This window comes from Pseudomonas sp. 910_21 (assembly GCF_052850735.1).
In genome coordinates this window covers 1-57,671 of record NZ_VXCY01000009.1, presented here as the reverse complement: position 1 = coordinate 57,671, position 57,671 = coordinate 1, and the positions used below count along the sequence as shown (strand labels likewise).

The 57,671-nt window shown below is 63.3% G+C and carries 48 protein-coding genes (1 of these 48 running past the window's edge); 23 read left to right on the top strand and 25 right to left on the bottom strand.

Annotated elements, in window-relative coordinates:
- Positions 1-1,428, bottom strand: the 5' portion of a protein-coding gene (locus tag FW796_RS25250) for an ABC transporter ATP-binding protein (RefSeq protein ID WP_404937118.1). The gene continues 324 nt to the left of window position 1, outside the view; the window shows 1,428 of its 1,752 coding nt (coding positions 1-1,428); it begins with the start codon at positions 1,426-1,428; the stop codon falls past the left edge of the window.
- The gene (locus tag FW796_RS25245) at positions 1,415-3,082 is read right to left on the bottom strand and encodes a (2,3-dihydroxybenzoyl)adenylate synthase (protein WP_446440234.1); all 1,668 of its coding nucleotides are present in this window, start codon (positions 3,080-3,082) and stop codon (positions 1,415-1,417) included. Before FW796_RS25245 ends, FW796_RS25250 begins: the two co-directional genes overlap by 14 nt.
- A gap of 375 nt (positions 3,083-3,457) precedes the next feature.
- On the opposite strand from FW796_RS25245, the gene FW796_RS25240 reads away from it, so the two are divergent.
- From FW796_RS25240 to FW796_RS25210, 7 genes are all read left to right on the top strand, one after another.
- Positions 3,458-4,360 carry an AraC family transcriptional regulator gene (locus FW796_RS25240; RefSeq protein ID WP_346635553.1) on the top strand — a complete coding sequence of 301 codons (903 nt, stop codon included), beginning with the start codon at positions 3,458-3,460 and terminating at the stop codon, positions 4,358-4,360.
- A gap of 143 nt (positions 4,361-4,503) precedes the next feature.
- Positions 4,504-6,735, top strand: coding sequence for a TonB-dependent siderophore receptor (locus tag FW796_RS25235; protein ID WP_346635554.1), 2,232 nt, complete (start codon positions 4,504-4,506; stop codon positions 6,733-6,735).
- A 16-nt stretch (positions 6,736-6,751) separates the two neighbouring features.
- Complete coding sequence (locus tag FW796_RS25230) at positions 6,752-7,624, top strand: PepSY-associated TM helix domain-containing protein (protein ID WP_346635555.1); 873 nt, start codon at positions 6,752-6,754, stop codon at positions 7,622-7,624.
- Positions 7,611-8,744 (top strand): ABC transporter substrate-binding protein, encoded by a 1,134-nt coding sequence (locus FW796_RS25225; protein ID WP_346635556.1) that lies wholly within the window; start codon positions 7,611-7,613, stop codon positions 8,742-8,744. Before FW796_RS25230 ends, FW796_RS25225 begins: the two co-directional genes overlap by 14 nt.
- Entirely contained in the window at positions 8,741-9,808 is a 1,068-nt protein-coding gene (locus FW796_RS25220; RefSeq protein WP_346635557.1) for a FecCD family ABC transporter permease, read from the top strand. Before FW796_RS25225 ends, FW796_RS25220 begins: the two co-directional genes overlap by 4 nt.
- A complete protein-coding gene (locus tag FW796_RS25215) occupies positions 9,805-10,635 on the top strand; it encodes an ABC transporter ATP-binding protein (RefSeq protein WP_404937123.1) in 831 nt (276 codons plus the stop codon). Before FW796_RS25220 ends, FW796_RS25215 begins: the two co-directional genes overlap by 4 nt.
- Positions 10,636-10,638: 3 nt before the next feature.
- Positions 10,639-11,862: an MFS transporter gene (locus FW796_RS25210; RefSeq protein ID WP_446440233.1), complete on the top strand. Its 1,224-nt coding sequence runs from the start codon at positions 10,639-10,641 to the stop codon at positions 11,860-11,862.
- Between the two features lie 55 nt (positions 11,863-11,917).
- On the opposite strand, the gene FW796_RS25205 is transcribed toward FW796_RS25210, so the two are convergent.
- From FW796_RS25205 to FW796_RS25185, 5 genes are all read right to left on the bottom strand, one after another.
- Positions 11,918-13,102: a sugar transporter gene (locus FW796_RS25205; protein WP_346635559.1), complete on the bottom strand. Its 1,185-nt coding sequence runs from the start codon at positions 13,100-13,102 to the stop codon at positions 11,918-11,920.
- A 141-nt stretch (positions 13,103-13,243) separates the two neighbouring features.
- Positions 13,244-13,840 carry a TetR/AcrR family transcriptional regulator gene (locus tag FW796_RS25200; RefSeq protein ID WP_404937124.1) on the bottom strand — a complete coding sequence of 199 codons (597 nt, stop codon included), beginning with the start codon at positions 13,838-13,840 and terminating at the stop codon, positions 13,244-13,246.
- A gap of 142 nt (positions 13,841-13,982) precedes the next feature.
- Entirely contained in the window at positions 13,983-14,870 is an 888-nt protein-coding gene (locus FW796_RS25195) for an alpha/beta fold hydrolase (RefSeq protein ID WP_346635561.1), read from the bottom strand.
- A gap of 22 nt (positions 14,871-14,892) precedes the next feature.
- Complete coding sequence (locus FW796_RS25190; RefSeq protein WP_446440232.1) at positions 14,893-15,948, bottom strand: sugar phosphate isomerase/epimerase family protein; 1,056 nt, start codon at positions 15,946-15,948, stop codon at positions 14,893-14,895.
- 185 nt (positions 15,949-16,133) lie between these two features.
- On the bottom strand, positions 16,134-17,873 hold the full coding sequence (locus FW796_RS25185; RefSeq protein ID WP_446440231.1) for an amidohydrolase: 1,740 nt from the start codon (positions 17,871-17,873) through the stop codon (positions 16,134-16,136).
- A 106-nt stretch (positions 17,874-17,979) separates the two neighbouring features.
- Between FW796_RS25185 and FW796_RS25180 the strand changes: the two genes are divergently transcribed.
- The 4 genes from FW796_RS25180 to FW796_RS25165 all read left to right on the top strand — a co-directional run bounded on the left by FW796_RS25180 (position 17,980) and on the right by FW796_RS25165 (position 22,008).
- Positions 17,980-18,894, top strand: coding sequence for a LysR family transcriptional regulator (locus FW796_RS25180; RefSeq protein ID WP_346635564.1), 915 nt, complete (start codon positions 17,980-17,982; stop codon positions 18,892-18,894).
- A gap of 445 nt (positions 18,895-19,339) precedes the next feature.
- On the top strand, positions 19,340-20,323 hold the full coding sequence (locus tag FW796_RS25175) for a DUF1852 domain-containing protein (protein WP_346635565.1): 984 nt from the start codon (positions 19,340-19,342) through the stop codon (positions 20,321-20,323).
- A 27-nt stretch (positions 20,324-20,350) separates the two neighbouring features.
- Positions 20,351-21,385 carry a methionine synthase gene (locus tag FW796_RS25170; RefSeq protein ID WP_346635566.1) on the top strand — a complete coding sequence of 345 codons (1,035 nt, stop codon included), beginning with the start codon at positions 20,351-20,353 and terminating at the stop codon, positions 21,383-21,385.
- A 113-nt stretch (positions 21,386-21,498) separates the two neighbouring features.
- A complete protein-coding gene (locus FW796_RS25165; protein ID WP_346635567.1) occupies positions 21,499-22,008 on the top strand; it encodes a flavin reductase family protein in 510 nt (169 codons plus the stop codon).
- A gap of 145 nt (positions 22,009-22,153) precedes the next feature.
- On the opposite strand, the gene FW796_RS25160 is transcribed toward FW796_RS25165, so the two are convergent.
- The gene (locus FW796_RS25160; RefSeq protein ID WP_346635568.1) at positions 22,154-22,624 is read right to left on the bottom strand and encodes an Lrp/AsnC family transcriptional regulator; all 471 of its coding nucleotides are present in this window, start codon (positions 22,622-22,624) and stop codon (positions 22,154-22,156) included.
- A 318-nt stretch (positions 22,625-22,942) separates the two neighbouring features.
- On the opposite strand from FW796_RS25160, the gene FW796_RS25155 reads away from it, so the two are divergent.
- The 7 genes from FW796_RS25155 (at position 22,943) to FW796_RS25125 (ending at position 33,155) form a co-directional block, all read left to right on the top strand.
- Positions 22,943-24,202: a methionine gamma-lyase gene (locus FW796_RS25155; RefSeq protein ID WP_346635569.1), complete on the top strand. Its 1,260-nt coding sequence runs from the start codon at positions 22,943-22,945 to the stop codon at positions 24,200-24,202.
- Between the two features lie 135 nt (positions 24,203-24,337).
- Positions 24,338-25,471 (top strand): branched-chain amino acid ABC transporter substrate-binding protein, encoded by a 1,134-nt coding sequence (locus FW796_RS25150; protein WP_346635570.1) that lies wholly within the window; start codon positions 24,338-24,340, stop codon positions 25,469-25,471.
- 599 nt (positions 25,472-26,070) lie between these two features.
- A complete protein-coding gene (locus FW796_RS25145; protein WP_346635571.1) occupies positions 26,071-26,616 on the top strand; it encodes a phage tail protein in 546 nt (181 codons plus the stop codon).
- A 35-nt stretch (positions 26,617-26,651) separates the two neighbouring features.
- Positions 26,652-27,227 carry a phage tail protein gene (locus FW796_RS25140; RefSeq protein WP_346635572.1) on the top strand — a complete coding sequence of 192 codons (576 nt, stop codon included), beginning with the start codon at positions 26,652-26,654 and terminating at the stop codon, positions 27,225-27,227.
- Positions 27,228-27,256: 29 nt separating this feature from the next.
- Positions 27,257-27,796: a phage tail protein gene (locus FW796_RS25135; protein WP_346635573.1), complete on the top strand. Its 540-nt coding sequence runs from the start codon at positions 27,257-27,259 to the stop codon at positions 27,794-27,796.
- Positions 27,793-28,329, top strand: a complete 537-nt coding sequence (locus FW796_RS25130; protein WP_446440230.1) for a GNAT family N-acetyltransferase — start codon at positions 27,793-27,795, stop codon at positions 28,327-28,329. Before FW796_RS25135 ends, FW796_RS25130 begins: the two co-directional genes overlap by 4 nt.
- A gap of 116 nt (positions 28,330-28,445) precedes the next feature.
- Positions 28,446-33,155 (top strand): putative Ig domain-containing protein, encoded by a 4,710-nt coding sequence (locus FW796_RS25125; RefSeq protein ID WP_446440229.1) that lies wholly within the window; start codon positions 28,446-28,448, stop codon positions 33,153-33,155.
- A gap of 155 nt (positions 33,156-33,310) precedes the next feature.
- Here the strand turns inward: FW796_RS25125 and FW796_RS25120 are convergent, their stop codons facing one another.
- The 7 genes from FW796_RS25120 to FW796_RS25090 all read right to left on the bottom strand — a co-directional run bounded on the left by FW796_RS25120 (position 33,311) and on the right by FW796_RS25090 (position 41,634).
- On the bottom strand, positions 33,311-34,723 hold the full coding sequence (locus FW796_RS25120) for an aspartate aminotransferase family protein (protein ID WP_446440228.1): 1,413 nt from the start codon (positions 34,721-34,723) through the stop codon (positions 33,311-33,313).
- Positions 34,724-34,725: 2 nt separating this feature from the next.
- Positions 34,726-36,174: an APC family permease gene (locus FW796_RS25115; RefSeq protein WP_446440227.1), complete on the bottom strand. Its 1,449-nt coding sequence runs from the start codon at positions 36,172-36,174 to the stop codon at positions 34,726-34,728.
- Positions 36,175-36,282: 108 nt separating this feature from the next.
- On the bottom strand, positions 36,283-37,773 hold the full coding sequence (locus FW796_RS25110; RefSeq protein ID WP_446440226.1) for an aldehyde dehydrogenase: 1,491 nt from the start codon (positions 37,771-37,773) through the stop codon (positions 36,283-36,285).
- A gap of 221 nt (positions 37,774-37,994) precedes the next feature.
- Entirely contained in the window at positions 37,995-39,158 is a 1,164-nt protein-coding gene (gene argE / locus FW796_RS25105; RefSeq protein WP_346636436.1) for an acetylornithine deacetylase, read from the bottom strand.
- Complete coding sequence (locus tag FW796_RS25100; protein ID WP_346636437.1) at positions 39,151-39,828, bottom strand: DUF1028 domain-containing protein; 678 nt, start codon at positions 39,826-39,828, stop codon at positions 39,151-39,153. The genes argE and FW796_RS25100 overlap by 8 nt, the downstream gene beginning before the upstream one ends.
- Positions 39,829-39,898: 70 nt before the next feature.
- Positions 39,899-40,309, bottom strand: a complete 411-nt coding sequence (locus tag FW796_RS25095) for a RidA family protein (protein WP_011061806.1) — start codon at positions 40,307-40,309, stop codon at positions 39,899-39,901.
- Positions 40,309-41,634, bottom strand: coding sequence for a flavin-containing monooxygenase (locus FW796_RS25090; protein ID WP_346636438.1), 1,326 nt, complete (start codon positions 41,632-41,634; stop codon positions 40,309-40,311). The genes FW796_RS25095 and FW796_RS25090 overlap by 1 nt, the downstream gene beginning before the upstream one ends.
- Before the next feature lie 353 nt (positions 41,635-41,987).
- Between FW796_RS25090 and FW796_RS25085 the strand changes: the two genes are divergently transcribed.
- The 3 genes from FW796_RS25085 (at position 41,988) to FW796_RS25075 (ending at position 46,310) form a co-directional block, all read left to right on the top strand.
- Positions 41,988-43,085, top strand: coding sequence for a carboxynorspermidine decarboxylase (locus FW796_RS25085; protein ID WP_346636439.1), 1,098 nt, complete (start codon positions 41,988-41,990; stop codon positions 43,083-43,085).
- A gap of 29 nt (positions 43,086-43,114) precedes the next feature.
- Positions 43,115-44,359, top strand: coding sequence for a saccharopine dehydrogenase family protein (locus FW796_RS25080; protein WP_346636440.1), 1,245 nt, complete (start codon positions 43,115-43,117; stop codon positions 44,357-44,359).
- Between the two features lie 211 nt (positions 44,360-44,570).
- A complete protein-coding gene (locus FW796_RS25075; RefSeq protein ID WP_404937131.1) occupies positions 44,571-46,310 on the top strand; it encodes a dipeptidase in 1,740 nt (579 codons plus the stop codon).
- Between the two features lie 132 nt (positions 46,311-46,442).
- Here FW796_RS25075 and FW796_RS25070 read toward each other — a convergent pair whose 3' ends face one another.
- The 6 genes from FW796_RS25070 to FW796_RS25045 are packed head-to-tail and all read right to left on the bottom strand — an operon-like array spanning position 46,443 to position 52,041.
- Entirely contained in the window at positions 46,443-47,408 is a 966-nt protein-coding gene (locus FW796_RS25070; RefSeq protein WP_346636442.1) for a fatty acid desaturase family protein, read from the bottom strand.
- A complete protein-coding gene (locus FW796_RS25065; RefSeq protein ID WP_446440225.1) occupies positions 47,395-48,018 on the bottom strand; it encodes a phosphatase PAP2 family protein in 624 nt (207 codons plus the stop codon). The genes FW796_RS25070 and FW796_RS25065 overlap by 14 nt, the downstream gene beginning before the upstream one ends.
- 51 nt (positions 48,019-48,069) lie before the next feature.
- Complete coding sequence (locus FW796_RS25060) at positions 48,070-49,164, bottom strand: hypothetical protein (protein ID WP_446440224.1); 1,095 nt, start codon at positions 49,162-49,164, stop codon at positions 48,070-48,072.
- Entirely contained in the window at positions 49,161-49,895 is a 735-nt protein-coding gene (locus tag FW796_RS25055) for a hypothetical protein (protein ID WP_404937133.1), read from the bottom strand. The genes FW796_RS25060 and FW796_RS25055 overlap by 4 nt, the downstream gene beginning before the upstream one ends.
- Positions 49,892-50,914 carry a hypothetical protein gene (locus tag FW796_RS25050; protein ID WP_346636446.1) on the bottom strand — a complete coding sequence of 341 codons (1,023 nt, stop codon included), beginning with the start codon at positions 50,912-50,914 and terminating at the stop codon, positions 49,892-49,894. Before FW796_RS25050 ends, FW796_RS25055 begins: the two co-directional genes overlap by 4 nt.
- A 53-nt stretch (positions 50,915-50,967) precedes the next feature.
- Positions 50,968-52,041: a glycosyltransferase gene (locus FW796_RS25045; RefSeq protein ID WP_446440223.1), complete on the bottom strand. Its 1,074-nt coding sequence runs from the start codon at positions 52,039-52,041 to the stop codon at positions 50,968-50,970.
- A 294-nt stretch (positions 52,042-52,335) separates the two neighbouring features.
- Between FW796_RS25045 and FW796_RS25040 the strand changes: the two genes are divergently transcribed.
- Complete coding sequence (locus FW796_RS25040) at positions 52,336-52,860, top strand: DUF4265 domain-containing protein (RefSeq protein WP_346636448.1); 525 nt, start codon at positions 52,336-52,338, stop codon at positions 52,858-52,860.
- Between the two features lie 141 nt (positions 52,861-53,001).
- Entirely contained in the window at positions 53,002-53,751 is a 750-nt protein-coding gene (locus FW796_RS25035; protein ID WP_404937136.1) for a hypothetical protein, read from the top strand.
- 73 nt (positions 53,752-53,824) lie between these two features.
- Here FW796_RS25035 and FW796_RS25030 read toward each other — a convergent pair whose 3' ends face one another.
- From FW796_RS25030 to FW796_RS25015, 4 genes are all read right to left on the bottom strand, one after another.
- On the bottom strand, positions 53,825-54,085 hold the full coding sequence (locus FW796_RS25030) for a PAAR domain-containing protein (protein WP_346636450.1): 261 nt from the start codon (positions 54,083-54,085) through the stop codon (positions 53,825-53,827).
- 18 nt (positions 54,086-54,103) lie between these two features.
- On the bottom strand, positions 54,104-55,693 hold the full coding sequence (locus FW796_RS25025; RefSeq protein WP_446440222.1) for a type VI lipase adapter Tla3 domain-containing protein: 1,590 nt from the start codon (positions 55,691-55,693) through the stop codon (positions 54,104-54,106).
- A gap of 55 nt (positions 55,694-55,748) precedes the next feature.
- On the bottom strand, positions 55,749-57,344 hold the full coding sequence (locus tag FW796_RS25020; RefSeq protein WP_446440221.1) for a type VI lipase adapter Tla3 domain-containing protein: 1,596 nt from the start codon (positions 57,342-57,344) through the stop codon (positions 55,749-55,751).
- On the bottom strand, positions 57,344-57,671 hold a 328-nt coding region (locus FW796_RS25015), incomplete at its 5' end, for an effector protein Tle3 domain-containing protein (RefSeq protein ID WP_446440220.1). The genes FW796_RS25020 and FW796_RS25015, both read right to left, overlap by 1 nt.

Sequence of the window (57,671 nt, the reverse complement as noted above, 5' to 3'; positions counted from 1 at the left end):
GCCGCCGGACAACTGCACGCCGGTCCCCAACAGGGTGTGATAACCCTCGGGCAAGGCGCTGATGCGCTCATGGATCTGCGCGGCCCGGGCCGCCTCCTCGACCTGTGCGAGGCTGGCCTCGGGGCGCCCCAGGCGCAGGTTATCGAAGACGCTGGCGCGCAGCAGACGCACCTCTTGAAAGACAAAGGCCACCTGGCGATACAGGGTCGCGCTGTCCATGTCCCGCAGGTCGACACCGCCGATGCGGATCGCCCCGGCGCTGACATCGGCAAAGCGCGCAAGCAAGGTGGCCAGGGTGGATTTGCCGGCCCCGGAATCCCCCACCAGGGCGGTCAGGGTGCCGGGCTGCAGACGCAGATCGATGCCCCGCAGCACCTGGGTGCCGTCGGGGTAGCTGAAGTCCACGGCATCGAAGGTCACCAGGGCCCCTTCAGGTTCCCGGGAGAACGCCGGCTGCGCCAGCACCGGGGTGCTCAGCACCGCGCTGATGCGCTGCGCCGCCGTCCGGCCCTGGACCAGGGAATCGGCGCCATGCCCCAGAGCCGCCACCGGCGCCGCCAGGGCCGGGCCAAGCAAGGCGAACGCCAGCAACTGCACGGGCTGCAACCAGCCGCCGGCAATCAGCGGCACCCCGCCCACCAGCACCAGGGCCAGCACCAGCAGAGGCGAGAGCAGCACTTCGACACTGGCCCCCAGGCCGGCCCAGCGCTCGACCCACTGGGAGAAGAAACCGGCAAAATCCTCTACTGCCTTGAAGAAGTCGTCCTGTACCCGCTCCACCCGGCCAAAGGATTTGACCATGGCAATGCTCTGCACAAAGTTCAGGGTCGCCGTCGACAGTGCGCCCATGGCCCCGCCCAAGCGCTGGCGCTCGGCGTGGTAAGCCGGGGTACGCATCACCCGCAGGCGCCACAGCGCAACCAGCGGTGGCGCCAGCACCACCAGGGTCATGGGCAAGCTCACGGTCAGCAGGTAGATCAGGCTGGCCAAAGGCACCACCAACGCCGCCACCAGATTGTTGGGCAGGTGTGCCACCAACTGATGCAGAGCACCAACATCCTCCAGCAGCACCCGCTCGGCGGTTTCCCGCTGACCACCCAACCAGGCCAGGGGCACCCGCGCCAGATGGGCTGCAATGCGCTGGCGCAGATGGCGCTGCAGGTCACTGTCGGCCAAATGGGTAATCTGCAACCCCGCCGCCAACCCCAACAAGCGCAAGAGCAAGGCCCCGCCCCCGGCCAGCAGCCAGAAGCCCGCGCGGTCCACGTCCAGCTCGCCCGCCAGCAACAGCGGCGCCAGTTCGGCCACGGCAATCAGCGGCAGCAGGCCCACCAGCGCCGCCAGCACCTGCAGCAGCATCGCCGCCAGCAGACGCCCGCGCACCGGTTGCAACAGTTCAGTCAATCCTGGTTGTTCAGCCACGGGCATCACTTCCCACCTGAGCTTCGGCCTCAGCGCCGAAGTACAAGGCCTGGATCGCCTCACGCAGGTGTTTGCGGCTGACCTTGCCGACCCCGGTCTGGGGAAAGGCCGGGATGAATTCGAAGCGATCCGGCAGCTTGAACGCCGCCAGGCCCTGAGCCCGCAGATGGCGCAGCAGTTCCGGAGCCCGGGGCGCCGGGCCACGGGGAATGACGAAGGCGCAGGTGCGCTCGCCGAGGAAGGCATCGGGCATCGCCACCAGGGCGATGTCGGCCACCGCCGGATGGCTCAGCAGCAGGTTCTCCACTTCTTCGGCGGCGATCTTTTCGCCGCCGCGGTTGATCAGGTCCTTGTCCCGCCCTTCCACCATCAGGTAGCCGTCGGCGGTGAGCTGCACCCGGTCACCGGTACGATAGAAACCGTCGGCGGTGAAGGCTTGGGCGTTGTGCTCGGGATAGCGGTAATAGCCGCGAATGGTGTAGGGACCACGGGTCAGCAACTGGCCCACCTGCCCCACCGGGACGGGCTGGTCCTGCTCGTCCACCACGCGGATTTCGTCAGCCGGCGACAGGGGCCGGCCCTGGGTGTGCAGCACCCGCTCGGGCGGGTCTTGCGGGTCGGTGTAGCAGATCAGTCCTTCGGCCATGCCGAACACTTGTTGCAGGCGGCAACCGAGTACCGGCTCGATGCGCCGCGCCGCCTCGAAGCTGAGCTTGGCCCCGCCCACCTGCAACAGCTGCAACGACGGCAATCCGCGTCCGCGTGCCTGGGCCGCCTCCATCCAGACCAGGGCCAGGGGCGGCACCAGGGCGGTGTGGGTCACGGCTTCGCGCTCGATCAGTGCAAAACAGACTTCCGGGCTCGGTGAGTGGCCGAGCACCACCCGCCCGCCGACCGACAAGGTGCCCATGAATCCCGGGCAGCACATGGGAAAGTTGTGGGCCATGGGCAGCACCGCCAAGTACACGCTGGCACTGGACAAGCTGCAGCGCTCGACGCTGGCCCGCAGGTTGTAGAGGTATTCGTTGTGCCGCCGCGGGATCAGCTTGGGAATCCCGGTGGAGCCACCGGACAACTGGAAGCAAGCGACGGCATCGGCACTCGGCACCGGGAAAGCCGGCGACGGGGCCGGGTCATACAGGCCATCGAGGGCGGTGAATTCCTCGGCCTCGCCGGCCACTATCACCCACTCCAGGTGCGGATTGCCGGCCTTGAGATCCCGGGCCATGGCCCGGAAATCGAAGCTGGCGTCACGGTCGGCGCACAGGTAGGCGCGGGCCTGGGCGAATTCGCAGAAGCGACCGATCTCCAGATGCCGGTGCGCGGGCAAGGCGAAGATCGGCCGCACGCCGAGGCGGTACAGGGCAAAGCAGGTTTCGACGAAGGCGCTGCAATTGGGCAGTTGCAGGACCACGTTGTCCCCGGCCCGTAACCCCAGGCGGTACAGGCCGGCGGCCAGTTGGTCGACCCGCAGGTCCAACTGCCGATAGCTCAGGCGCTGTTCGCCATCGGTCAGCGCCTCGCGCTCGGCGAAGGCCTGGGCAGCCACCCGCAGCAGGTCGCCAAAGGTTTCATCGCGCCAGTACCCGGCCTGGCGATAGTGCTGGGCAAACGCCTCGGGCCAAGAGGGGCAATCCTGCAGATCATCGAAAGTGGACATGCTGTCTCCTGAGTTTTTTGACGCAAAAAGCGGCCCCGGACCTGAGGTGCCAGGCCCTTGGAATGAACGGGAAAACGCCGTCAGCGCGGAAGGAAATGAAGGTCCACAGGCGCTCCTGCGGTGCTGTTGCGTGGGGTGTCATCCATGAAGGGCTGCCGTGCCTGCAAATGAGAGTGATTATTAACCGGCAATTTCCAGGGCCCGGCAATCGGCAGGACATTCGTTTGCGCGGCTTTTTCTTTTGATTGCGCGGCGAGGCCCCGGCCGGCCCTGACAGGACGGGGTCAGAAAGCTAAAGGATAATCATTCTTAATTACAGGGGAGGATTTTCCTGCTAGCTTATGGCCTCTTTTTCGGGTTCACAGGGAGTTCGCCATGCTCAGCCCCCACGCTGCGCCGCAGCCTGTCCAAAGGGATTTCACCCTGCAGTTTCCCAATCCGCAGCACGCCGGCACGGCGGCTGTGGTGCCGGAAATCACCTTGTCCACCGGGACTGTGCTGATGGACAGCCAGATGTGGATGCAAGAGCCGCTCTGGCAAGGTTTGAAAATCATCCTGGTGCTCAGCGGCCAGCTCAATTGCCGGGTCGAGGGCCAACCGGAAGTGGAAATTCGCGGCCCGACCCTGTGCGCCGTGGCCAACCAGGGCGAGCACTGCGGCGACCACCTGTTCGCCAGTGGCGTACCGGTGCGCTACACCACGGTGCAGCTGGACTTCCCGTCGATCCGCAATGCCGGCCTGGAACCCGAGCGCCTGCTGGACCCGCTCGGCGGCGGGCCGATGCTGTTCTGCCAGCCGGCCAGCAAGCCACTGCTGGCCCTGGCCCAGCAGATCTTCACCTGCCCGCTGCAGGGCCCGACCCGCTCCTTCTACCTGGGAGGCAAGGCCCTGGAGCTCACCGCCCTGGGAGTCGAGGGCATCCTCGCCCATGCCGAGTCCCGACCACTGCAGGACAGCCTGTGCAGCTCGGCGGACATCGAACGCATCCATGCCGCAAGGGACCTGCTGCTCAACTCATTGCAGGACTCGCCGTCGCTGTCCGAGCTGTCGCGTCAGGTGGGTCTCAATCCGCGCAAGCTCACCGCCGGCTTTCGCCAGGTGTTCGGCACCAGCGTCTATGCCTACCTGCAGGAACAGCGCCTGGGCGAGGCTTACCGCTTGCTGGCCAGCGGCGAAACCAATGTCTCCAGCGCGGCCTATCGGGTCGGCTACAGCCCGGCGCATTTCTCCACCGCCTTTCGCAAGCGCTTCGGGGTTTCGCCCAAGTCCCTGCGCTGAGTCGGGCGCGCTTGCCCTTGACCTTGCCCCGCCGTACCGCAAACGAAAGAAATGATCGCTCAAGCCAAAGTTTTAGGCCCTAACCCATGCTCACAAATGAGATACGTTTGCATTCTCATTTAATCCCCATCACGGAGTGAAGCATGGGCACCAGCGTTGCGCACCGAAACACCTCAGGTTGGCCTGTCGATTCTGCGGTTCCTCGCCCGACCCTGCGCCGCAGTCCGCTGGCGTGCCTGATCCACGGCGTGGCCCTGGGCCTGACGTTGACCCAGGCAGGTAGCGCGCTGGCCGCGGACGCCGAGCGCGAACCGCAACAGCCGCTGACCCTGGACACCAGCGTGATCAGCGCCACCCAGGTCGACTCCCCCACCGGCCAGCAAAGCGGCTATGTGGCCAAGCGCAGCCTCAGCGGCACCAAGACCGATGCCTCGCTGAGTGAAATTCCCCAGTCGATTTCCGTGATCACCCGCGACCAGATGGATGCCCAGCAGGTGCAGTCGGTGAACGAGGCGCTGCGCTACACCGCCGGGGTCCAGGCCAATACCACCGCCGCCAGCCAGCGCTTCGACACCCTCTCGATCCGCGGTTTCGACGTCACCACCGGCATGCTCCGCGATGGCCTCAAGGGCAATACCGCCCAGGCCTGGCCCAAGGTCGAAGCCTATGGCCTGGAGCGCATCGATGTGCTCAAGGGCCCGGCCTCGGTACTGTTCGGTCAGAACTCCCCGGGGGGCGTGGTCAACCAGATCAGCAAGCGCCCGCTGGACAAACCCTTCCATGAAGTGCAGATCCAGGGTGGCAGCTTCGACCGGGCCCAGGGCCAGTTCGACTTCAGCGGCCCCCTGGACGATGAAGGGCAGTTCCTCTACCGCCTGGTGGGCCTGGAGCGCGACAGCGGCACCCAGTTCGATCACATCAAGGACGACAAACAGTACTTCGCGCCCTCCTTCACCTGGAAGCCCAACGACGACACCAGCCTGACCCTGCTGGCCGACTACACCCAGGACACGTTCGGCGCGCCGCGGGTGTTCCTGCCGGCCCGGGGCACCCTGCTTGGCAACCCCAATGGCAAGGTCAAGCACAACGTCTTCCTCGATGAACCGGGGCTGGACAACGACCGCACCCAATACTCCCTGGGCTACCTGCTGGAGCACCGCCTGAATGACGTCTGGAGTCTCAATTCCAGCGCCCGCTACGGCCACGTCAACCTGCTGACCAACACCGCCAGCGGCATGTCCCTGGCCCCGGACCTGCGCACCTTGAACCGCGCCGCCTATCGCTTTCGCATCGTCGGCGACACCTACTCCCTGGACAACAATGCCCAGGCCCGCTGGAACCTGGGCAACACGCAAATGGTGTCGCTGCTGGGAGTGGACTACCGACGCACCCGCGAGGACTACTACCTGCGCGGCGGCACCGCTTCGCCCATCGACATCTACAACCCGGTGCATGGCGGCGTGTTCAACCCCACCACCCCCTTCACCAATACCGTGCAGCGCGCCGATCAGGTCGGGGTCTACGCCCAGCAGCAGTTCACCTTCGATGAGCATTGGGTGCTCACCGTCGGCGGACGTCAGGACCGCTCCAGCGCCCGTACCGACAATCGCCTGGAGCATACCGGGAGCAAGCAGGACGACGAGAAGTTCACTTACCGCACCGGGCTGGTGTACCTGGCGGACAACGGCCTGGCGCCCTACATCAGCTACTCCACGTCCTTCGACCCGGTGCTGGGCACCAACTTCTACGGCACGCCGTACAAGCCCACCAGCGCCAAGCAGTCGGAAGTGGGGATCAAGTACCAGCCGCCGGGGATCGACAGCTACATCACCCTGTCGCTGTTCGACCTGACCCAGGAAAACGTCCTGACCACCGACCCGGCCGAACGCCTGAACAAGATCCAGACCGGCGAGATCAACGTGCGCGGCATCGAGCTCGAAGGCAAGGCCAGCCTGGCCCGGGGCCTGGACCTGCTGGCGGCGCTGACCTACAACGACGCCGAGGTGAGCAAGAGCAACAACCCGCTGGAGAAGGGCAAACGCCCCACCGACACCCCGGAAAAAATGGCCTCGCTGTGGGCCGACTACACCCTGCCCGAAGGCCCCCTGAGCGGCCTGGGCTTTGGCGCCGGGGTGCGTTACATCGGCTCCACCGAGGCCGATGCCGCCAACACCCAGCGCGTGCCCTCCTACACCCTGCTGGACGCGGCGGTGCACTACGACTTCGACAAGCTGATCCCGGCGGCCAAGGGCCTGCGCCTGGCGGTGAACGCCACCAACCTCACCGACAAGCGCTACTACGAAGGCTGCTCGCTGACCAATTGCAGCGCCGGTTATGACCGCAGCGTCATCGCCAGCCTGCGCTACCGCTGGTAAGTCGCCGATGCTGCCCATGCGTGAAATCTGGCTCCGGCTGCATCGTTGGCTGGCCCTGAGCCTGGGGTTGCTCCTGGCGTTGTTGGGCCTCAGTGGTTCGCTGCTGGAACTCAAGGGACCGATCCTGCGCTGGGAGGTCGGTGCGCCGATGCTGCAACTGGCCCCCGGCGAGCACGGCACGCTGCTGGAACAGGAGGCCTGGATCAGGGCCGCCTCCGACGCCTACCCGCAGTTGCACAAAGTCTTCGGCGCGGCGCCGCCGCGCCAGGGCTTTCTCGAATCGGACAATGTGATCGTCTTCGGTGCCCTCAAGGAGCGCCCCGGAACCGGCATCGCCATGATCGATCCCTACACCGGCGAGCCCCGGGGCTTCTTTGTCTTCGAAGACCTGTGGCTGGCCAAGCTGGTGGCGCTGCACCGCAGCCTGCTGTTGCCGCAGGCCTGGGGTTCGACCCTGGTGCTGGTGTGCGGCCTGGTGTTGCTGGGCTCGCTGGGCAGCGGCTTGTACCTCTGGTGGCCAGGGCGCCGCAGCTGGTGGAAAGCCGCCAGCCTGCGTCGCGGCAGCCAGGGCACCCGGCGCCTGCGCGAATGGCACAACCTCGCCGCCGCGTGGCTGTGCCTACCGCTGCTGCTGATCGCCGCAAGCGGTGCCTGGCTCGCGCGCCCGGAACTGTTCACCTGGCTGGCGGCCCGGCCCATGGCCGTCAAGCCGCTGTTTTCCGCTGCCCACGGGCATTTGCTGCTGGGCACACCCGGCGCCTGGCTGGCTTTTCTCTGCGGTATTTCGTTACCCCTGCTGTACATCACCGGCCTGCTGTTGTGGTGGCGCAAGCGCGTCACTCGCCGGGCCGTTCAATCGTTCAAGGAAACCTCCCATGACACACCGTGATTTCTTGCGCCGCGCCCAGCGCGGGCTCTTGCTCGGCCTGCTGCCCCTGGGCCTGCTATGGGCCGCCACGGCCAGCGCCGCGACCCTCACCGATCTGGCCGGACGCCAGGTCCAGGTGCCGGAGAAGGTCGAGCACATCCTCCTGGGTGAAGGCCGGATGATCTATTCCCTGTCGCTGCTCGAAGGCCAGAATCCCTTCGCCCGTCTCGCCGGTTGGCAAGGGGACTTTCGCGGCCTCGACGTACAGGGCTACGAGGCCTATCACAAGGCCTTCCCGGAGGCGGAAAAGGTGCCGCTGGTAGGAGGAACTTCCGCCGAAACCTTCAGCGTCGAAAAGGCCCTGGCAGTGCACCCGGACCTGGCGATCATGGCCCTGAGCGGCGGCCACGGGCCGAGCCCCGACAGCGAGGCGGTGAAGCAGCTGGAAGCCGCTGGGGTGGCGGTGATCTTCGTCGACTTCAGCGACCATCCCCTGAGCCATACCGTGCCCAGCATGCGCCTGCTGGGGCAGGCCCTGGGCCGTGAACAGCAGGCCGAGGCGTTCATCGCCTTCTACCAGCAGTCCCTGGCCCGGGTCAGCGAAACCCTGGCCAAGGCCGGCAACGTCAAACAGCCGAAGATCTTCGTCGACATGCTCGCCGGCTTGCAGGATTGCTGCGGCTCGCCGGGCACCGGCAACTTCGGCGAAATGATCAAGTTGGCCGGCGGGCGCAACATCGCCGACGGGCGCATTCCCGGGCCCATTGGTGTGCTCAATGTGGAGTACATCCTCTCCAGCGATCCGGATGTGTACGTGGCCACCGGGGTGTTCGCTGCCGGTCAGGGCGGCGTGACCCTGGGGTACTCCGCCACCCTGCAACAGGCTCGGGACAGCCTGCGCCAGGCCGCCCAGCGCCCACCGCTGAACGAGCTGCGGGCGGTGCGCGAGGGCAATGTGCATGGCCTGTGGCACATCTTCTATGACTCGCCGGAGCACCTGATCGCGGTCCAGGCCCTGGCCAAGTGGCTGCACCCTGAACTGTTCAAGGACCTGGACCCGGACCAGACCCGCCGGGAGCTGTACCAGCGTTTCATGCCGATTCCCGCCAGCGGCGTATTCACCACGAGCCTGGTGCCATGACCCAGGCTGCCACCGACGTGCAGGAGCGCGTTGCCTCAGGGCACTACCAAAGACGCCATGGCCGCCGGGTGCTGCTGTTGTCCGGGCTGGCCCTGGCCTTGCTGCTGTCACTGGCCCTGGACATCACCACCGGGCCTTCGGGCATGAGCCTCTCGCGCCTGCTGCAGGTGCTCTGGGACCCGGGCTCGATGCCCCGGGTCGAAGCGGTGATCGTGTGGAACGTGCGCCTGCCCTACGCCCTGATGGCGGTGCTGGTGGGTGCCGCCCTGGCCCTGGCCGGGGCGGAGATGCAGACCGTGCTCGACAACCCCCTGGCCAGCCCCTTCACCCTCGGCGTATCCGCGGCCGCAGCCTTTGGCGCGGCCCTGGCCATTGTCCTGGGCCTGGGCATTCCCGGAGTGCCGGCGCAGTACCTGATTTCGGCCAACGCCTTCCTCTTCGCCCTGGCCTCGGTGGCCTTGTTGTACCTGCTGGCACGCTGGCGCGGCTTCGGCGTGGAAAGCCTGGTGCTGTTCGGCATCGCCCTGGTGTTCGCCTTCAACGCCCTGGTGGCCCTGCTGCAGTTTGTCGCCACCCAGGACAGCCTGCAGCAACTGGTGTTCTGGACCCTGGGCAGCCTGGCCCGGGCCTCCTGGGAAAAGCTCGGGGTGCTGGCCCTGGCGCTGTTGCTGTGCCTGCCGTTTTCCCTGCGCCAGAGCTGGGCCCTGACCGCCCTGACCCTGGGCGAGGAACGGGCCCGCAGCTTCGGCATCGACGTCGGTCGCCTGCGCCTGCTGTCGCTGCTGCGCATCAGCCTGCTGTCGGCCCTGGCGGTGTCCTTTGTCGGCACCATCGGATTTATCGGCCTGATTGCCCCGCACATCGCCCGGCTGCTGGTGGGCGAGGACCATCGGCTGTTCCTGCCGGCCAGCGTGCTCAGTGGCGGGCTGATCCTGTCCATGGCCTCCATCGCCAGCAAGGCCCTGATCCCCGGGGTACTGGTGCCGGTGGGCATCGTCACGGCCCTGGTGGGCATTCCATTTTTCATGGCCATCGTCATGCGCAACCGTCGAGGTGTCCTGTGAGCCTTATCGCCTCCTCCACGCCCGGGCTGTGCACTGCCGGCCTGAACATGCACTACGGCAGCCGCCAGGTACTGCGCGACGTGAGCCTGCCACCCCTGGCCGCCGGCACCCTGACCGCGCTGATCGGCCCCAACGCGGCGGGCAAATCGACCCTGCTGCGGGGCATCGCCGGGTTGCAGAAAACCACCGGGCAGGTGCTGCTCGATGGCGTCGACCTCAACCGCCTGCCCCAGGTCGAACGTGCTCAACATATCGTCTACTTGCCCCAGAGCCTGCCGGAACGCACACGCCTGTGCGCCTTCGAAGCCGTGCTCAGCGCCGCCATGGCCGGGCATCGCAGCGCCGGTTTCGCCCCCGGCCGCCCCAGCGCCGCGGTGCTGCACGGGGTCGAACAGGTGCTCCGGGACCTGGACCTGACGGCCCTGGCCGACCGCCCCATCGATGCCCTCTCCGGCGGCCAGCGCCAGCTGGTGGGGCTGGCCCAGGCCCTGGTGCGTCAGCCCCGGGTGCTGCTGCTGGACGAACCCACCAGCGCCCTGGACCTGTACCACCAGTGCCAGGTGGTGGACGCCATTACCCGGGCCACCCGCGAGCGCCAACTGATCACCCTGGTGGTGGTCCACGACATCAACCTGGCCCTGGGTTTCAGCCAGCAGGTGGTGGTCCTGCACAACGGCCGCCTGGCCGCCGCCGGACCGGCCCTGGAAGTGGTCAACCAACAACTGCTGCGCGACGTCTATGGCGTCGACGGCAGCCTGGAACAGGTGCGCGGTCGACCGCTGGTGATGGTCGACGGCCGCCTGCCCTTTCACTCAGCCCTGGGATAACTCATGAGCGACATGCAACAGCTGCCCCTCGACACCCTGGAAACGCCCCAGGACGCACCGGCCTTCGACCTGCGTCCGCTGCTGGTGGCCAACCTGGCCTGCACCATGGCGATGATGGCGTTTGTCTCGCTGATCGGTCCCATTGCGCGGATTCTGGGCCTGGCCACCTGGCAAGCGGGAATGGCGGTGACCGTCTCCGGCGTGATCTGGATGCTCCTGGCCCGCCCCTGGGGCCGGGCCAGTGACCGCCTGGGTCGGCGGCAGATCCTGCTGCTGGGCACCGGCGGCTTCACCCTGGCCTTTCTCGCCCTCAGCGTATTCATCGACCTGTCGCTGCACGCCCTGCCTTCGGCACTGCTGGCGTTTGCCGGGCTGCTGCTGGGCCGCGGCCTGATCGGGGTGTTCTATGCAGCGATTCCGGTGGGCGGTTATGCGCTGATCGCCGATAACATCGAGCCCGAGCACCGGGCTCGGGCCATGGCTTCCCTGGGGGCGGCCAACGCTTGCGGCCTGGTCCTGGGCCCGGCGATTGCCGCGCTGCTGGCACGCCATAGCCTGAGTCTGCCGTTCTATGTGCTGGCGCTGCTGCCGCTGCTGGGCTTCGCCTTCCTCAAGGCACGACTGCCGCGCCAGGAACTGCACCTCAAGCAACCGCCAAAGTCGGTGAGCCTGACAGACCCGCGCCTGCGCCGGCCGCTGCTGGTGGCCTTTATCTCCATGCTGTGCGTGGCCATGGCACAGATCACCGTGGGCTTCTTCGCCCTCGACCGCCTGGGCATGGGCCCGGCGGACGCGGCGCAGACCGCCGGTGTCGCCCTGACCCTGGTGGGGGTGGCGTTGATCGCTGCGCAACTGCTGGTGCGCAAGTTGGAGTGGCCGCCACTGCGAATGATCCGCGTCGGCGCCCTGGTGGCCGCAGTGGGCTTTGCCGCGAGCATCCTCGCCGCCCACGCCTGGGTGCTATGGCTGGGGTTCTTTGTCTCGGCCGCCGGCATGGGCTGGATCTTCCCTTCCTTCGCCGCCCTGGCCAGCAACGCAGTGGACGCTGCCGAGCAAGGCGCCACCGCCGGTTCCGTCGGTGCAGCCCAGGGCCTGGGGGTGGTGGTCGGGCCCTTGGCAGGCACCCTGATCTACGCCGTGGAGCCGCGCCTGCCCTACCTGCTGGCGGCGCTGCTGTTGTTGCTGGTGGCCTGCTGGCCGGATCGCCGCAAGCCGGTGCACGCCTGAAGCCTGGCGCTGCCGAGGAACACCAAAGCGCCAGCGGCGTCGGGCAATGCCTGCCTCAATTGCCCGGCGCGGCGGCGGCCATGCGCCGGATCGCCAGGCCATAGAACAGCAAGGCCACGGTGGCCAGTGCACCGCCCGCCAGGCCGACATAGGCGAACCCCAACTGGCCGCCCACCCAACTGCCCAGCAACGCGCCACCGCCGATGCCGATGTTGTAGATCCCGGAGAACATCGCCATCGCCACGTCGGTGGCGTCCGGCGCCAGCACCAGCACTTTCGATTGCAGGGCCAGGCCGAAGCCCATGATCGCCATGCCCCAGACCACGCTCAGCGCCACCAGGGACCAGACGTGGCCGTTGAGAGGCAACAGCAGACTCAAGCACAGCGCCAGCAGGGTCACCGCCGTCAGCAGGAAACCCTGGGGACTGTGACGGTGCAGCCAGCTGAACAGCAGCGAGCCGATGATTCCGGCACCGCCGAACACCAGCAGGATCAGAGTCACTACATCGCCCCCCAGGCCCGCCGCCACCTTGATGAACGGTTCGATGTAGCTGTAGGCGGTGAACTGCGCGGTGACCACCAGGGCCGTCAGCACATAGATCGCCACCAGCGCCGGGCGCTTGAACAGCAGCGGCAGGCTGCGCAGGGAGCCGGAGTTCTGGCTGGGCAGCAGCGGCAAGGTACGGATCAACCACAACACCAGCAGACCGGCCATGGCCGCAATCACGCTGAAGGTGGTGCGCCAGCCCAGGGCCTCGCCCAGCAGGCGCCCCAGGGGAATGCCCAGGACCATGGCCAGGGAGGTGCCGGTGGCCAGCAGGCCCAGGGCCTGCACTTGCTTGCCCGGCGGTGCCAGGCGCACCGCCAGTGACGCGGTGATGGACCAGAACAGGGCATGGGCCAGGGCCACGCCGATGCGGCTGAGCATTAACAGGCCGAAACTGTTGGCCAGGCTGGAAAGGACATGGCTGACGATGAACAGCCCGAACAGCACCGTGAGCAGCTTGCGCCGCTCGACGTTGCGGGTCAGCAGCATCACCGGCAGCGAGGTCAGGGACACCACCCAGGCATAGAGGGTCAGCATCAGCCCGACCCGCGCAGTAGGCAGGTCGAAGCTGGCGCCGATGGCGCTGAGCAGCCCCACCGGCACGAATTCCGTCGTGTTGAAGACAAAGGCCGCCAGCGCCAACGCGATGACCGGCTGCCAGTTACCTTGAGGTGTAGCCGCGGAGTTACTCATGTGCGGGTCGTAATACTCTATCGATGATCGAACAGGTCCAGGACCCGATAAAAATGCACAAGCCGGGCCAGGAACAATGACCCGGGCTGCCCGCTTGCGCACCTGGTGCGCGCTGCGCGGCAGACGCTGGCAGGCGCCTGGTCAGTTGCCCCGCGCCGCCTCGAAGACCGTCATGGCCAGCGCCACCCCATTGAGCAGGCGCGCCTGGGTGACCCCGTCCCGGGCCTGTACCGACAGTCCGTGCAGCACCGTAGAGTAATAATCCCCTAGGGAAGTTGCATCGGTGTGTGCCGGCAGTTCCCCCGACTGCACCGCCGTTTCCAGGCGCTGGATGATGCTGGCGGTACGTGCCCGGCGATGCTCGGCCAGCCACTCACGCACGCTGTCGTTGTCGCTGGAGCAGTTCACCGCCGAGGACACCACCATGCAGCCCTGGGGATGACCGACCCGGGTGTAAAGCGCCACCGCCTCCTTGAGCATGCGCTCGATGGCGACGTAAGCGCTGGCTTCGCCCAGGGCCTGATCGGCAAAGCCGCCCTCATGGCTTTCATAGAGTTCGATGGCCTCGCGAAACAGCGCCTCCTTGGAACCGAAGGCGGCGTAGATCCGCGCCGAAGCGATCCCCAGGGCCGCCACCAGATCGGCCATGGAGGTGGTTTCAAATCCACGGGCCCAGAACAGCTCGAGCGCTTGGCGCAACGCCTGGTTGCGATCGAATTCGCGGGGTCTTCCAGCCATGGGGGTCGGGTATCTCGTCAAGACAAGGAAACTGACCGGCAGGGGCCGGTCAGTGAGTGGGCGCAGGCGCCGCGACGAAATGATATTAGATTTGCACCGGCCCCGGCCATTTTCCATGCCCCGGGGCCGTCTGCACCGAACTTCAGTCGGCGCCTTCCTGAAGAAAGGGCAGCAGGTGAGCGAGGAACTCCTCGGGCGCCTCTTCCATGATGAAGTGCCCGCAGTCGGGCACGATGGCGCCGCGCAGATCCGTGGCGTGGCCCTGCAGGGTCAGCAAGGGCGCATCGTTGGTGGCGTGCTCGGCACCGATGGCCAGCACCGGCATCGCCAGCGGCCGCTGCGCGCGCAGCTGATTCTGGCGCACCGTCTCGGGAATCGCCCGGTAGTAGGCAAAGCCCGCGCGCAGGCCGCCCGGCACAGCATAGGCCTCGATATAGACCTCGGCGGCTACCGCCTCGCGACGATGGGACCAGTGATCGAAGATGTAATTCAGGTAGGCCCGCTCGCGCCCGGCGATCAAGGCTTCCGGCAAATCCCGCAACTGGTTGAACATGAAATGCCAGAGAAAGATGTTCTGCTCTGGCGCGACAAAGATCGGCGGCGCCTCCGCCAGCCCCGGGATCACCGCTTCGGTCAACGCCAGACGCTCCACCGCCTGCGGATGATCGCTGGCCAGGGCGTAGGCGATCCACATGCCGACGTCGTGGCCGACCACGCTGTAGCGCTCGAAGCCCAACTGCCCCATCACCTGGTGCAGCACCCCGGCCACATGGCCGGTGTCGTAGCCCTGCTCCGGGCGGTCGGACTGACCGCTGCCCGGCGGGTCCACGGCGATGGCCTGGAAGCCCCGGGCAGCCAGGGCCCGGATCACTTCTCGCCAGGCGTACCAGGTCTGCGGCCAGCCGGGAATCAGCAGCACCGGTCGGCCCGTGCCGGCGCTGACACAGTGGATGCGCTGGCCATCGACGCGCACGTAACGGTGAACCAGGTCGACGCTGTCGGCCTGGAGGTTGTCAGTCAAAGCATTCATGGTTTTTTCTCGATGAAGGGTTTCAGGCAATGCCGAGCATGGCGTTGATCTGTTGGCGGTCGATCCCGGCTCCGGCGAAGTCGTCGAAGATCCGCTCGGTGACCTGGATCATGTGGCGGTTGATGAACTCGACACCCTCCCGGGCGCCGTCCTCCTGATCCTTGAGGCAGCACTCCCACTCCAGGGTCGCCCAGCCCGGGTAGTCGTATTGCGCCAGTTTGGAAAAGATCCCCTTGAAATCCACCTGGCCATCGCCCAGGGAGCGGAAGCGCCCGGCCCGCTCGACCCAGGAGCTATAGCCGCCGTAGATGCCCTGGCGGCCGCTGGGATTGAACTCGGCATCCTTGACGTGAAACATGCGGATGCGCTCGTGGTAGATGTCCAGGTAACTCAGGTAGTCCAGCTGCTGCAGCACGAAGTGGCTGGGGTCGAAGAGGATGTTGCAGCGCGGGTGGCGATCCACCAATTCATAGAAACGCTCGAAGCTGGTGCCGTCGTGCAGGTCCTCGCTGGGATGGATCTCGTAGCACAGGTTGACCCCCTGCTCGTCGCACACATCGAGGATCGGCCGCCAGCGCCGCGCCAGCTCCTCGAAAGCGGCTTCGATCAAGCCTTCTGGGCGTTGCGGAAAGGGAAACAGATAGGGCCAGGCTAGGGACCCGGAAAAGGTGCCCATGTCGCTCAGCCCCAGGCGGCGCGAAGCCTTGGCCGCCAGCTTCATCTGCTCTATGGCCCAGGCCGTTCTGGCTTGAGGATGGCCCCGCAGCGCCTGAGGGGCGAAGTTGTCGCACATCGCGTCGTAGGCCGGATGCACCGCCACCAGCTGGCCGAAGATATGGCTGGTCAGCTCACTGATCACCAAACCCTTTTGTGCCAGCTGGCCCTTGAGGTCATCGCAGTAGTCCTGGCTGTCCGCCGCGGTGGCGACATCGAACAACCGCGCATCCCAGGCGGGAATCTGCAGCGCCTTGAAACCCAGGTCGGCGGCCCATTGGGCAATGCTCGGCAGATTGTTGAAAGGTGCAGTATCGGCACTGAATTGTGCCAGGTGCAGGCTGGGACCCTTGAGGGTTTTCATCGAATTGCTCCCTATTCTTTGTCGGTCGACAAAGAATAGGGAGGCGCTGTTGCCGCGTCAATCATCGGTGTGCAGAAAAGTGCTTTTGAGGCGAGCTGATCACCTGTAGGAGCTGGCTTGCCAGCGAGGGCGTCGACAAAAAAACCGCGATCAAGATCGCGGGCCCGCTTCGCGTTACCGCCGAATCACGGCCGGCGGTACACCTCGCGTCCGGCAAAATAGGTCGTCAGTACCTGGGTATCCGCCAACTGCTCCTGAGGCACCTGAAACACATCGCGGTCCAGCACAATCAGGTCGGCCTGCTTGCCCGGGGCCAGGCTGCCGATCTGTTGCTCCAGGCCAATGGCTCGCGCGGCATTGCGGGTGTAGGCGTAGAACAGGGCTTCCCGGTCGATGCCTTGATCCTTGTTCAATACGCCCTTGGGGCCCTTGCGACTGATGGCCTGGGCGATGGCCTTCCAGGGCTCGGGGGTGCTCACCGGCCAGTCGCTGGCGCCGGCAATGGTGGCGCCGTTCTTCAAGAGCGAGCGCGCCGGGTACATGAACTGGAACTGCATGGCGCTGATGTAGGGCTGGAGCAGGTCGATGCTCAACTCGTCGGCGGACGCCCAGTACAGCTGCATGGAGGCAATCACGTCCAGAGGCTTGAAGCGGGCGAACTCCTTGGGGTTGACCATCTGCAGATGAGTGATGGAGTGCACCACGCCACTCTGACGGTCGCGCCGCGCCTGCTCGATGCCGTTGAGGGATTCGCGCACCGCGCGATCGCCAATGGCGTGCACGTGCACCAACCAGCCCCGGGCATCGGCGGCGCTGACCAACTCGCCGAAATGCGCCGGGTCGATCAGCAGTTCGCCGTCCTTCTTCGAGTTCTTGTAAGGGGTGAGCAAAGAGGCGGTCTGCGCCGGGAACTCGGCCACGCCGTCGGCGAAGATCTTGATCCCTGGCAGGCTCAGGTTCTCGACGCCGAGGAACTGCCTGCGTACCTGGTCCAGCACCTCGAGGTCCGCCGGGCGGCTCTTGGGATTGGCCACCATCAGCGCCGCGACCCGCAGGTTCAACTCGCCTTGCTGTGACAGCGCCTTGTACACCGGCAGCACGCCAACCGTCTTGGCAGTGGGGTGCATGGCGAACAGCGCGTCGCCGGGGGTGGCGTTGGCCGCCGGGTCCATCAGCGCGGTAATCCCCAGGCTGAGGTTGAGATCACGGGCGGCGCGCCCGGCATCCAGCAACTGCTCGAAGCTCGGCGGCGGCAGTTGCGAAGTCAGCGCCGAGAGCCCAGCGTCGGCGACAAAGCCGTTGGGGCTGTGGTCGGGGTGGTGGCCGATGGTGGCCTGCGCTTCGCCCTGCAGCGCCTTGACCCGCGCGGCATCGATCCCGGCGCGTTTGAGCATGGCGCGGTTGGCCCAGCCGGTGTGGTAGTCCCAGCCGACGAACAGTACCGGCGTGGTGGCCCATTCGCCCTGGTTGAAACGTTGCTCCAGGGCATCCACCTGGCTCCAGTAGGTCGAAGGAAAACCGCTGACGCTGAGGATGTCGCCATGCCGCGCCCTACCGTCATCGCGCCAGCCGCGCAGGCGCTGCTCCAGCTCATCCAGGGGCAGTTGCTGGCTGTCCAGATCGGCGGCCTTGAGCTTCAGGCCCCCGAAGATGGCGTGGCTGTGGCTGTCGATGAACCCCGGCATCAGCACCTTGCCCTGCAGGTCGATGATCCGGGTCCCGGCAGCCTTGAGCGCCAGGACCTCGGTATCGCTGCCGACCTTGACGATCCGTCCCTGCTCCACCGCCACAGCCTGTTGCAGGGGCTGGCCCTGTTCGGCGGTGAACACCTTGCCGTTGTGCAGTAGCAGGTCCACCGCTGCCTGGCTGTGCATCGAGGCCAATACCAGCGCCGAGGCCAGCGTGATCTTCAGAGCGTTTTTCATTGTTGTTGGCACCCTTGGGTCAGAATGGGCGAGAGACTAGCCAACTCATCGGCGCTTAAGAATACTGCTTCGCGCAAGACATCCTTTCCAAAGAGGCAAGACTGAAATGGACCAGCTGGGCGCCATCACCATGTTCGTGACCACCGCGGACCAGGGCAGCTTCACTCGCGCCGCCGCGTGCCTGGGCAAGACCACCTCGGCCCTGACCAAGGCGGTCAGCCACCTGGAAAGTCAGCTGGGCACCCGGCTGTTCGAGCGTTCGACCCGACGCATCGCCCTCACCGAAGCCGGGCATATCTACCTGGCCAGCGCCCGGCAGGTGCTGCGCCAACTGCAGCAGGCCCAGGAAGACATCGAGCGCCTGCAGCAGGAAATGTGCGGCACCCTGCGCCTGGTGGCGCCGCCCTCCTTTGCCCCGGCCTTTCTCAATGGCGCCTGCTATGACTTTCTTGAGCAATACCCGCAGATGCGGCTGGAAGTGGAGCTCACTGACGAGTTCGTCGACCTGCACAGTGGCGGCTATGACCTGGCGGTGCGCGACGGCCCGGTGGAGCTGCCGGACCTGATCGCCCGCCCGCTGACGGCCAACCGCATCCTGCTCTGCGCCAGCCCGCGCTACCTGGAACGCCAGACCCTGCCGGTGACCCCGGCGCATTTTGCCGCGCATGACTGGCTGATCTTCCGTCATCCGGCGCTGAACCCGCATTTCTGGCGCTTTACCTTGAATGGCGAGCAGCAGCGTGTGCCCCAGCCGGTGCCGCGACTGGCCAGTGACAATTACGACTTTCTGTTCGGCGGGCTATTGGCCGGGCTGGGCCTGCAACTGTGCCCGCAGTGGAGCGCGGCGCCCTACCTGCGTCGCGGCGAGCTGGTGCAACTGCTGCCCGAGGCGCAGCTCGACCCGGAGCAATTCGGCCCGCGAATCCATGTGATCTACCCGGCTCACCGGCGCCAGACCCGCAAGCACCAGGCCTTTATCGAATGCCTTAACCGCTACCTGGACGAACAGCAATTGCATTGATGGGACAGGTCCCCGGTCGCTGCGTGCCCAGGCCCCCTCTGGCTGTGATCTGAAGCCCATCGAGTTTTGCCAAAACTGCCACGGGTCGGATTGCGCCAGGGCCCGAGCGCTGCGGCTCTTCAAGCCTTGAAGATGTTCTGTCATGCGATGGCCAACTCCCCACGCACTCGCCAACTCGCACACCTTCAGTTGCTTGTTTCGCCGATCAGTAAATCCTGTGGGAAATAGACTTTTACAACTGAATGAACATCACATCATGAATGTGACTAAAGGCTCAGTGAAATCAATTCATTTTCACTCAATTAATAGCTCAGCATAAAATGCGCCTAAATTATAGATAACATAAAGACTACTGAGCAAAAGAAACCAGAAATAAAATTGGGAAGCACTAAGAACCCACAAATGAATTCAGGTTCTATCTCGGAAACCAGGATGCCAGATTACCATGAGCAAAGAATTTACATTTACCATTAAAAGCATTTGCTTCGACGAGCACTATCACCCTTCCGAAAACACACGCATCACTACCAATTTCGCCAACTTGGCCCGTGGAAAGAGCCGCCAAGAGAACTTGCGCAACACCTTGAGAATGATTGACAACCGTTTCAATGCATTGGCGCATTGGGACAACCCCAAAGGCGATCGTTATACCGTCGAACTTGAAATCATTTCCGTTGAAATGGGTATCGATACTGAAAGCAGTGACAATGCCATCCCTCTGATTGAAATATTGAAAACGAATATTTTTGATCGAAAGACCAATGAACGCCTCGAAGGCATTGTCGGAAACAACTTCTCCTCTTACGTACGAGATTATGACTTTAGCGTGCTGTTATTGGGGCACAACAAGGATCAACCAACATTCAGCGCTCCTGACAATTTCGGAGAGCTGCATGGAAAGCTATTCCAGCACTTCATCAACTCAAGCGCTTACAAGGAAAACTTTAATAAGCCACCGGTCATTTGCCTCAGTGTTTCGAGCAGCAAGACCTATCATCGGACTGAAAACCAGCATCCTGTATTGGGCATCGAGTACCAGCAGGATGAATACTCCTTAACTGATGATTACTTCAAGAAAATGGGCTTGAAAGTTCGCTACTTCATGCCTTCAAATAGCGTTGCGCCTTTGGCTTTCTATTTCGTCGGCGACTTGCTCAGTGACTACACTAATCTTGAGCTTATCAGCACCATCAGCACGATGGACACTTTCCAGAAAATTTACCGCCCTGAAATTTACAACGCCAACTCTGCTGCAGGTAAATCCTACCAGCCAAGTCTGCAACATCAGGACTATTCATTAACTCGAATTGTCTATGACCGAGAAGAACGTAGCCGCCTGGCTGTTGAGCAGGGGCAGTTTGTTGAAAACAACTTCATCAAGCCGTACCAGGCCATTCTTGAGCAGTGGTCCGCCAATTACGCTCTTTGACTGATTAAAAACACAAGGCCATTCATGATGAAAAAACTGTTACCCACTTCAACTGCCGGCAGCTTGCCTAAACCCTCCTGGCTGGCACAACCTGAAACACTGTGGTCGCCCTGGAAGTTGCAAGACGAGGAATTAGTTGAGGGCAAACACGATGCGTTACGTTTGTCACTGCAGGAACAACAACAGGCCGGTATTGATATCGTCAGTGATGGCGAACAAACGCGCCAACACTTTGTCACTACTTTTATTGAGCACCTCAGCGGCGTTGATTTCGCGAAACGTGAAACCGTTAGAATTCGTGATCGCTATGATGCGAGCGTGCCAACGGTGGTGGGTGCTGTTACTCGGCAAAAGCCGGTGTTTGTTGAAGATGCCAAGTTTTTACGTCAGCAAACCAAGCAACCCATAAAGTGGGCGCTGCCAGGCCCGATGACGATGATCGACACGCTGTATGACAGCCACTATAAAAGCCGCGAAAAACTGGCGTGGGAATTCGCCAAGATCCTCAATCAGGAAGCCCTGGAGTTAGAGGCTGCCGGTGTGGATATCATCCAGTTTGATGAGCCCGCCTTTAACGTTTTCTTTGATGAGGTGAATGATTGGGGAGTGGCCACCCTGGAAAGGGCAATTGAAGGTCTTAAGTGTGAAACGGCGGTCCATATTTGCTATGGCTATGGCATCAAGGCCAATACAGACTGGAAGAAGACCCTGGGATCAGAGTGGCGACAATATGAAGAGGCTTTCCCCAAGCTGCAAAAGTCCAGTATCGATATAGTCTCACTGGAATGTCACAACTCTCATGTCCCAATGGATCTCATTGAACTCATCAGAGGCAAGAAAGTGATGGTCGGGGCCATTGATGTGGCATCCAATACCATTGAAACACCAGAGGAAGTGGCCAATACCCTACGCAAAGCACTGCAGTTCGTGGATGCCGACAAACTCTATCCTTGCACTAACTGTGGCATGGCGCCCTTATCTCGTGGAGTGGCAAGAGGCAAGCTAAAGGCTTTGAGCGCCGGTGCAGAAATTATCCGAAGAGAACTCTCGAACCCGTGCTGAACTAAAGCCGGAAGTGCTGTGCGGGGGGATTGAAGCGGCGGATTGAAAAGTTACGGGACTGTTTCAGGCCCTCCTCAACATTTTCGAGCAGCACCCAATATTTAGGACCCACTATGTCACTTCCCAGTACTGCTATCGAGCCATTGAACTTTCGCGAAGCGCTCGGGCACTACGCATCCGGTATCACGGTGATTACCTCACAGGTTGATGGCGAGCCGATTGGCTTTACCTGTCAGTCGTTTTATAGCGTGTCGATGAGCCCGCCGCTGGTGTCATTCAGCGTCATGTCCAGCTCGGCCAGCTATCCCAAGATTCGCCAGGCGGGTCGATTCGTGGTCAATATCCTGTCAGGTGAACAGGTCAAGATTTCCAACCAGTTCGCTCGCAAAGGCACAGACAAATGGCATGGCGTTCAATGGCAGGAATCGCCGTTGGGTAATCCGATCATCACCGGCAGCCTGCACTGGCTGGATTGTGAAATTCATGCCGAACACGCCGCAGGTGATCACCTGATCGTGGTTGGTGAAGTGAAAGCGTTAAACCTGCAACAAGCGGCTGCTACGCGGCCATTGCTGTATTTCAAAGGGCAGTATTGCAACCTCGCGGCCCATGGCGCGGTTTGAGCCTTGACCTGCACTGCGCTCTTTCGCTGCGGGCCTGTTTCAGGCAGCTCGATTGCTTGTGAAGCAGCGGGACGCCATCGCCGCGGCCTCTGGGCGATCGCGCTGAACAACAACGGCGCCGATCGCCGCCAAACGGCCGCCGCTCTTACTCTTGTACCGGAATCTGCCGCAACGGCTTCACCGATTTGAAGGAAAAGCTCGAATAGATCTCCTTCACCGCCGGCAGGGCCTGCAACACCTCCCGGGCAAATTCACCGAAGGACTCCAGGTCCCTGGCCAGCACTTCGAGAAGAAAGTCATAGCGTCCGGAGACGTTGTGGCAGGCAATGATTTCCGGGATCTCCAGCAGCCGCTGCTCGAAAGCCCGGGCGGTCTCCTGGGAGTGTGACTCCATCATCACGCTGACAAAGGCAGTGACCCCATAACCCAGAGCCTTGGGCGAGAGGATCGCCTGGTAGCCGGTGATCACCCCGCTCTCTTCAAGGATTTTCACCCGTCGCCAGCACGGCGACGTGGTCAGGGCAACGTTGTCGGCCAGTTCGGCGTTGGTGAGCCGGGCATTGTCTTGCAGGGCGATCAGCAGGGCTTTGTCCGTGCGATCCAGACCTTGGGGCATGTTTTGCCTCTTTATCTTGTTTTTATGAGGATTTATTCCAATCACTCAACTTTTAAGGGGTCAGATTAGAATTTATTGCGCCGAATTTGAGCATAGCATTAAGGCCTGTACCAAAACTCACCGAGCAAAGATCAGGCAAGGCAAAAACAGGCGAGGAAGGGCCGGAGTCGCGGTCGACTGTAGGGCCTACATGAGCATTCCGATCGGACTCGCGCACGAGCCTGTTTCTACGTAGCGCCGAAGGCGCGAAGTGCACAGCATGGTCGAAGCGCAGGCAGTTTTCGTATAGAGCCTAGAGCAAATCCGGGAGTGTTCACCATGCACACCAAAAGCGGCGACCTTGGTTTTTCCACCCGAGCCATCCACCACGGCTATAACCCTCAGGAGCACCAGGGCGCGCTGATTCCACCGATCTACCTGACCTCCACCTTTACCTTCGCCACCGCCGAATATGGCGCCGGCTGCTTTGCCGGCGAAGAACCCGGCTACTTCTACACCCGCATCGGCAACCCGACCCTGGCGTTGCTCGAAGCGCGCATGGCGGCCCTGGAAAATGGCGAAGCCGCAGTGGCCTTCGGTTCCGGCATGGGCGCCATTGCCGCCACCCTGTGGACCCTGCTGCGCCCCACCGACGAAATCATCGTCTGCCGGACCTTGTATGGCTGTACCTTCGCCCTCTTGCACCACGGTCTGGCCGAGTTCGGGGTCAAGGTGCGCCATGTGGACATGAGCGACCTGGGCAACCTGCGGGCCGCCATCAGCCCTGCCACACGCATGATCTATTGCGAGTCCCCGGCCAACCCCAACATGCAACTGGTGGACATTGCCGCCGTGGCCGAAATCGCCCGCCAGCACCCGCGCATCACCTTTGCCGTGGACAACACCTTTTGCACCCCCTATCTGCAGCGTCCGCTGGAGCTGGGGGCCGATCTGGTCGTGCACTCAGCCACCAAATACCTCAACGGCCACGGCGACATCACCGCCGGTATCGTGGTCACCCGCCAAGGTCTGGCAGAGCGGATTCGCCTGCAGGGCCTGAAGGACCTCACCGGCGCGGTGCTCTCGCCCCAGGACGCCTTTCTCCTGATGCGCGGCCTCAAGACCCTGGCCCTGCGCATGGACCGCCACTGCAGCAACGCCCAGACCCTCGCCGAGTACCTGGAGGAACATCCGCTGGTGCAGTGGGTCGCCTACCCCGGCCTGCCGTCCTTCGCGCAATACAGCCTGGCGCAACAGCAGATGAAATTGCCCGGCGGCATGATCGCCTTCGAACTCAAGGGCGGTCTGGCCAGCGGCAGCCGCTTCATGAACGCCCTGCAACTGTTCAGCCGCGCCGTGAGCCTGGGGGACGCCGAGTCCCTGGCCCAGCATCCGGCGAGCATGACCCATTCCACCTACACCCCGGAAGAACGGGCCGAACATGGCATTGCCGAAGGCCTGGTGCGCCTGTCGGTGGGTCTGGAAGACATCGCCGACCTGCTGGCCGATATCGCCCAGGCCCTGGATGCCTGTGTCGAACCCGCGGCGCCGCTGCCGGCCTTCGAGGCGGTGGCCAGGATCGGCAAGGCCCTTCCTTGAGCGGGGTCAAAACCGTCCCGGGCTGGCCGGTCTACAACCCCGAGTTGCCGATGCGCCGCTGTCTGCGACGCATCATGCATTCACGCAACACCCGCAACACCCCTTGAACCGTTACCCACAGGAGTGGAACAACATATGAGTCGTATCAATAACAAAGCCACCCAACTGCTCAGCGCCATGATTCTTGCCGGCCTCGCCTGCCATTCCCTGGCAGCCGACAGCATCAGGATCGGCATCGCCGGGGCCAAGACCGGCCCGGTGGCGCAATACGGAGACATGCAGTTCAGCGGCGCGCGCATGGCCATCGAGCAGATCAACGCCAAGGGTGGCGTCGACGGCAAGCAACTGGTGGCCGTGGAATACGACGATGCCTGCGACCCCAAGCAAGCGGTGGCCGTGGCCAACAAAGTGGTGAATGACGGCGTCAAGTTCGTGGTCGGGCACCTGTGCTCCAGCTCCACTCAGCCAGCGTCCGACATCTACGAAGATGAAGGCATCGTGATGATCACCCCGGCCGCCACCAGCCCGGAGCTGACCGCCCGGGGCTACAAGATGGTGTTCCGCACCATCGGCCTGGACAACGCCCAGGGCCCGGCGGCGGCACGCTACATCGCCCAGTTGAAACCGACCAATGTGGCGGTGCTGCACGACAAGCAGCAGTACGGTGAAGGTATCGCCAGCTCGGTCAAGGACATCCTCGGCAAGGAAGGCATCAAGGTCGCGATGTTCGAAGGCATCAACGTCGGCGAGCGCGACTATTCGTCGATCCTGGCCAAGCTCAAGCAGGCCAATGTCGACTTCGTGTACTTCGGCGGCTACCACCCGGAAATGGGCCTGCTGCTGCGCCAGGCCAAGGAAAAGGGCCTGACCGCACGCTTCATGGGGCCTGAAGGCGTAGGCAACGACTCGATCTCGCAGATCGCCAAGGATGCCTCCGAAGGCATGCTGGTGACGCTGCCCAAGTCCTTCGACCAGGACCCGGCCAACAAGGCCCTGGTGGAAGCCTTCGAAGCCAAGAAGGAAAACCCCAGCGGCCCGTTCGTGCTGCCGTCCTACTCGGCAGTGGAAGTGATTGCCGGGGCCATCGCCGCGGCCAAGAGCGAAGACCCGGAGAAAGTCGCCGAGGCGATCCACGCCGGCACCTTCAAGACCCCCACCGGCGACCTGAGCTTCGACGAGAAAGGCGACCTCAAGGACTTCAAGTTCGTGGTCTATGAGTGGCACTACGGCAAGCCGAAGAGCGTGGCGGCAGAAAGCGCCGGGCTGTAAGTCAGTGACAAGGTGCCGCCCCGCCCGGGGCGGCATTCTACTGGCGCCAGGAAACAATCAATAAACTCAATTAAAACCAATACTTAGATTCTGCTATCGAGTTAGCGCTGTTCTTTCTCGAACAATACCCGACGCTTTTACTCTGAAATCCCGCCTCTAGCAGACGCAACTAAAACAGGCGCAAACGGCATTCAACAACCGTTTGAAACGCATAAGACCTTAGACTAAGCATCCAGTACTTTCGTACAGAATCGTTAGCCTGCTTAGTTTCCTGACACTCAACTTAGAAGCCCAAGCCCAGCGCATTCTAAAAGTGAAGCCCAGCCTGTAGCGCATGCAGACCGGGGCTTACCCCCTATAAAAATCGATTTCCCCGGTAACAGACAAAGCGCATCAAGCGCTCTTACGGCCAATACAAAAGTTGAGCAGCAACGTCAACCTTTGGCGTTACAACGAACGCTTAATCAAGCGCCACCGAACAACTAAAAAATAAAATTTGCGAACTAAATTCAATTCTGTTTATTGTGCATTCGCGCACTCGCTAGCTTTAGCGAAAGATGGATTACCGACGCCAATATTTTGTTCAAGGAGAAAAGAACGTGGATCCCTTTATCGGAGAAATTCGCTTGTTCCCTTGGGGTTGGGCACCTCAGGGTTGGCTGCCTTGCGAGGGCCAGGTTCTGCAAATCAACTCCAATGTGGCGCTGGCTTCCCTCCTGGGCAAAACCTATGGCGGTAACGGCACCACCACATTCGGCCTGCCGGACCTGCGTGGCCGGGTCGCCCTGGGGCAGAACTACAGAGCCTCCACCGTCGATCCGATCATGGATGTGCACGCGCTGGGCAGCATCGGCGGTAGCGAGACCGTTACGATGCCGCAAAACTCGGTGGCCCTGCACAACCATGCCACACATGTCTCGACCGACCCGGGCAACGATGACCCGGCAGGCAACATTCCCGCCGTCAGCTCGAACTCCAAGGGGGCCGCGGCAAAACCGACCTACGCCGTGGCCACCGGCGCCCTGATCAGCCTCAATCCCGCCACTATCACCCAAACCCAAGGCGCGGCCATGCCGAACATGCAGCCCTCCATCGTCGGCTGTTTCTGCATCGCTACGACGGGCATCTACCCGCCGCGCCAGTAACGGCTGTCTACAGACCCTCAAGCAAGGAAACTGACATGTCTGAAGCCTTCGTCGGAGAGATCCGCATGTTTGCCGGTAACTATGCGCCGGAAAATTGGGCGTTTTGTGACGGTACGTTGCTGCCGATCAGCAACTTCCAGGTCCTGTATTCATTACTGGGCACCCTGTACGGCGGCAATGGCAGCACCAACTTCGGCCTGCCGGACTACCGGGGTCGCCTGCCCGTGGGCCAGGGCACCGGAACGGGTCTGACCCCAAGAACGCTGACCCAAACCTTTGGCGTGGCAGCCGTGACCATGAGGCCGGAAAACACCGCGCCCCATACCCATGGCTTCATGGTGAGCAGCCAGGATGCCACATCGGCGAGCCCGTCCCCCGCCGCCACGCCCAACAACATGACCTTTGCCACATTCCCGGGCGTGGGGATCATCACCGGGCTGTACAGCGCAGGCACCGGAACCTCCGCCAGCGTCCCGCTGAACCCACAGTTTCTCGACTCGGCACTGACCCCGGCCGGTGGCGCCACGACCCCCCATAGCAACCTGATGGGTTCATTGGCGATCAACTACATCATTTGCCTGCTCGGCCTCTATCCGACCCGACAGCAGTGACCCCCTCACTCAATCTGGAATGACCGATCATGGATGCGTTTACCGGTGAAATCAGACTGTTTCCCTACAACTTCGTCCCGCAAAACTGGGCGTACTGCGATGGCTCGCTCATCACCGTCCAGCAAAATCCAGCCCTCTATTCGGTGATTGGCAACCTGTATGGCGGCACCCCCGGCCAGAACTTCAAGCTGCCCGATCTCAACGGGCGCGTGGCCATGGGCGCCGGGCTGAGCGATATCCCAGTTGGCAAGGCCCTCGGCGCCGACCGGATAACCATGGTGGCCAGCAATTTCGCCCCGCACACCCATCAGGTGGTGGCCAAGGACGGCAACGAATCAGCGGCCGCCCTCGATATCCCCAACAGCACCGCCTACCTGGCGCAGCCCCGCAATATACGCCTGTACAACAACACTGCACCGACCGCGACAGGCCCGAGACTGGCGGCCATCACGGTGGGCAACGCCGGCAGCGGCGCAACGTCGACGGCCTTGCGCAACACCATGCAACCCTTCCAGACGCTGTCCTACTGCATCTGCCTGGATGGCGAGTACCCGATCAGAGCCTCATGACTCACATCACCCCTCTCCAGTTGCCGGCAGACAGCGTGGCCGTACTGCGCAAGCAGAACGGCCACGACCTGGGATTTCTCCAGGCGCTGTACGCCTCGCGCCGTTGGGCCGAAGTCAGTGCAGTGCCTGGCTGGAACGACGCCCAGCGCCGGGCTTTCCTGCACACCCAGGCCGAACTGCAACGCCAGCACTATGAAAAGCACTTCCCTGCTGCGGACTTTCTGATCGTCGAGCAGGCCGGTAGCCCGATCGGGCGCCTGTGCGTGCAGTACGCAGCCGACGATGTGCGAATTGTCGATATCGCCCTGCTGCCGGACTGGCATGGCCGGGGCATCGGCACCGAGTTGCTGCACACAGTACTGGCCAAGGCCGACGCCCAGCATCAGACCTGCAGCCTGAGTGTCGAGCACGGCAACCGGGCCCGCGGATTGTATGAGCGACTGGGCTTCCGCGCCGGCGCCGATACTGGCCTGTACACCCAGATGCAGCGTCCCGCGCGGATTGCCGCACGAGAAGAAATCGACAGTCCCTGAGCATCAAGTAATACCTGCCCCCAAGGGGCCGGCTGTAGCCGTGCTGTAACCGCTGGACCTTTATCAACACTGACGCTGGACACGACCCTGAACCGGTCGCAAGGCAGGAAGCCCTCATGAGAACACCGCTGATCGCGCCAGGTACCTGGCTGACACGCCCGCTGATTTCACTGTTTCTGCTGCTGGTCATGCTGCCCCTGGCCAGCCAGGCCATGGCGGCCGCCCCCGTGATCACCAGCCCGGCGTCCGGCAGCACCTTGCCCACCATTGCGGTGGGCCAGAGCATGAGCATCACCATCACGTCCGTCGGCGGCACCATGCCCCTGGACCGTTGGGTGGAGTGCGATGCCAACGACCCGGACTACGATGGTGTGACCCCCTGCCTGCCGCCGGGCCTGATCCTCAACGCGTCACCCGGCAGCGCCACCACGTTGTTGCACGGCACCCCGACCACCGCCGGCAACTACACCTTCAGCATCACCCTCAATGACGGCCACAACGATGGCGGGGTCGCCACCTACAACCTGCTGGTCACCAGCTCCGCGACTCCGACCCTGACTTCAGTCAACCCAAGCAGCGGCAGCACCGCAGGCGCCACCTCCGTCACCCTCACCGGCACCAACTTTACCGGTGCCACAGCGGTGACCTTTGGCGGAACAGCAGCCAGCAGTTTCACCGTCAACAACGCCACCACCATCACCGCCACCACCCCGGCCCACGCCGCAGGCACGGTGAATGTGGCGGTCACCACGCCGGGCGGTAGCGCGACCCTGACCAATGGTTATACCTATACAGCGGCAGCGCCCACGGTCGGCCCGGTCAGCGCCACGGTGGCGGCCAACAGCAGCGCCAACCCGATCACCCTGAGCCTGAGCGGCGGCGCGGCCACCAGCGTCGCCGTGGCCAGCGCGGCCAGCCACGGCACCGCCACCGCCAGCGGCACCAGCATCACCTACACCCCGACCGCCGGCTTCTCCGGCGCCGACAGCTTTACCTACACCGCCACCAACGCCAGCGGCACCTCCAGCCCAGCCACGGTGACCATTACCGTCAGCGCGCCGACGCTGGCGATAACGCCGACCACTCTGCCCAATGGCACTCAGGGCACGGCCTATAGCCAGACCCTAACCGCCTCCGGCGGTACCGCGCCCTACAGCTTCGCCATCAGCGCCGGCAGCCTGCCTGCCGGCCTCAGCCTGAACACCGGCACCGGCGTGATCAGTGGCACACCGAGCGCCAGTGGCACCTTCAACCTGACCGTCACCGCCACCGACGCCAACAGCGCTACTGGTTCCCGCGCCTACAGCTTGCTGATCAACGGTCTGGCGCCACCCGTGGCCAACGCCGTCAGCGTCATCGTCGCCGCCAACAGCAGTGCCAACCCGATCACCCTCAACATCACCGGTGGCGCGGCCACCAGCGTCGCCGTGGCCAGCGCGGCCAGCCACGGCACCGCCACCGCCAGCGGCACCAGCATCACCTACACCCCGACCGCCGGCTTCTCCGGCGCCGACAGTTTTACCTATACCGCCACCAACGCCGGCGGCACCTCCAGCCCAGCCACGGTGACCATTAGCGTCAGCGCGCCGACGCTGGCGATAACGCCAACCACTCTGCCCAACGGCACTCAGGGCACGGCCTATAGCCAGACCCTAACCGCCTCCGGCGGCACCGCGCCCTACAGCTTCGCCATCAGCGCCGGCAGCCTGCCGGCCGGCCTCAGCTTGAACACCGGCACCGGCGTGATCAGTGGCACACCGAGCGCCAGTGGCACCTTCAACCTGACCGTCACCGCCACCGACGCCAACAGCGCTACTGGTTCCCGCGCCTACAGCTTGCTGATCAACGGTCTGGCGCCACCCGTGGCCAACGCCGTCAGCGTCATCGTCGCCGCCAACAGCAGCGCCAACCCGATCACCCTCAACATCACCGGCGGCGCGGCCACCAGCGTTGCCGTGGCCAGCGCGGCCAGCCACGGCACCGCCACCGCCAGCGGCACCAGCATCACCTACACCCCGACCGCCGGCTTCTCCGGCGCCGACAGTTTTACCTACACCGCCACCAACGCCGGCGGCACCTCCAGCCCAGCCACGGTGACCATTACCGTCAGCGCGCCGACGCTGGCGATAACGCCGACCACTCTGCCCAACGGCACTCAGGGCACGGCCTATAGCCAGACCCTAACCGCCTCCGGCGGCACCGCGCCCTACAGCTTCGCCATCAGCGCCGGCAGCCTGCCGGCCGGCCTGAGCCTGAACACCGGCACCGGCGTGATCAGTGGCACACCGAGCGCCAGTGGCACCTTCAACCTGACCGTCAACGCCACCGACGCCAACAGCGCCACCGGCTCTCGCGCCTACAGCATCGTGATCAATGGCCTGGCGCCGGTCGCCGGCGCCGTCAGCGCCACGGTCGCCGCCAACAGCAGCGCCAACCCCATCACCCTGAACATCACCGGTGGCGCCGCCACCAGCGTCGCCGTGGCCAGCGCCGCCAGCCATGGCACCGCTACCGCCAGTGGCACCAGCATCAGCTACACCCCGACCGCCGGCTTCTCCGGCGCCGACAGCTTCACCTACACCGCCACCAACGCCAACGGCACCTCCAGCCCAGCCACGGTGACTATTACCGTCAGTGCACCAAGCATCAGCCTGAGCCCCGGCTCCCTGAGCAACGGCACCGTCGGTACGGCCTACAGCGCCAGCATCAGCGCTTCCGGCGGTACTGCGCCCTACAGCTACACGATCACCACCGGCAGCCTGCCGGCCGGCCTGAGCTTGAACACCAGCAGCGGCGCGCTCAGCGGCACGCCGAGCGCCAGCGGCACCTTCAACCTGACCGTCACCGCCACCGACGCCAACAGCGCCAGCGGTTCCCAGGCCTACTCGATCACCGTCGCCGTCCAGACGCCTGTGGCCAACGCCGTCAGCGCTTCGCTAGCGGCCAACAGCAGCGCCAACCCCATTACCCTGAACATCACCGGTGGCGCGGCCACCAGCGTCGCCGTGGCCAGTGCAGCCAGCCATGGCACCGCCACTGCCAGTGGCACCAGCATCAGCTACACCCCGACCGCCGGCTTCTCCGGCGCCGACAGTTTCACCTACACCGCCACCAACGCCAGCGGCACCTCCAGCCCGGCCACGGTGAGCATCACCGTCAGCGCGCCGGTCCTGACGGTGACACCAGCGTCCCTGGGCGCCGGCACGGCGGGTAGCCCCTACAGCGCGACCCTCAGTGTCTCCGGCGGTACCGCGCCCTACAGCTACAGCATCACCAGCGGCAGCCTGCCCGCAGGCCTCAGCCTGAACACCGCCAGCGGTCTGATCAGCGGTTCGCCGAGCACCAGCGGCACCAGCAACCTGAGCATCACCGCCACCGACGCCAATGGGGCGACGGGCTCACAGGCCTACTCGATCGTGATCGCGAGCGTGGCGATCACCGTACCCGCCTCCAGCCAGATCCTCGCCGCAGGCCAATCGGCCACCGTCGACCTGACTCAAGGCGCCACCGGCGGCCCGTTCACCCAGGCCACCCTGGGTTCGGTCACACCTGCATCGGCCGGCAGGGCGATGATGATGGGCCCGTTCTCGATGCGTTTCGTGCCCTCGGCCGCCTTCGCCGGCACCGCCATCGTCAGCTTCAGCCTGCAGAACGGCAGCGGTTCCAGCGCCGCGAGCACCGTCAGCTTCATGATCCAGGAGCGCCCGGACCCGACCAAGGACGCCGAAGTCATCGGCCTGCTCAACGCCCAGACCCGGGCCGCGGAACGCTTTGCCAGCACCCAGATGGACAACTTCAACCGGCGTCTGGAGCAACTGCACCAGATCAGTTGCGACCGCAATTCGTTCAACGCCAGCCTGCGCAAGGAAGGTCGCGAAGTGCCGCTGGGCGAGATCGCCAAGACCGTCCAGGACCAACTGGGGGCCTCGGCCAACCAGACCGAGCAGGAAAAACGCGAAGCCGCTGCCGCCCTCCAAGACAATTGCCAACAGGATGCCCTGGCGTTCTGGAGCGACGGCTTCGTCAACGTCGGCTCGACCCATGCACGGGGCGCGCGGGACAACAGTTTCACCACCCTGGGCCTGAGCGCCGGGGTCGACTATCGCCTGTCGCCGACCGCGATTGCCGGTGTCGGTTTCGGCTACGGCAACGACCGCAGTGACATCGGCAAAAACCACACCCGCAGTGATGCAGACGCCATCGGTATCGCCACCTACCTGAGCCTGAATCTGGCCCCACAGGTGTATGTCGACGGCCTGCTGGGCTACAACCGCATCAGCTTCGACTCACGCCGCTACATCACTGGCAGTGCCGATGACTATGCCCGTGGCTCGCGGGATGCCGATCAGTTGTTCGCCTCCTTGACCGCCAGCTACGAGTACCGCCAGGGCCCGCTGTCGCTGACCCCTTACAGCCGCCTGAATGCCAGCACCACGCGCATGGACGCCTACCGTGAAAGTGGCGGCGGCATTTACGCTTTGTCCTACGACGAGCAGCGCCAGCAGAACTTCACCTCCTACCTCGGCGTGCGCTCAGGCTACGACCTGATGACCCGCATCGGTGTGGTCACGCCCAAGGTCGGCCTGGCCTGGGGCCACAACTTCAGTAGCAGCAGCGACTACAAGATGCGCTACACCGACCAGGGCGACGAAGGCACGCTGTACCGACTCAAGCCCGATGCCCTGGACAGCGATTTCGCCAGTCTGGACATGGGCGTCGACTTCAACCTCGGACGCGCCTGGCAACTGGGGCTCTCGTACAAGACCGCCCTGGGCTCGGACGAACGCAACGACACCTTCCGCCTAGGTTTCAACGGCAAGTTCTGAACCCTGGCCACAGATTAGTGGCCCGGATCTGAACCCCACAGCAGGAAATGGCTCCCCCTGAGCCATGGCAACAACACAACACCCCGCCAGAGTCCGACTCTGGCGGGGTGTTGTGTTTTAACAGCGCCGACAAGCGCTCGATCCAGCGCCAGCCCTCAGGCCGTCGGCAACTGCCCGGACTCGATTTCCTGCGCCGTGCGCTCCACCGCGCGACGGGTCTTGTCGATCAGCTCATCAATGTCGCCACGACTGGCCACCAGAGCCGGAGCCATGATCATGCGCCCGAAGGTCGAGCGAATGATCACGCCCTCTTCAAAGCCCAGGGTGCGACAGCGCCAGGCGATGTCGTTCTCGTTGGCAAAGCGTTTGCGCGTGGCCTTGTCCTCGGCGAACTGCAGGGCCGCCACCAGTCCGGTGCCCTGGATCTCGCCGATCAACGGATGGTTGCCGAACACTTCACGCAGGCATTGCTGCAGATAGGGACCGGTGTCGCTCTTGACCTGGGTCACCACGCCCTCATCGCGCAGGGCCTTGAGGTTGGCGATGGCCACGGCGGCCGCCACCGGGTGCCCGGAATAGGTCAGGCCGTGGGCGAACACCCCGCCCTGCTCCACCAGCACCTGGGCGATGCGCTTGCTCAGCACCAGGCCGCCCATGGGGATGTAGCCCGAGGTCAGGCCCTTGGCGATGGACAGGGTATCGGGCTCGAAACCGAAGTGCTGGTGAGCGAACCACTCCCCGGTACGGCCGAAACCACCGATCACCTCGTCGGCACACAGCAGCACGTCGTACTGGCGGCAGATGCGCTGGATCTCGGGCCAGTAACTGTCCGGCGGGAAGATCATGCCGCCCGCGCCCTGGAACGGTTCGGCGATGAAACCGGCAACGTTCTCGGCCCCCAGTTCGAGGATCTTCTCCTCCAGCTGGCGGGCGCAGCGCAGGCCGAACTCGGCGGGTGTCAGGTTGCCTTCATGGGCGAACCAGTAAGGCTCGTCGATATGCGCCACGTCCGGGATCAACCCGCCCATGTCGTGCATGAACTTCATCCCGCCCAGGGCGGTGGCCGCCAGGGTCGAGCCGTGGTAGCCGTTCCAGCGGCCGATCATCACCTTCTTCTGCGGCTGGCCGAGGATCTGCCAGTAACGGCGCACGCTGCGGATCAGCACCTCGTTGGCCTCGGAACCGGAGTTGGTGTAGATGGCGTGGCTGTAGTGCCCCGGCAGCAGGCTGAACAGCAACTCCGACAGCTCCACCACCGCCGGGTGGGTGGTGTGGAAGAACATGTTGTAGTACGGCAGCTGTTCCAGCTGGGCGGTGGCGGCGGCCGCCAGGTCCTTGCGGCCGTAGCCCAGGTTGGTGCACCACAGGCCGGACATGCCGTCCAGGTAGCGCTTGCCGTCGTTGTCCCACAGGTGCAGGCCCTGGCCACGGACGATGACCCGCGGGCCTTCGGCATTCAGCGCCTTCTGGTCGAGAAAGGCATGGATATGGTGGGCGGCGTCCAGGGCCTGGTAGTCCTGGGTACTGCGTTGCGGGGCGTTGTCTGGCTGAGGGTTGGAAGCACTCATGGTCATTCTCCTGCACGGCAAGTGGATTCAAGGGAAGGGGTTGCAGCGGGACCCGGGTCAAGGGGCAACAGCGGCTCGGGAACAAACAGTGGCTTGCGCATCACCCATTTGATCCAGACCACGGCGATCACCGAGATCACCCCGAGCACCACCCCGGCGCTGCCGAAGATCCGCGCAGTCATCTGCGGCGACGGCGAAACGTGATAGATCGCAAACAGCATGCCGACGATGCCCAGCACCTGGGGCCAGGGGTAGAACGGCGAGCGGAACGGCCGTGGCGCCTCGGGATAGCGACGCCGCAGGGCGATCACGTCGATGTGCACAATGATGTAGGCCAGCAGCCAGGCCAGGGCCGCGGCCAATAGCAGCAGGCTGATGGAATCCGGGTCCTGGCCCAGCAGCAGGATCGGCAGGCCCGTGAGGGCGGCAATGAACAGCACCGCCACCCAGGGCGTACGGGTGCGCGGACTCAGGCGCTTGAACTGGGGAAAGGCCTGGCCGTTCTGCGCCATGCCGTAAAGCATGCGCGGCAGCGCCGCCAGGGACGAATTGACCGTGCTGCAGGTCGCGGTGATCACCGCGCCCACCAGGAACAGCTTGCCGGCCTCACCGAACACCGAGGTGGCGAAGAGGAAATGCGGCAGCGGGTGGCTCGCCAGTTGCTCCCGGGGAATGCACAGCAGTGCGCCGAGGCAGTACAGAGTGATCACCAGGAAAATAATGCTCAGGCCAATGATCATCGAACGCGGGATATTGCGTTCCGGGTTGCGGGTTTCCTCCACCAGCGGGCAGACGAATTCGGCACCGACAAAGCCCCAGATGGCCATCGCCGCCAACGCCAGCGCCCCCACTTCCATGGGGTTCCAGCCCTGATCCAGCGGCAGTTGCAGATCCGCTTGCGCGCTGCCGATGGCGCCCAGGCCCAGGGTCAGCAGAATCACCACCATCACCACCGCCAGTACCGTCTGCAGCTTGGCGAAGACATCGATGCCCAGCAGGTTGAGCAAGGTGAAGGTGCCCAGTACGCCATAGGCCACCAGCATCGGCGGCAGCGCGCCGGGGTAGACCTTGCCGATGATCAGGTCCAGGAGCAGCAGTTCGGCGGACAGGGCGAACATCGCCACCACCATGTAGCCGGAGAAGGTGGCGAGGATCGCCGGGAAGTGCCCGATGGCCACTTCGGTGTAGCTGCTCAAGCTGCCGGCCCGAGGCACCATCAGCGCCAATTCGGAAAAGGACAGCGCGTAGGTCAGGGCCATCAGATACGCCAGCAGCAGAGGCATGAAGAAGCCCAGTCCGGCCATCCCCGCCCCTTGCAGCATCAGCACCATCACCCCCTGGGACACCACCAGGCCGACGGCCACCGAGACCAGCGAACCCAGGCCCAGGACCCGGCGCAAACCGCCGCGTTGCAGGGGGCTTGCAACCCCGATGGAGACACTTGCAGTCATGGCACACACTCCGTTTTTTATTGTTGTGGGCCTGCCGCCGGAGCGGCAGGCAAAGACGCGCTCTGACGGCGCGGCACTGGACCCGGCGAGCGGGTCGCAAGGCATGGCTCAGCGCAACTGGAACCAGGTGGTTTTCAGTTGGGTGTACTTGTCGAAGGCATGCAGCGACAGGTCGCGGCCAAACCCCGATTGCCGGCCGCCGCCAAAGGGCACGGTAACGTCCAGGGCGTCCACGGTGTTCACCGACACCGTGCCGGCCCGCAGTTGCCGGGCCACCCGGTGGGCACGGTTGAGGTCATCGCTCCACAGCGACGCAGCCAGGCCATAGACACTGTCGTTGGCCAGCGCAACAGCCTGCTCCTCCTGGTCAAAGGGGGTCACCGCCAGCACCGGGCCAAACAGCTCCTCGCGGAACAGGGTCATCTGGCGATCCACGCCAGTGAAAATGGTCGGCTCGATGTAGTTGTCGCTACCATCGATGATCAACTGCCGGCCGCCACACGCCAGCTCGGCACCCTGCTCCCGGGCGCCCTTGATGAAGCCAATGACACTGGCGGTCTGGCGGGCGTCGACCATGGCCCCGGCACGGCTGGCCGGATCCAGGGGATTGCCCGGCCGCCAGTCCCGAGCCTTGGCCTGCAAGCGCTCGACGAACTCGTCATGAATGCTGCGTTCCACCAGCAGCCGCGAGTTGGCCGAACACACCTCGCCCTGGTTGAAGAAGATGCCAAAGGCGGCCTTCTCGGCGGCCAGGTCCAGGTCCTGGCAGTCGGCGAACACCAGATTCGGGCTTTTGCCGCCACATTCCAGCCAGACCTGCTTGAGGTTGGATTGGGCCGAATACTGCATGAAGTACTTGCCCACTTCGGTGGAGCCGGTGAACACCAGGCAATCCACGTCCGGGTGCAGGCCCAGGGCGCGGCCGGCCTCGGCACCCAGGCCCGGCACCACGTTGAGCACCCCTTCCGGCAACCCGGCCTCCAGGGCCAGTTCGGCCAGGCGCAGTGCCGAGAACGGCGACTGCTCGGCGGGCTTGAGCACCACCGAGTTGCCCACCGCCAGGGCCGGTGCCAGCTTCCAGGCAGCCATGTCCAGGGGGAAGTTCCAGGGCACCACGGCGCCGATCACCCCCAAGGCTTCACGGCTGATGCTGGCGTGGCTGTTACGGGCGCCGGGGGCCACCTGATCGTAGAGCTTGTCGACGCTTTCGGCGTACCAGGCGAAGACGTTGGCGGCGCCGGGCACATCCATGTTCCAGGCATCCATCACCGGCTTGCCCATGTTCAGGGATTCCAGCAGGGCCAGTTCCTCGCGGTGGGCAAGCATCAGCTCGGCCAGGCGCAGCAGCACCTTCTTGCGTTCCACCGGGGCCATGCGCGCCCAGGGCCCCTGGTCGAAGGCCCGGCGCGCGGCAGCCACCGCCAGGTCCACCTCGGCTGCGCCACAGGCGCTGACCCGGGCCAAAAGTTGATTGGTGGCGGGGTTGATGGCGTCGAACGTGGCGCCGGACTGGGCGGACAACCGTTGGCCGCCGATCAGCGCCTGGTCAATGAATGTTTGCCGGGCAGCTCGCTGCTGCCAGTAACCGAGATCGAACACGCTGCACTCCCTCGTCGACCGTTGTAACGGCCTGGTTGTTATGTAGGTAGGGAGGATGGTGCGTCACCGCGAGCGAGAGGAAAAATACTAAAAATATGCTCCGGCACCATGAAAAAGCTCTGTAGCCAAGGCCCTGGACCGGCCGCGCAAACGCCAACGCCCAGGCCATCCGGGAGATGGCCTGGGGGCGTAAAACAGCACCCGTCAACCGCCGGACAGGGTCAGGCGGGACGTTCCAGCCAGTCCCCCAGGCGCAGCAGCATGGCGTCACAGGCGTGCAACTGCTCAAGGCTGATGAACTCGTCCGGCTTGTGGCCCTGGTCCATGCTGCCCGGGCCGCAGACCACCGTAGGGATGCCGGCCTGATGAAACAGCCCACCCTCGGTGCCGAACGCCACAGTGCCGAACGCCCGCGAACCGCTGAGCAGCGCCAGCAGTTCGGCGGCCTCGCTGTCGGCGGCGGTGGCCAGCCCCGGGTAGGCGCTCAAGGGTTGCAGGGCGATCCCGGTGTCGGCCTGTACCGCCTGCATCTGCGGCAGCAATTGGTCTTGGGCATAACGCTGCAGTTCATCCACCACGGCCTGGGCATCGAACTGCGGCAGGGTGCGCACCTCGAAATCGAACTCGCAGTCCGCCGGCACTATGTTCAGTGCCCGGCCGCCCTGGATGGTGCCGGTCTGCACCGTGGAGAACGGCGGATCGAAGCGCGGATCGTGGTGTTCGGGACGGGCCAGTTGGCTGCCGATCTCCCCCAGCTTGCCGATCAGCCGCGCCGCATACTCGATGGCATTGACCCCGTACGGCGCATAGGCGGAATGACAGGCCGCGCCACGCACCTGGCAACGCATGGCCAGCTTGCCCTTGTGGCCCAGCACCGGGCGCAGTTCGGTGGGCTCGCCGATCAGACACAGCAACGGCTTGTGCGGCCGCTGCTGCAATCGTTCGAGCATCGGCCGTACGCCCAGGCAGCCCACCTCCTCGTCATAGGAGAAGGCCAGGTGGATCGGCATGCGCAGCTCTCGCCGGACCAAGCCCGGCACCGCCGCCAGCACCGAGGCGATAAAGCCCTTCATGTCGGCGGTGCCACGGCCATACAGACGCCCTTCCCGCTCGCTCAAGACAAACGGCTCGACGCTCCAGGCCTGGCCATCCACGGGCACCACGTCGGTGTGCCCGGACAACACCACACCGCTACGATCGCTGGGGCCGATGCTGGCAAACAGGTTGGCCTTGGTGCGCTGCGGGTTGTAGATCAGTTCGCTGTCCACCCCATGGCCCGCCAGGTAGTCGCGGATAAAACCGATCAGCTCCAGGTTGGAGTCGCGGCTGACCGTGGCAAAACCCACCAGCCGCGCCAACAGCTCGCGGCTCGAATGCTCACTCATTGCCCGGTACTCCATAACTGGGGGCCGCCGTGGGGTCCAGGGCCCGGGTCAGGTAGTCCTGCATCTGCGGGCGATAGGCCTGCCACAGGCCCGCGAGCTGGCCAATGGGATCTGCATCGGCCCAGTCCACCCGCAGGTCGACGATGGGCCAGGTCAGGTCGTCCACCACGCTCAGCGCCGCCGAATGCACCGGCCCCGCCTCGCCCCCCGCAGCCATCGCCGCCTGCATGGCCGCCAGCAGGCGCTCCACCAGCATGCCCGGGGTGTTTTCAAAGGCCTGGACCATGGCCTCGATCACCTCGGGCCGCGCCAGCAGGTTGCCGGCAGCCACGCACTGCTCCCCCGCCACCGCGTTGTGCAGGCCCAGGGCTTGCTGGCCACTGAACAGCGCCGTGCGCCCCTGGCCGTCGATCACCGTGACCTGGCGGTACTGGCTCCAGCCGTTGCGCCCCAGGGCCTGATCGAGGGCGGCGCCGGGCTCAAGTTTCTGATGCTCCAGCAGGTCGAGGATCTGCGGCCCCAGGGCCGGCAGGGTCACGTTCTGGGTCGCCACCGCCCCCACTCCGGCCCGCAGCCAGGGGCAGCGGGCGCCGACGGCAATGCTCGACGAACTGATAGCGATGCCCAACTGGCCGGTTTCGGCGCAACGGCCAACGATGGAAAAAGTCATGGGAACTCCTTGGCCCACTGGGCCCGCATGGACGCTCGACGCGGCGCCGCTGGAAACAACCGCACAGGGGTCACTCGGGAATCACCGCGATCACGTCGATCTCCATCAGCCACTGCGGCTGGCCGAGGGCCGAGACCACCAGGCCGGTGGAAATCGGGAACACGCCCTTGAGCCACTTGCCCACCTCCTGATACACCGGCTCGCGGTAACGCGGGTCGGTGAGGTAGGTGGTGGTCTTGACGATATGGGACAGGTCGCTGCCGGCTTCTTCCAGCAGTTGCTTGACGTTTTTCATCGCCTGCTCGGCCTGGGCCCGCGGGTCGCCGAGGCCCACCAGCCGACCGTCGAAATCGGTGCCGACCTGACCGCGCACGTACACCGTGTTGCCGGCGCGCACCGCCTGGCACAGGTCGTTGTCCAGGGACTGGTTGGGGTAAGTGTCCTTGGTATTGAACATGCGAATACGGGTATGAGTAGGCATCAGTGGGCTCCCACGCTGTCGAGGTTGTGGACCGGCGTCTCCGGCTGCGCGCAGGTCTGCGCCGAAGTCTGCCGGGCTTGGCTGTAGGCAAGGTATTTACGCTGGGTGGCGATGTGATCGGCGACGTGCTTGGCGTCGTGCCAGACGCCCCAGATAAAGGAGGAGCCCCGGCGCGACAACCAGGGCAGGCCAAGGAAATAGATTCCTGGTTCGCGGGACACACCGCGCTGATGCAAGGGCTTGCCCTGTTCGCTGAAGGTATCCACCTGCAGCCAGGAAAAGTCCACGGCATAGCCGGTAGCCCAGATGATCGAGGTAACCCCCGCCGCCAGCAGATCCAGTTCCAGGATCGGCTGCTTTACGCACTGCGGATCCGGGACACGCTGCCGAGCCTCGGGCTCCGGCGGCAGGTCGAGGCCGTTGCGGGCGATATAGGCATCGGCCGCGTCCAGCAGCGCCAGGTAGTTCTCGTCGCCACGGGCCAGGTTGTCCACCAGGTCCGCCTGGAAGGTCACGCGCTCACCGTCGAAGGCCTGGGTCAGACCCACCAGGGTGATGCCTTGATGGGCCAGGGCGCGGAAGTCGATGGTCTGGCCTCCGCGGGCACCACTGACGGCAATGGTCACGTGCTCCCGGCCCGGCTTGGCAATCTCCGCGTCCCATTCCCCCAGCACTCCGAGCCACCAGCAGAAATCCCGGCCGCGATAGGAGCGCGGTGGACGGTCATGGGCACCCACCGACAGGTAGACCTGGCGCCCCGCGCGCTGCAGCTCATCGGCGATCTGCACGCCGGAAGAGCCCGCCCCCACCACCAGCACCGCCCCCGCGGGCAGTTGCTGCGGATTGCGGTACGCGGCGGAATGGATCTGCTCGACCCGTGCATTCTTGGGCGCGATCGGCGGAATCACCGGGCGCTGGAAAGGTCCGGTGGCGGCCACCACGCGATTGGCCTGGATCACCCCCTCGGAAGTCTCGACGGTGAAGCCCGGGCGTCCGACATTGCGCTGCACCTTGCGCACGTCCACGCCGGTGCGGATCGGCGCATTGAACTGGCGGGCATAGGCCTCGAAGTAGTCCGCCACCTGATCCTTGGCCGGGAAGGCATCGGCAGGGATATCGAATTCCAGCCCCGGAAAGCGGTCATGCCAGGCCGGCCCATTGGCCACCAGCGAGTCCCAGCGCCCGGTGCGCCAGGCCTCGGCGACCCGGCTGCGCTCCAGCACCAGATGGGGCACCCCCAGCTTGCTCAGATGTTCGCTCATGGCCACGCCGGCCTGGCCTGCGCCGACCACCAGGGTATCGACTTGTATTTGTTCTACGGTCATGTCTGTGTCCTTCTGCGAGACGAGGGGCGCCAGCGCGAGCGCTGGGCGCCTTGTTCAGAACCCGGGTGTGAGTCGGATGCAGCAGATGGTGCGACAGACGTCGGCGAAGGAAAATGACTAAAAATGTGCTCCCTGGATAAGAAAAAACGAGGCAGCGCCAAGGCCTGCAGCCCAGGGTTGCCGAGGGCCGGACTGTAGTCGGGGGACATCCGGGCGCAAGCCAATGGCGATCAGACTGATCGGCAGGGCCTTTCAGATGATTACCCGGCGAAAATGCATTTCCGAGCTTTCGATCTGCAGGCACTGAAGGCACAATGCGTACCTTTTTGGCTGGCCCTGCCGGAGACCCTGAAATGATCAAGACGCCGTACTACCTCATCGACAAGCAGAAGCTTTTGAGCAACATGCAGAAGATCGCCTACGTGCGCGAGCAGTCCGGCGCCAAGGCCCTGCTGGCCCTCAAGTGTTTCGCCACCTGGTCGGTGTTCGATCTGATGCAGCAGTACATGGACGGCACCACCTCCTCGTCGCTGTACGAGCTCAAGCTCGGCCGGCAGAAGTTCGCAGGCGAGACCCATGCCTACAGCGTGGCCTGGGCCGATGACGAGATCGAGGACATGCTCGCCAACTGCGACAAGATCATCTTCAACTCCATCAGCCAGCTGCAGCGTTTTGCCGAAGCCTCCAGTGGCAAGGTCCGCGGTCTGCGGGTCAACCCTCAGGTGAGCAGCTCGGACTACCTGCTGGCCGACCCGGCGCGGCCCTTCAGCCGCCTGGGCGAATGGGACCCGGCCAAGATCGAGCAAGTCATCGAGCAGATCTCGGGCTTCATGTTCCACAACAACTGCGAGAACGGCGACTTCGGCCTGTTCGACCAGATGTTGACCACCATCGAAGAGCGCTTCGGCCACCTGCTGCACAAGGTGGAGTGGGTCAGCCTCGGCGGCGGCATTCACTTTACCGGCGAGGACTACGCCCTGGACGCCTTCTGCGCGCGCCTCAAGGCCTTCTCCCAGAAGTACGGCGTGCAGGTCTACCTGGAGCCGGGCGAAGCCGCCATCACCCAGAGCGCGTCCCTGGAAGTGACCGTGCTCGACACCCTGTACAACGGCAAACACCTGGCGGTGGTGGACAGTTCCATCGAAGCGCACATGCTCGATCTGCTGATCTATCGCCTGAACGCCAAGCTGTCACCAAGCTCGGGTGAACATACCTACATGGTGTGCGGCAAATCCTGCCTGGCCGGGGACATCTTCGGCGAATACCAATTTGATCGTCCGCTGGCCATCGGCGATCGACTGTCGTTCATCGACGCAGCGGGTTACACCATGGTCAAGAAAAACTGGTTCAACGGTCTGAAAATGCCGTCCATTGTCGTGAAGCAGCTCGATGGCAGCATCGAAGTGGTTCGCGAGTTTGGTTTCGAAGACTACCTGTCCAGCCTTTCCTGAGCGGACAGTAACGAGGAGACGTAAATAAATTGAAGAAGAATGTTCTTATCATTGGTGCAGGAGGTGTCGCCAAGGTGGTGGCCCACAAGTGCGCGCAGCACAACGACGAACTCGGTCGTATTGCTATCGCGTCGCGCAACATCTCCAAATGCCAGGCCATCATCGACAGCGTCAAGGCCAAGGGCAGCCTCAAACAGCCCGCTGAAATAAACGCCTTCGCCCTCAACGCGCTGGACATCGAAGCGACCAAGGCGCTGATCCGCGAGACGCAATCGCAGATCGTCATCAACGTCGGTTCCGCCTTCCTCAACATGTCGGTGCTGCGTGCCTGCATCGATACCGGTGTGGCCTACCTGGACACCGCGATTCACGAAGAGCCGGGCAAGATCTGCGAGACCCCACCCTGGTACGGCAACTACGAGTGGAAGCACCTCGAGGAATGCCAGGAGAAGAAGGTCACCGCCATTCTCGGCGTGGGCTTCGATCCGGGCGTGGTCAACGCCTATGCCGCCCTGGCCAAGCAAGAACATTTCGACCGCATTGATTCCATCGACATCCTCGACGTCAATGCCGGTTCCCATGGCAAATATTTCGCCACCAATTTCGACCCGGAAATCAACTTCCGCGAATTCACCGGACAGGTGTGGAGCTGGCAGGACAGCCAGTGGACCAGCAACACCATGTTCGAAGTCAAGCGTACCGATGACCTGCCCGTGGTGGGCTCGCAGAACCTGTACCTGACCGGTCACGACGAAGTGCACTCGCTGTCGAAGAACCTCGACGTGCCCAACGTGCGCTTCTGGATGAGCTTCGGCGAACACTACATCAATGTGTTTACCGTGCTGCGCAACCTCGGCCTGCTCTCCGAGCAACCGGTCAAGACCGCCGAAGGTCTGGAAGTGGTGCCGTTGAAAGTGGTCAAGGCCGTACTGCCTGACCCGGCCTCCCTGGCCCCGGGCTACACCGGCAAGACCTGCATCGGTGACCTGGTCAAGGGCACCAAGGATGGCCAGCCTCGCGAAGTCTTCATCTACAACGTGGCTGACCACGAAGAAGCCTACGCCGAGACCGACAGCCAGGGCATTTCCTACACCGCCGGCGTACCGCCAGTGGCTGCCGCCCTGCTGGTCGCCCGTGGCGAGTGGGACGTGCAGCGCATGGTCAACGTCGAGGAGCTGGCGGCCAAGCCGTTCCTCAAGGCGCTGGACGTGATGGGCCTGCCGACCCGCATCAAGGACGAGCATGGCGACCGTCCTTGGGACGCTGCCATCTGATCCTGCCTCACCCACAGGGGGCGCCCACCCAGGCGCCCCCTGTTCCTCGCTCTGCAACATCTTTCGTTTGTGCGCCGCTTTTGCAGTTCTGTGCGACAGATCCCACATCCGGGACTCCCGCCGCCCTCCTTCGTAGTGTTAGCTTGGGAACGTTTCTGTCTGAACCATCAGACAGTTCCTACTCACCGCCTGCAAAGGAATGCCCTCAACAATGGATTTCTCTCTCAAGCACCTGGCTGCGGCCACCCTGATGCTCGCCAGCCTGTCCGCGTTCTCCAGCGCCGCCCAGGCCAATATCACCCCGCAACAGAGCGCGGCCATCCTCAAGTCCTTCAGTGATGCCTCGGTCAGCGACTTCCGTCAGTTCCTCGGCAGCCTGGCCAAGAGCGAAGCGGGCAAGGACGCCAACCTGGGCCCGGCCATCGGCGCCTTTCTCGACAACAAGAGCCTGTCCGCCGAACAGCAGAACGAGATCCATCGCCTGCTGGGCCTCTACGCCCGGGTGAAGTACGGCAAGGCCGCCACCGAAACCCTGCGTGAACTGGTGGCCATTCCCACCTTCAACATCGACGGTGTGCCGCAGTACAAGAACCCCGAGTTTCTCAAGATCGCCGAGAAGATCCAGGGCCTGGCCAAGGCCTTCAACCTGAATTTTCGCAACATCGACAACCGGGTCTACGAGATTTCCCTGGAAGGCACCGGCGACGAAGTGGTCGGTATCCACGCCCACGCCGACGTGGTGCCGGTAACCCCGGAAAACTGGGTCCTGGAAGACGGCACCCGCCTCGACCCGTTCAAGGTCACCCTGATCGGCGACCGCATGTATGGCCGCGGCACCGAGGACGACAAGAACGGCATCGTGGTAACGCTCTACGCCATGAAGATCATCAAGGAAGAGCAGCTGCCCCTGGCCCGGAACTTCAAACTGCTGGTGGACACCACCGAGGAAACCAGCGGCGACGCCATCCCCTACTACTTCGAACGCAATCCGACGCCCAACTACAACCTGGCGCTGGATGGCGGCTACCCGGTGGTGATCGCCGAGAAAGGCTACGGCACGGTGATGGCGACCTTTGCCCGGCGTGCCGCCGAGGGCAAGGGCGCGGAAATTACCGGGCTGACCGGTGGCCTGGCCACCAACCAGATTCCTTCCACCTCGGTGGCCACCCTCAAGACCGACACACCCGCCGAACTGGTGGCCAGCCTGCAGCAAGCCGGTGCCGCCTATGCCAAGGCCAACGGCGGCAACTTCCAAGTGGCCGCCAAGGTGGTGGGCAAGGAGGTGCAGTTGACCGTCACCGGCGTGTCCGCCCACTCCTCCGAACCCGAGTCCGGGGTCAACCCGGTGGCGCGGATGCTGGACTTCATCCACAGCCTCGACGGCAAGGTCGCCCTCAAGCACAACGCGTTCACCGACGGTGCCCGCTACGCCGCCGACAACTGGGGCCTGGACTACCTGGGGAACAAGCTGGGCATCGGTTTCGCCGACGCTTTCATGGGCCCGCTGACCACCTCCCCGACCTTCGTCGGCGTGGATGACAAGGCCTTCAAGCTGGCGGTCAACCTGCGGGTGCCCAAGGGCAAGACCCCGGACGTGCTGAAGGCTGAAATCACCGACAAGCTGGCGGCCTGGAGCAAGAAGACCCAGGTGGCGGTGAAGCTCGACACCTCCATCGCCGCGCCGATGTACCGCAACCCCGAAGGCGAATGGGTCAAGGCCTTGCTGGCGGTGGCCAGCGAGAACCTGGGCATGGAACACAAGTTCGGCACCTCCGCCGGTGCCACCTCGGTGCATGAACTGCCCAACGGCGTGCAATTCGGCCTGGCGCGGCCCGAAGTCAAGTACACCGGCCACACCGACAACGAGTTCAAGACCGTGGAGCAGTTCCTCCTGGACTTGCAGATCGTCACCGAAATGGTCGGGCGTATCGGGCAACTGCCCAAGCTCTGACGCTACTGTCGGACCCGCCGCAATGGCGGGTCCGATGGCCTTGTTCCGGTTGATTGCCCAGCGCCTTCTACACCTCCCTTCCTATAGCCTCGATCAGTATCCGGAGGATGGGTGCGCAGATGCCATGAGCAGTCAGGCCGTCGGCGGCTTCAACGCCGGGTAGCTGACATCCCGCAATACCCCGATGTAACCGCCATAGAGATTCCCGGCAGGCAGTAACTGCCGCGCTGCCAGTTGCTCATGCAGATGGCGCAAATGGTAGAACGGCACGCGCACATAGAGGTGATGCTCGATGTGGTAGTGGATCCCATGGGGACCGAAGAAGAAGGTCTGCCCGTTCGGACGCACGATGCTGCGGGCGTTCTGGCTCTGGTCAGCATGGGCGGGCAATCCGGCGTGTTCCATGAGCGCCCGGACCCGGCCCATCAAGGGCAGCAAAGTGATGGCTGGCAACAACCACAAGCCCAGGTAGAGCCAGGGATGCCCGAACGCACTCAGCAGACCGAACAGCACGCCATTGCCCAGCAGCATTGAGCAGATCTCCCAGGACACCTGCCCCGCAGACTTGTCGACCTTGGGCATGATGGCGCGGTAGTCGCCCCGGGCAAATCTGTAGGCGCTGATGAAGTAGCCCACCCCGAACAGGTCCGCCAGCAACCGCCTGGCCAGCTTGCCCCGAGGCAGCGGGTAGTCCCCCATGCCGAACACCGCCATCACCGGGTCGTCATGCAGCATCGGTTGCCGGTGGTGCTTCAGGTGGCCGGCGCGGTAGGTCGCCATGGAAAGAAACAGCGGGCCAGCCGCCAACAACTGCCCCACGCAATCATTGAGTGCCTGCCGGCGCAAAAGCACGCCGTGGGCACTCTCATGCATGATCACCGCCAGGGCCAGCTGGCTGCGGGCAATGATCAGCGCCGCCAAAAAGTAAATGACCGGGTGCGGCCAGCGTGCGGCACAGACGAACGCAGCGGCGATCAGGGCCCAGTCGGCCAACAGCGCCAGCATGCCGATCCAGGGCTTGATGACAAACAGCTCGGCGGCCGGGACAAAGGCATTGAGCGCCTGATTGTCGCCGGCACGGGCATTAGGCTGGGACACGGGCATGGCTTCCTTGTCGTTGGGTGGCCAGGGCGCAGGCCAGGGCCAGCAGTAGGCCGCCTGCGACATCCAGCAGCGTGTGTTGCTTGAGGGTCAGGGTCGACAGGCAGATCAACAGGCCGGTAATGCCGATCAGCCATTTTCCGGGGTGAGACCAAAGGGCACGGCAGGCCAGGCACGTCACTGCCACATGCAGGCTGGGGCAGCCGTTGGACGCCAGGTCCAGTTGCCACATGCGGCTCAGGCGCTGATACACAAAGGCATTGTCGAGGCTGCCAAGATCGGGCCTGGGCAGGTGTTCGGGGAACAGCCAGAAACACAGGATGGCGACGACGAAGGCCATGCCCGTGGTGTTCTTGAACGCCCTGAACGCCTCGCCACTGGCGTAGGTTGCCGCCAGCAGCACGAAGGGAAAGAACAGCACATACAACCACCAGGACTGGGCAATGAAAGGAATCCCTTCATCCAGCGGCGTGACCCAGGTGTAGCGCGGCGTGATCAGCCGCTGCAGGCCGATGAAAATGCCCAGGCCCAGCAACAGTCCAAGCAGCGCAACCAGCGCCTGTCGATAGTTGGCTCTTGGGGTCGGGCTGGGCAAGGGATTGCTCATGGCTGCTCGCTTAGCGGGTGCAGGGGTGGATAACGGCCCACAGCGGCGCGCTCACAGGCTGAGCAGGCGGCTGACCCAGGCGTCGATCCGCCCCTGGGCCCGCGCCCGACCTGCAGCCGCTGTCGACTCGGCCCCCGCCGCTGCAGTCAATTGCTGCGCCGCCTCAGCCACCTGGCGACGAAAATCCGCGGCGTCGCCGCGCCAGGTCACCACCCGATGCAGCAGCTGTAGCTGGGCGGCACGCGCCGCATTGCTGGTCTGTTCGGGCTGATCGCTGAGCACCAGGATGATCGGCCGCTGATAGACCCGAGCGATGGACAGTGCCGCCATGCCCGGCGCTGACACTATCAGCCGTGCCTGGGCGGCGCGACTGGCCCAGTGCGGATCAACCCCGAGCCAGCCACGGCGCCCGGCATAGCCCTCGCCCACCCGATGCCCGTCCAGGCCGGCGCCCTCCAGACCCGCGCTCAAGGCATCGGCCAGGCTGGGCTCGCTGAAATGCGGATTGAGGTACACCGCAGCGCCGGGGGCCGATGGTTCCAGCATCACCGCCGCCAGGGCCACCGGGGTCGGCAGGCGATACAGCAACGGCGCCTGGGCGTCGTCCACTTCATAGGCGAAATCATGCTCGATGCGGGCTCGCGCCGCGTTGATCTGGCGCTCGACAATCCAGCCGAACAACCGCCCGAACTGACGCGGCCACATGCCCGCGAAATTGTTCAGCAGCGCCACCTTGAGGCTCGCACCGTACACATGCACGACCTTGCGTCGCCATCCCGGCAGCATGCCCATGTACAGCAGCGCCGGGTGGAAGGAGTCGTTGATCACCCGATCCACACTGCGCAGCCTGCGCCCCAGATGGAGAATGTCCCGCAGCATCCGCCCGGGACGAAACAGGTAATGGGCGACATTGCGATTGGTGGCCTGGCGCAGCATGTTCTGCTCGCTGTCGAACTGCACCGCATAGTGCCTGGACAGCAGCTCGGCCTCGATGCCGAAGCGTTGCAGAAAGTGCTGCCCCTGCTCCGAGGTCGTCAGCACGTCGACCTGGGCCCCTGCCTCGCGCAGGGCATGCACCAGCAACTGCGCACGCATCAGGTGGCCACGGGCATCGGCGGTCGCCAGGTAAAGAATCCGTTGACTCATCGAGCCGCGCTGCCCACACCGCCCAGGACCCAACCGGCGATGTACATGGCCAGGGCACCGGTCACGCCGAAACTGGCATCCACTGCGCGAATGTCCTTGAGCAACAGGTCCAGGTGTGCCGACTCATGGGGCGCGACGATGCGGCGCAAGGTGTTCTCGCACAAGCGCACGTGGCCCTGCTCGTCGGCCAGGACCCGGGACAGCAGCGGATACAGCTCATGCCCGGCCCCTATCACCGCACAATGACGGCTCAATACCCGCTGGGCCATCTGCTCGGCACAGAGCCCGGTGGCGTAGGCCGGCACCAGCAGGCCATGCGCGAAATGTGCCGCATAGCGATGGGCCAGGCGCTGCCAACGCCGGATCTTGCGCCGGCTGAGCCAGTCCGGTTCCAGGCGTACCGAGCCGTCGTCGCCCAGGCCGCGCAAGGCGTCGGCAAACAGCGTCACATGGCGACGCTCATCGGCCAGATGCTGTTGCACCTGACGCTCCAGCCAGGGCGGTGACTGGGGGAGCAAGTCTTCCAGCAGCGTGCGCTCGGTGGCGTCTTCGCCGGCCAGGTACATGCGCAACAACAAGCGCTCCCCGCGGGGGCTACGGTGCAGGCGCCGCAGCGCAGCGCGCTTGATGCGATCCACCAGGCGCGCCTGCACCGCCCCCAGGCCCTGGGCCTGAGGCATGCTCAGGCAGCTGAAGTTCGCCTCGGTGGCGACCGCTTCACCCACACTCATTGCGCGGGCTGCGGGGCAGTGGCGGATGCCGTGGCCACCTGCTGGCTGCGGTGCCAGGCCAGGATCAGGCCGATAAAGCTGTCACGCATAAAGGCCGCTCCGGATGCCCCGGCATCGGCAAAGGGTTGTTCATGGCCGTTGTAACGCAGGTAGCCCTTGCCGTTGACCGCCCCCAATTCGAGGATGTCGCGCTTGTTCAGGCCGCGTTGGCGCACCTCCTTGAGCAGAGGACTGTCTTCGAGGCCGAACACGAACAGTTGGCGTTGAACCACCCACAACGGAATCTGGCCACTCAAGGCCTGCAGGTTAAGGTTCCAGGTGCCCGTTGCCAGTAACGCGTCCAGTTCGCCAGTGCCCGGTTGCGTGGCGCTGAAGCTGGCACGCATCACCGACTTGGACAGCCGCCCGACACCCAGGCCGATGGTGATGTCGTCGGCCGCCGGGTTCCGGGCATCGCTGGGGCGCACGACCACGAAGTAGCTGGCCACTCGCGCGGCGATTGACGGCTGCGCCAGGACCTTGCGCGCCTGCTCGGCGGTGAACAGCACGCGCTCAGCGGTGCCTTCGCGGACGCTGATCTGATAAGGGTCGAGGACGATGTCGCTGAACTTGCCACGCACGGGCGAGTGCACATAGGTGTCGGACTTCCACTTCGTGCCCGAGCGCCGCAACAGCACCTGCAGGCTCAGCGGCACACGCTGGCCATCGGCGGCGATGCCACTGCCGTGCAGCAGCACGTCGCCGATCACCGTCTTGCTGTCATGGTGGTCGTCAGCGCCAATCACGATGGCGCGGGTTTGCGGGTCGACGCTGGCCTGGGCATCCGCCACATCCAGGGCAATCCGGTTGCAGTCGCGCTCAGCGCTGCGGGTGGCGGTCGCGCAGCCACTGTCCGAGGCGAAGTGATACACCCCGCGACCACTGAACTCGGAAGGCGCGGCAGTGGCCTGACCGCTCAATGCCAGCAGTGCCAGGCACGCCAGGGAGTAGCCGAATGAAGCGAGCGAAGGTGTTTTCATGGGGTCTTCCTGTGGGCACGCAGCCTGCGTGCGACGGTACGGCGCGACACGGATCAATCCAGGTTGCGGTGATAGGACAAGGCTTCACTGTGACCGGCGCTCCGACGCCCGACACTGATGCCCATGCCACGCACCACAGCACCGGCGGTATCGAGCAACGACATGCCGATGACCACCAGCGTCGCCCCAAGACGTCGGAGCCCGCGCAAGGGCGGCAAGTCCTGATGGTTGAGGGCCCGCAGGCTGTAGCCGAGGCGCCCGAGCATCACGCATAGCGGCCCGATCGGACCGCTGCGTCCAAGCCATTGCAGCCAGCCCGGCATATAGGCGCGGACCAGATAGGGGGTCAGGCCGACGCTGTCGCCGCCCCTGAGCCAGCGCAGCTTGACCACTTCGCCATGGCTGTCAGGCAGTCGATGCTCGGTATGGGCGCCTGGCGCATAGGCCACCGCCACGCCCGCCGCTTGCAGACGCAGGCCCATGACCTGGCAGTGGGCGCGATAGACGCCATCCAGAGGCTCATAGCGGTACTGCTCGAAGGTGTCACAGCGAAAGGCCACGTTGTTGGCGTAGAAGTTACGCGTGGCGCCGTGGCGCAAGGGGCTGGGGAAATACATGAAATCGATGGCGGTCAGGGCACTGCCGGCGACGCTGGCTGCATAACTGGTACGCCCGGCAACCGCCAGCGGCGCATCGTCCTCGGCAAAAGGCACGAGCAACTGCTCCAGCCAATGGCTACAGGGAATGCAATCGGCATCGGCAAAGACCACGTACTGGCAACGCCCCTGATCGACCGCGTCGAAGCCGACATTCTTGGCATCGTAGTAACCGGTAAGAGTATCGATCTCGACGAAGTCCAGTTCCCGTCCGGCCAGTGCACACAATGCCTGGCGTGCCACAGGATCGAGGCCGTCATGGGTGATGACCCACTGGGCAAAACTCTGGGGTGGCAGGCTCTGCAGGGCAAGGCGTGCGATCAGCCGCTTGAGGCTGTTCAAGGCCTCCTCTGCATCCTTGCCGCCACGCAGGTTGTTGGTCTCCAACACCAGTGCGGTATGGGCTGCGATACCCTCCAGGTGCTCGCGCCTATCGCTGCCGGGAGGCAGCTGCGACGTCCTGGTTGTCATTGCTTGGCTATCCATTTCACTGTGTCTCTGAAAAAAGCGCGGCCACCCGGAGGGCGCGACGGGCGCAATCACAGCATTATTCCCGAGATTATTCAAACGCCACGTACGTCCGGTGTGATGGTCCACGCAGTCGGCTCCCCCGACAGCGCTTCCAGGCTCGGGATTGTTCACAAGCCCAACGAGGCGCACGCCGGGTAGCCGCCGCTTTCTGTGCGGATGAGGCGATGGGATAAGGTATTCTTCGGCGCAAAACGGCTATCACCACTGTCGGACCAGTTCCAGCGGGCAAACACCATGGACATCAAGCAACATCACCAGGACGTCTTTCACAAGATCACCTTCATCCTGCAACAGGATGCTGACGGTTATCCGCCCGTCACCGCCGAGTCCCTGTGGGGCATCAAGCAAGGCGAAACCACCTACCTCGTCGACAACACGCCCTATTACATTTATGGACTCAGCAAAGGCGACCTGATTGATACGCGACAGGAAAACAGCGAGCTGATCGCTACCGTCGTTATTCAACAAGGAGGCCACTCCACCCTCAGAGTCTTCGCTGAAAACCCACAAGACAAAGCCAACATCATCAAGAAACTGCGGCAGCTGGGTGCCCACTGCACAGTGACGCGTAGCCTGTCACTCTTCTCGGTTGACATACCGCCAGCGTGCAGCTTCGAAGCTATAGACTCCTACCTGTCCTCGATAGCTGACGATGACCAGATCGCCTATGAAGACGCCTGCCTGCAACATCACGGGATCGACTTCGCCCGACAGTCGGAATGTTCATCCCTGGCATCGTTACGACGCATGACCCATTGATCATTGAACAGTGCCTGGAGACAGCCGGCGTTGCCAACCAGAGTTCTGGACGGCTCTAGCAAAACCCGATGACGCAATGGATCAACTCGATGGCAGAACAGATTGCAACCCAAGGGTTCAGCTCAATAACAGGCAAGCGCCATGGCACTCTATAACTTCCTCGCCGGAGAAGCCGTTACCGGCGCCGACCATGATCTGATTGAGATCAGCTCAAGTTTGCGAGGTGTCTTTGCAAACCTGGAAAGAAACGTCGATCGCTTTGGAAACAGCAGAGGGAAAGTCGTTAAATACTCGGAGAAAAATCTCCATAAAAGCCTTCTGCATCCTGAGAACGGAGGCGTTGAACTCTTCTCACAACCTGTCCTTGCGAAGGATGAATGCGAAGAAGTGTTCAACTGCGAACTGGCCGCCCTGTTCTCTCGGGATCGTGGCTTAGCGATCAGCGCCAGCAGCAACATCTTCTCTATTGAAGACCTGCTCACTGCATCATCGGCATGCTGTGGATTTCTGGATCGCTTTGACTACCTGTACGGCTACCGCGAAACACAAGCCTTCGGAACGGGATTTGCCCGCGGCTACCACCTGGTGGATCAAGAGCACCCGTTGCTCTGGCCCGGAAAAAAGCAGATTGGCAATTGGGCAAGCATTGTCAGGACCTCTCGACACCTCGACTTCATTAGAGACGTCTTCGATGTAAACCTGTTCTCCCCATCCAGACTCGAGTCCCTGCCCCGAGAAAAAAGAATGGCGTTATCGACGGCCACTGAACACTTCGGAAAATCCGCACACTTCCATTCCTTCATCAGGTGGGACCTGGACAACCAAGAACAGCCCCGTGCCAGATCCTTTCTAATCGAACACAAGGTCCTTGGCGCCTATGCGGATGATTGAACCTGCCACTGAAAAAACGGGACTGCCCGCCAACGTGATGGGCTAAGGGGCGATAGCAAATATCGCTACCTGACTAACACTGCGCACCTGCTTTGGGGCCGCTAGCGATCAGGCTGGCACCACACGCGGTTTTCATACCGTCAAGGGCCACCGCAACACCACCGACATCCAACAGCGCACTGCCTTCTGAAATAGGAAACACCCCTTTGCACAACGGGCACACAACCTTGTGCCCAACGCCCGCCATGGGTTTACCGTTCAAGTCGGTTTGGCTGAATGCCTCAATGACAGTACCGCCATGACTGGTACTGTCCCCCAGTCGAATAATGTCCATGTCCACTCCTTTGCGACCTTAAAGGTCATCCATTCCGTTTTTCTTCGGCTGAAGTTCAGCCAGAAACGCTTCCTGCGTGTAGTCCTCTTCCACAACCGACATCCGCGATGCCGCAGGCGCAGCAGTTGCAGGTTTTGCAGAGGCGCCGTCATCGCTGCTGGCGGTTTGGGGCATCAGGTTGATGCCAAATTTTTTGCCAATAGGCTTTTGCCCAGGTGTCGGCGAGGTGATGGTGATGAGGGTCGCTTGATCCTTACGGCGCAGAGGTATGACCACGCTGGTGTCGGCATTCTGGTAACTGGCCATGGTGGCCAGCGCGATGCCCACGAATGGCGAAGCAGCGCCGGTATCGCCCAGGCGCTGGGTCAGGTCGTAGCCTTCGCGGGAGTCGAGCAGGTCCAGGGAGCTGCGGGCAGCAGTCAGAGCAGGAAGCAGCTCGGCCAGTGGTGTGCTGTTCAGGCCGCCGTCGTAGAACACCCGGGCCGGTGCTGGTGTAACTGTGTCAGTGGCTTTTTTCCAGCCAGCGGCCAGTTGTGCGGTCAAGGCTTCGCGTTTGAGGCGCTCGCCGTTGTCCGGACGCTGCAAGGAAACACTGACCGGACGATTGATCCTGGCCAGCACCGGCAAGGCGTCCCACTGTTCAAAAGCGCGCTCGGTCCAGGGTTGCGGGATGAACTCCGAAGGTTGGAATTCGACAGCAGGTTTACGCCAACCCCAACCGGTGAATTCGGGATCGATCTTGTTCTTGTTGACCTTGGTGAAGGGGGCGTAATAGCGCAGCCATTCGACACGTTCGGGGCGGCCAACGACCAGGGCTACCATTGCGTCAGTGAGCTTGTCGGGTTGGCGTGGGCCAGCAACGGCGCCGAGCGATCTTAGAGTAACGTCCTTACTTGATAGCGCACCTAACATGCTGATGCCTTCGACGTTATAAATCAGCACCGCGGGTAGATCAGGATTGAGTTCAAACAATTGGAATAGATTTTCTACCAATCCTTCGGGCGTGTCATTGCAAACAATACCGTCATGCACATTACGGATTCGATGCCAATGCAAACCCGCTTCTGTACGGTAACTGTTCACCATGCTGGTCAACATTTCTTGCGTTCTTTCGGGCCTAAAACGTAGATTTGGTACTTGAGGACTCCAACCACGAACTACAGTGATGGTTGGAATGGACCACTTCTCCAAAAAGCTCCGTAACCCCAACTCCAGAGCATCCGCCTTACGCTTGTCATAGGCCATATCCTTGTCATCAGCAGTCTGGGGATACTGCTTCGGGTCCGTAGGCAGAACACTGCCTACGTGCAGTGATTCCGTCTGCTTTGTACTCTGCTCTTGCAATGCCTGCCAAACCTGCCCCTGACGAAAAACATCCAGACTCACGCCAATACTGAGCACATCCAGGGTTTCCAATCGCGGCGAAGTAGTGGGTGCACGGTAACGAGGTTCAACAGTCATGGTGGAAGCCTTCCTGGCTGAGGTATAGGCCGTCACGGCAGTGGCTGAACTGGCAAAGCAACGACCAGAAGTCAGGGGCAGTTCAGCGGCTTGGACCCAGTGACTGAGTAACGACAGACAGCCAATAAACAACAGTATGCGATGCACCAGAACAGCCCTCTCCTTTTGAATCGGATCTTCAGCGCGGCTTGATCAGCCAGCGCTAGAGATCATCCATCCAATTGTCCTTGGGTCTCAACTCAGCCAGAAACTCTTCCAGCGCATAGTCCTCTTCCACAACCGACATCCGCGATGCCGCAGGAGCGGCAGTTACAGGTTCTACAGCAGCACCGTCGTCACTGCTGGCAGTTTGGGGCATCAGGTTGATGCCAAATTTGTTGCCAACGGGCTTTTGCCCAGGTGTCGGTGAGGTGATGGTGATGAAGGTCGCTTGATCCTTACGGCGCAGAGGCATGACCACGCTGGTGTCGGCATTCTGGTAACTGGCCATGGTGGCCAAGGCAATGCCCACGAAAGGTGAGGCAGCGCCGGTATCGCCCAGGCGCTGGGTCAGGTCGTAACCCTCGCGGGAATCGAGCAGATCCAGAGAGCTGTGGGCAGCAGTCAGAGCAGGAAGCAACTCTGCCAGTGGCGTGCTGTTCAGGCCGCCGTCGTAGAACACCCGGGCCGGTGCAGACGTAACGGCATCAGTGGCTTTTTTCCAGCCCGCGGCCAGTTGTGTGGTCAAAGCTTCGCGTTTGAGGCGCTCGCCGTTGTCCGGACGCTGCAAGGAAACGCTGACCGGACGATGGATCCTGGCCAGCACTGGCAAGGCGTCCCATTGCTCAAAGGCGCGCTCGGTCCAGGGTTGCGGGATGAACTCCGAAGGTTGGAACTCCACCGCCGGTTTACGCCAGCCCCAACCTGTGAATTCGGGATCGATCTTGTTCTTGTTGACCTTGGTGAAGGGGGCGTAATAGCGCAGCCATTCGACACGTTCGGGACGGCCGATGACCAGGGCTACCATTGAATCGGTGAGTTCGTCCGGTAAACGAGGGCCATTTCCCTGGCCAACCGGCCAAGTATTTTTATCCTTGTTTGCAAGCGCAAATCTCATGTTATGACCTTCAGCGCTATAAACCAGAACGGCCGGTAAGTCTGGATTACGTTCGAATATTAGAAAAAGTTTTTCAAGCAAATCCTCGGGGGAATTTCTACAGATAACTCCATCAGGAAAATTTCGGATACGGTGCCAATGTAACCCTGCGGGGGTTCGCATATTGTTGACCATTACGGACAAACTGCGTTGAGTTCTCTCAGGAGTAAAACGTAGATTCGGTGTCTCAGGACTCCACTCACTTACTACGGTGATAGTGGGGATTGGCCATTTTTCCAGAAAGTCTCGTAATCCCATTTCCAGCGCATCCGCCTTACGCTTATCCCAAGCCATATCCTTATCACTGGCAGTTACCGGGTACTTCTTCGGGTCCATAGGAAGAACACTACCTACATGCAGTGACTCCACCTGTTTTTTACTCTGTTCTTGCAGTGCCTGCCAAACCTGCCCCTGACGAAAAACATCCAGACTCACACCGATACTGAGCACATCCAGAGTTTCTAATTGAGTCGAAGTAGTGGGTGCGCGGTAACGAGTTTCAACAGTCATGTTGGAAGCCTTCCTGGGCGAGGTATAAGCGGTTATTGCCGTAGCCGAACTGGCAAAGCAACGAATAGATGCCAGTGAGAGTTCATCAGCCTGGGTCAAGTGACTAGTCAGTAGCAGGCTGGTGAGAGAACAGTACGTAAGCATGCGGCGCATCAGACGGTTCCCCCAAAACGGAGGGGGACTCCGGTTTTGCGTCCCACAAGAGACTGAGTAGCCACTAAGAGGGGCATTTTGTCCTCCACACTAAGCGGCAGTACACCATTCATGCGATACGCAACTGTGGAGTCAATCAGCTCCCGGTTCTCGACCTCTTCTAAAAAGTAGAGCTTCTCCACCGCGTCGTCTGGCAGGTCTTGTTCCGAACTCTTTACCTCATACCCTCCACCGTCCGTGCTCTCCCAATCCAACCGCCAATCCGCCACCCGACACAAATACGCATAAAACGTCACATCATCCACGCTCTCCCCCGCCCCTATCGCG

Excerpts from the sequence above, each read along its gene's own strand:
- FW796_RS25220 (WP_346635557.1), top strand. The coding sequence starts at position 8,741 with ATGACCCAGGCTGCCACCGACGTGCAGGAGCGCGTTGCCTCAGGGCAC.
- FW796_RS25090 (WP_346636438.1), bottom strand. The coding sequence starts at position 41,634 with ATGACCGTAGAACAAATACAAGTCGATACCCTGGTGGTCGGCGCAGGC.
- FW796_RS25040 (WP_346636448.1), top strand. The coding sequence starts at position 52,336 with ATGGACATCAAGCAACATCACCAGGACGTCTTTCACAAGATCACCTTC.
- FW796_RS25175 (WP_346635565.1), top strand. The coding sequence starts at position 19,340 with ATGAGCAAAGAATTTACATTTACCATTAAAAGCATTTGCTTCGACGAG.
- FW796_RS25100 (WP_346636437.1), bottom strand. The coding sequence starts at position 39,828 with ATGACTTTTTCCATCGTTGGCCGTTGCGCCGAAACCGGCCAGTTGGGC.
- FW796_RS25095 (WP_011061806.1), bottom strand. The coding sequence starts at position 40,309 with ATGCCTACTCATACCCGTATTCGCATGTTCAATACCAAGGACACTTAC.
- FW796_RS25210 (WP_446440233.1), top strand. The coding sequence starts at position 10,639 with ATGAGCGACATGCAACAGCTGCCCCTCGACACCCTGGAAACGCCCCAG.
- FW796_RS25225 (WP_346635556.1), top strand. The coding sequence starts at position 7,611 with ATGACACACCGTGATTTCTTGCGCCGCGCCCAGCGCGGGCTCTTGCTC.
- FW796_RS25240 (WP_346635553.1), top strand. The coding sequence starts at position 3,458 with ATGCTCAGCCCCCACGCTGCGCCGCAGCCTGTCCAAAGGGATTTCACC.
- FW796_RS25130 (WP_446440230.1), top strand. The coding sequence starts at position 27,793 with ATGACTCACATCACCCCTCTCCAGTTGCCGGCAGACAGCGTGGCCGTA.
- FW796_RS25035 (WP_404937136.1), top strand. The coding sequence starts at position 53,002 with ATGGCACTCTATAACTTCCTCGCCGGAGAAGCCGTTACCGGCGCCGAC.
- FW796_RS25075 (WP_404937131.1), top strand. The coding sequence starts at position 44,571 with ATGGATTTCTCTCTCAAGCACCTGGCTGCGGCCACCCTGATGCTCGCC.
- FW796_RS25030 (WP_346636450.1), bottom strand. The coding sequence starts at position 54,085 with ATGGACATTATTCGACTGGGGGACAGTACCAGTCATGGCGGTACTGTC.
- argE (WP_346636436.1), bottom strand. The coding sequence starts at position 39,158 with ATGAGTGAGCATTCGAGCCGCGAGCTGTTGGCGCGGCTGGTGGGTTTT.
- FW796_RS25180 (WP_346635564.1), top strand. The coding sequence starts at position 17,980 with ATGGACCAGCTGGGCGCCATCACCATGTTCGTGACCACCGCGGACCAG.
- FW796_RS25060 (WP_446440224.1), bottom strand. The coding sequence starts at position 49,164 with ATGAGTCAACGGATTCTTTACCTGGCGACCGCCGATGCCCGTGGCCAC.
- FW796_RS25230 (WP_346635555.1), top strand. The coding sequence starts at position 6,752 with ATGCGTGAAATCTGGCTCCGGCTGCATCGTTGGCTGGCCCTGAGCCTG.
- FW796_RS25195 (WP_346635561.1), bottom strand. The coding sequence starts at position 14,870 with ATGAATGCTTTGACTGACAACCTCCAGGCCGACAGCGTCGACCTGGTT.
- FW796_RS25045 (WP_446440223.1), bottom strand. The coding sequence starts at position 52,041 with ATGACAACCAGGACGTCGCAGCTGCCTCCCGGCAGCGATAGGCGCGAG.
- FW796_RS25055 (WP_404937133.1), bottom strand. The coding sequence starts at position 49,895 with ATGAGTGTGGGTGAAGCGGTCGCCACCGAGGCGAACTTCAGCTGCCTG.
- FW796_RS25085 (WP_346636439.1), top strand. The coding sequence starts at position 41,988 with ATGATCAAGACGCCGTACTACCTCATCGACAAGCAGAAGCTTTTGAGC.
- FW796_RS25140 (WP_346635572.1), top strand. The coding sequence starts at position 26,652 with ATGTCTGAAGCCTTCGTCGGAGAGATCCGCATGTTTGCCGGTAACTAT.
- FW796_RS25190 (WP_446440232.1), bottom strand. The coding sequence starts at position 15,948 with ATGAAAACCCTCAAGGGTCCCAGCCTGCACCTGGCACAATTCAGTGCC.
- FW796_RS25155 (WP_346635569.1), top strand. The coding sequence starts at position 22,943 with ATGCACACCAAAAGCGGCGACCTTGGTTTTTCCACCCGAGCCATCCAC.
- FW796_RS25065 (WP_446440225.1), bottom strand. The coding sequence starts at position 48,018 with ATGAGCAATCCCTTGCCCAGCCCGACCCCAAGAGCCAACTATCGACAG.
- FW796_RS25150 (WP_346635570.1), top strand. The coding sequence starts at position 24,338 with ATGAGTCGTATCAATAACAAAGCCACCCAACTGCTCAGCGCCATGATT.
- FW796_RS25020 (WP_446440221.1), bottom strand. The coding sequence starts at position 57,344 with ATGCGCCGCATGCTTACGTACTGTTCTCTCACCAGCCTGCTACTGACT.
- FW796_RS25120 (WP_446440228.1), bottom strand. The coding sequence starts at position 34,723 with ATGAGTGCTTCCAACCCTCAGCCAGACAACGCCCCGCAACGCAGTACC.
- FW796_RS25200 (WP_404937124.1), bottom strand. The coding sequence starts at position 13,840 with ATGGCTGGAAGACCCCGCGAATTCGATCGCAACCAGGCGTTGCGCCAA.
- FW796_RS25050 (WP_346636446.1), bottom strand. The coding sequence starts at position 50,914 with ATGAAAACACCTTCGCTCGCTTCATTCGGCTACTCCCTGGCGTGCCTG.
- FW796_RS25165 (WP_346635567.1), top strand. The coding sequence starts at position 21,499 with ATGTCACTTCCCAGTACTGCTATCGAGCCATTGAACTTTCGCGAAGCG.
- FW796_RS25160 (WP_346635568.1), bottom strand. The coding sequence starts at position 22,624 with ATGCCCCAAGGTCTGGATCGCACGGACAAAGCCCTGCTGATCGCCCTG.
- FW796_RS25115 (WP_446440227.1), bottom strand. The coding sequence starts at position 36,174 with ATGACTGCAAGTGTCTCCATCGGGGTTGCAAGCCCCCTGCAACGCGGC.
- FW796_RS25125 (WP_446440229.1), top strand. The coding sequence starts at position 28,446 with ATGAGAACACCGCTGATCGCGCCAGGTACCTGGCTGACACGCCCGCTG.
- FW796_RS25245 (WP_446440234.1), bottom strand. The coding sequence starts at position 3,082 with ATGTCCACTTTCGATGATCTGCAGGATTGCCCCTCTTGGCCCGAGGCG.
- FW796_RS25170 (WP_346635566.1), top strand. The coding sequence starts at position 20,351 with ATGAAAAAACTGTTACCCACTTCAACTGCCGGCAGCTTGCCTAAACCC.
- FW796_RS25135 (WP_346635573.1), top strand. The coding sequence starts at position 27,257 with ATGGATGCGTTTACCGGTGAAATCAGACTGTTTCCCTACAACTTCGTC.
- FW796_RS25235 (WP_346635554.1), top strand. The coding sequence starts at position 4,504 with ATGGGCACCAGCGTTGCGCACCGAAACACCTCAGGTTGGCCTGTCGAT.
- FW796_RS25205 (WP_346635559.1), bottom strand. The coding sequence starts at position 13,102 with ATGAGTAACTCCGCGGCTACACCTCAAGGTAACTGGCAGCCGGTCATC.
- FW796_RS25185 (WP_446440231.1), bottom strand. The coding sequence starts at position 17,873 with ATGAAAAACGCTCTGAAGATCACGCTGGCCTCGGCGCTGGTATTGGCC.